Genomic DNA, 57,078 nt, shown 5'->3' on the forward strand with positions numbered 1-57,078 from the left:
AAGCCTGCAGAAGTGCGTATGGGTTCCGGTAAAGGTAACCCCGAGTATTGGGCAGCCCGCGTGAAGCCGGGCCGTATCCTCTTCGAAATCGAAGGGGTGCCACCGGAGGTTGCTCGCTTGGCCCTTAGCTTGGCTGCTGCAAAGCTGCCGATTAAGACCAAGTTCATTCAGCGTATCGGGGAGGCTTGAGAATGGCTGAGACGACCTATAAGGTTGCTGAGCTGCGCGCAAAGAGTGAGGATGAGCTCAAGGCTCTCCTGATCGATCTGAAGCGTGAGCAGATTAATCAGCGTTTCTCTGCGGCTACAGGCCAGTCCGAGAACACCAGCCGTGTTAAGATCGTGCGTCGTGCTGTCGCTCGTATCAAAACATTGCTGACCCAGTCGAAGAACCGTGCGGGCGCAAAAACGTCCGCCGCTAAGTCCTGAGAGGAGACGGACGATGCCAAGGCGCGTCCTGACAGGGCGAGTGACAAGCGATAAGATGGACAAGACGGTTACCGTTCTTGTTGATCGTCGTGTGATGCACCCGCTCTACAAGAAGTTTATCCGCCGTTCCAAAAAGTATGCAGCGCATGATGATGCCAATGCATGCAAGATTGGTGATGTGGTTCGCATCGTTGAGTGCGCACCTCTCTCCAAGCGTAAGACGTGGACGGTCATTTCCCGCAATGGAGTCGATGTTGCTGAGGCAGCTTCGTCTTCCGTCGGCGCATAAGGGGGTAGACATATGATTCATCCCGAGACCAACCTTGACGTAGCTGACAACTCCGGCGCACGTCGGGTGCAGTGCATTAAGGTGCTGGGTGGTTCCAAGAGGAAGACCGCCTCGGTCGGCGACATCATTGTCGTATCCGTCAAGGAAGCAATTCCCCGCGGTAAGGTGAAGAAGGGTGATGTCCATCAGGCCGTCATCGTTCGCACATCTTATCCGGTGCGCCGTGCTGATGGCTCTGCCATCCGCTTCGATCGGAACGCTGCTGTCCTGCTGAATAAACAGCAGGAGCCGATTGGTACGCGTATCTTTGGCCCGGTTGTTCGTGAGCTGCGTGCCCGCAAGTTCATGAAGATCATCTCCCTGGCTCCGGAGGTGCTGTAATGGCTGCACGTATCAAAAAAGGTGATCAGGTTCTGGTCCTGACAGGACGCTCCCGCGGTGTGCGTGGGGAAGTTCTTTCTGTCCTGCCGAAGGTGGAGAAGGCTGTTGTGCGTGGTGTGGCTGTTGCCAAGCGCCATACAAAGCCGAACCGCATGGGCGAGGGTGGCGGTATCATCGAGCGTGAGATGCCGATTCATCTGTCCAATCTGAAGCTGATCGACCCGAAGAGTGGTAAACCGACTCGTGTTGGTTTCCGTGTTCTGGAAGATGGTCGCAAGGTTCGTGTCGCCAAGGTGACCGGCGAAGTGATCGAAGGCTGAGGAGCGAACGATGAGCGATAACAAGAATGCCGTTCTGCCCCGTCTGCAGCAGGAATATCAGGACAAGCTCCGCGCTAAGCTGCGTGAGCAGTTTGGGTATAAGAGCGACATGCAGATTCCCAAGCTCGAGAAGATTGTCTTGAACATGGGTGTCGGTGAAGCTGCTGCTGATCAGAAAAAGCTGGATGCTGCTGTTGAAGAAATGGCTCTGATCTCTGGTCAGAAGCCTGTCAAGACTGTGGCACGTAAGGCTGTTGCGGGTTTCCGTATTCGTGAAGGACTGCCGATCGGTTGTAAGGTAACGCTGCGTAAGGCTCGTATGTACGAGTTCTTGGATCGTCTGGTGACGATTGCTATGCCGCGTATCCGTGACTTCCGCGGTCTTCCGGCGAACAAGGGCTTTGATGGTCGTGGCAATTTTGCCATGGGTCTGAAAGAGCAGATTGTGTTCCCGGAAATTGATTATGACAGAGTTGATGCTATCCGTGGTATGGACATCATCTTTGTGACAACGGCAAAGACAGATGAAGAAGCCAAGGCTCTTCTGAAGGCATTTGATCTGCCGTTCGTGTCCTGAGCGACAATTTTTCGTATCAATCACGGAAAAGTGGACTTTCCCCCTTCACATGAGGGGGGAGTTTCCGTTACAAGTCCGGTGATTGGAAAACCGTCGGGATAGGCCTGACAGGTTCCGGGAGAAGATTCGAGATGGCGAAAGTCTCTGCGGTGAACCGTAATAATCGTCGTGCTGCCATGGCGCAGCGTGACCATGAAAAGCGGACCGCTCTCAAAAATACTATCAAGAACCGCTCTCTCTCCATGGAGGAGCGCTTCGAAGCGACACTGAAACTGGCCAAGCTGCCGCGCAATGGGTCTCAGACTCGCGTGCGTCTGCGTTGCAAACTGACTGGTCGTCCCCGTGGGAACTACCGTAAGTTTGAGCTGTGCCGTATTGCTTTGCGTGACCTTGCTTCTACGGGGCAGATCCCCGGCATGGTCAAGTCCAGCTGGTAAAAGGGTAGTCTGAATGTCTATGTCTGATCCTTTGGGTGATATGCTCACCCGGGTCCGTAACGCTCAGCGTGCCCGCCATGCTGCCTGCGTTGCTCCGGCGTCCAAATTGCGTGCAAGTGTTCTTGAAGCACTGAAGCGCGAAGGATATATCCGCGGTTACACAACCGAGGAAGTCCGTAAGGGCATTTCCCAGTTCCGCATCGAGCTGAAGTATGCTGATGGCCAGCCTGTGATCCGCGAGATTCATCGTGTATCCCGTCCAGGTCGCCGTGTGTACTCCAAAATTAAAGAGCTGCCCCGTGTTTATGCTGGTCTGGGTGTTTCCATCCTTTCCACGCCGCGTGGTGTTCTTTCAGACGTTGAGGCTCGGGCTGCCAATGTTGGTGGCGAGATCCTCTGCCGCGTCTTCTAAGGAGGGAATATGTCTCGCGTAGGTAAGTATCCTATTGACCTCCCCGCAGGCGTGGAAGCAGCTGTTAAAGACGGTATGTTCTGCGTTAAGGGTAAACGCGGTGAACTGAGTGTGCCGGTGTCTTCTCATGTTGATGTGAAGATTGCCGATGGCAAGGTTACCGTGTCTCCACTGGGTGGTCGTACCAATAAGAGCTGGACGATGTGGGGGACATCCCGTGCGGTGTTCGCCAACATGATCAAGGGTGTTTCTGAGGGCTTCCAGAAAGGGCTTGAGATTCAGGGTACGGGTTTCCGTGCTGCTGTTCAGGGCTCCAATCTGGTCATGAACCTTGGTTTCTCTCATGATGTGGTCTACCCGATCCCGTCTGATGTGAAAATCACGACCCCCCGTCCGACAGCCATTCTGGTTGAAGGTAACGACAAGCAGCGCGTTGGTCAGGTGGCTCTGGATATCCGCAGCTTCCGTAAGCCTGAGCCCTATAAGGGTAAAGGTGTCCGTTATGAGACCGAAGTTCTGCGTCAGAAAGAAGGTAAGAAGAAGTAATGGCATCGCTGCAAGGATTGCAGGAACGCCGCCGCAAGCGGCTGCGTTTCCAGCTTCGTCGCAAGAGCGGCGGCCGGCCGCGTTTGTCGGTCTTCCGTTCCAGCAAGAATATCCATGTCCAGGTCATCGACGATGCCCGTGGCATTACGCTGGCCAGCGCCTCTACGCTTGAGAAGACTGTTCGTGAAGCCGGTAAGACGGGTGCGGACATCGCAGCAGCTACTGTTATCGGTAAGCTGGTGGCTGAGCGCGCTGTTAAGGCTGGGGTCAAGGAAGTCGTGTTCGACCGTGGCTCCTATCTCTATCATGGCCGGGTGAAAGCCCTGGCAGAGGCTGCCCGTGAGGGCGGGCTGTCTTTCTAAGGAGGATCACACATGGCACGTGAGCCAAGAGAAGGCGGCCGTGGTGGTCGTGAGCGCGAGCAGGGTGATGAGCTGGTTGATAAGCTGGTAACCATCAACCGTGTCGCCAAAGTTGTTAAGGGTGGTCGGCGTTTTGCCTTCGCTGCTCTGGTCGTCGTGGGCGATCAGAAGGGCCGCGTTGGTTACGGCGCTGGTAAGGCCCGTGAGGTGCCGGAAGCCATTCGTAAGGCAACCGAGCGTGCTCGCCGCAACATGATCCGTGTGCCGATGAAAGAGGGTCGTACTCTGCATCATGATGCAGTGGGCCACTTTGGTGCTGGTGAAGTTGTTGTGCGTGCAGCTGAGGCTGGTACGGGGATCATCGCTGGTGGTCCGATCCGCGCTGTCTTCGAGAGCCTGGGCATCAGTGACGTTGTCGCTAAGAGCCTTGGAACCCGGAACCCGCATAACATGATTAAAGCTGCTTTTAACGCCCTTGAGCGTGCAAGTAGCCCGCGTCAGGTTGCGGCTCGCCGTGGCAAGAAGACATTCGAGCTGTTCGGACGTCGTGAGCAGTCAGAGACGGAGGCTGCCAATGTCTGAGACAAAAGGCAAGACAATCCGGGTGACGCAGATCGCTTCTGTGATCGGTTCCAAACCGGGTCAGGCGGAAACGGTAAAGGGGCTGGGCCTTCGTGGCATCGGCTCCAGCCGTGAGCTGGAAGATACCTCTTCTGTCCGTGGCATGATCCGCAAGGTGTCCCACCTGGTGAAGGTGGAGGGTTGATATGAACCTGAATGAATTGCGTGATAACGCCGGGGCTCGCTATCGCAAGAAGCGTCTCGGTCGTGGTATCGGTTCCGGGAAGGGTAAGACCTCCGGGAAGGGTCACAAAGGTCAGAAGGCACGCTCCGGTGTGTCCATCAATGGCTTTGAGGGTGGTCAGCTGCCGATTTATCGCCGTATGCCGAAGCGTGGCTTCGTCAACATTTTCCGTAAGGAATATGCTGCGGTCAATATCGGTGCAGTGAGCAAGGCTCTGGAAGCTGGTAAGCTTTCTGCTTCTGCTCCTGTGACAGAAGAAGCACTCTACCAGGCAGGTCTGGTCGGTAGCCGTAAGGTTGCTGGTGTGCGTCTTCTGGCAAAGGGTGAACTGTCTCAGGGTGTGAACTTTGAGGTCTCTGGTGCTTCTGCTGCTGCTGTGGCTGCAGTGGAAAAAGCCGGTGGCTCTGTGAAGGTTCTTGCTGTGAAAAAGGATGCTCAGGCTGAAGCTTGAGCCTGTCCTGCCCGGCTTGCTGGGACGATGGTGAACTAGTGAACAGCGTCCCGTACTATGTGCGGCGACGCTGTTTTCATGAAAGGACGGGGAGATGGCTTCTGCCGCAGAACAGCTGGCCGGTAACCTGAATATGGGTGCCTTTGCGAAGGCGACGGAGCTGAAAAAACGGATCTGGTTTACGCTAGGTGCGTTGATTGTTTATCGACTGGGAACGTTCATCCCGGTTCCGGGTATTGATGCCTCCGTGCTGGGACAGCTTGTCGGGGAACATCAGGGCGGTATCCTGGGCATGTTTGACATGTTCACGGGCGGTGCTTTGGGGCGCATGACGATTTTTGCCCTTAACATCATGCCCTATATCAGTGCCTCCATCATTATCCAGCTTCTTTCTACGGCGCTCCCTTCGATGGAAGCCTTGAAGAAAGAAGGGGAAAGTGGGCGGAAAAAGCTGAACCAGTATACCCGTTATCTGACGGTTCTGATTGCCATTGTGCAGGCCTATGGTTTTGCCATGGGGCTGAGCAGCCTGCATACCAATGCGGGGCTGAGTGCGGTCATCTCACCGGGGCCGAGTTTCCTCGTCTCTTACGTTGTGATGCTGGTAACAGGCACATTGTTTTTGATGTGGCTAGGTGAGCAGATTACCTCGCGCGGGATTGGTAACGGGATTTCCCTGATTATTTTCTCGGGTATCGTAGCTAATCTGCCTCACGCTTTGGGCAGCCTGCTGGAGTTGGGGCGTACTGGTGCATTGTCCCCGATTTTTGTAGTGGTCTTTCTGCTGCTGGCGCTTCTGGTTATTGCCTTCATTGTGTTTATGGAGCAGGCACAGCGGCGTGTTGTGATCCAGTATCCTAAGCGGCAGGTTGGTAACCGTATCTACGGCGGTGATTCCACACATATGCCGTTGAAGGTTAATACTGCGGGCGTCATTCCGCCAATCTTTGCGTCATCAGTGTTGCTGGTGCCGGCGACGCTTTCTGGATTCATGCATAATAATAGTGGATTCTTGGGGCATATTGGGCAGTGGCTCTCTCAAGGGCAGCCGCTCTATATGGCGTTTTATGCCCTTATGATCGTCTTTTTCTCCTATTTTTATGCAGCTGTGACCTTCAACCCTGAAGAAACGGCTGAAAATCTGAGAAAGCAGGGCGGTTTCGTGCCGGGTATTCGTCCGGGTGCCAATACGGCCCGTTATTTTGACCGGATTCTTTCAAGGCTGACGACCATTGGTGCTGCTTATATGGTTTTGGTCTGTCTGCTGCCGCAGTTCCTGATCAATAAATATAACGTGCCGTTCTATTTTGGCGGAACCAGCTTGATCATTATCGTTTCAGTGACGATTGATACGGTTACGCAGGTACAGTCCCATCTGGTGGCGCATCAGTACCAGGGGCTAATCCGCAAGCAGCGTGGTCGTAAAGGCGCACGTGGCCGGGCCGGTAAGGAAAGAAGGAACTTACGGTGAATATTATTCTTCTTGGTCCGCCTGGTGCGGGTAAGGGAACACAGGCCAAGCGGCTTGAGGCCAACCGTGGCATGAAGCAGATCTCCACAGGGGATATGCTGCGTGCCGAGGTGAAGGCAGAGACGCCGATTGGTCGTGAGGTCAAAGAGCTGATGGCAAAGGGACATTTTGTCCCCGATCCGATCATTGTTCAGATGATCGAGAACCGCATTGCCCAGCCTGACTGTGGGGAGGGTGTTATCCTTGATGGCTTCCCCCGGACTGAAAGCCAGGCTGAGGTCTTGGATTCCATGCTGAAGGAGCAGGGATTGAAGATTGATGCGGTCATTCTTCTTGATGTTGATGAGGAAGCGTTGGTGAAGCGTCTTTCGGAGCGTCAGCATGAAGATGGTTCCCGGCGTGCTGATGATCATCCAGAGGTGATCCATGCTCGTCTGGAGGTGTATCGGAAGCAGACAGCTCCCATTCTACCCTATTATGAGCAGAATGGTCGCTTGAAGCGTATTGATGGCATGCAGGATGTTGAAGCAGTCGGGAAGGCAATTGATGCCTTTCTTGATCAGATCGCTTCCTGAATGAATGAGTTGATCACGGAAAAGTGATCTTTATGGTTTGACTTGTCTGGCAGGGCAGTATATTCGCCCAGCATGAGATGAACGTGCGGCCCTAGCAATGGGGGCGGAATCGTTCTGGGGACCGACGCCGGTGAGCGGCCATGGTCCGGTCAGACAAAGATTTTTGTAAACACGGCCGTGAGCCGTGTGGATGGGAGAATTGGCGTGGCACGTATTGCCGGCGTAAACATTCCGACCAACAAACGGGTGGTCATCGGTCTGCGCTATGTTTATGGCATTGGTCCGTCGAGCGCACAGGCTATCTGTGAGAAGCTCGGCATCGACAATGCCAAGCGCGTGAATGAGCTGTCTGATGATGAGGTGACGAAGATCCGTGACCTGATCGACAGCGATTATCGTGTGGAAGGTGATCTCCGTCGTGAGACGGCGATGAACATCAAGCGTCTGATGGACCTTGGCTGCTATCGTGGCCTGCGTCATCGTCGTGGTCTGCCGGTTCGTGGTCAGCGTACGCATACCAACGCCCGTACTCGTAAGGGTAAGGCTGTTGCCATTGCAGGTAAGAAGAAAGCAACACGCTAATAGGCGCTGCTTCTTTCACGCTATCGCAGATTTAGTAGGACAAGCATATTATGGCCAAAGCTGCCGCACCGCGTATCCGTAAGAAGGAACGTAAAAACATCATTTCTGGTGTTGCTCACGTTCTTTCCACCTTCAACAACACGATGATTACGATTGCTGATGCCCAGGGCAATGCCATCGCATGGTCTTCTTCTGGCGCACAGGGCTTTAAGGGCTCACGTAAGTCCACTCCGTATGCCGCACAGGTGGCTGCTGAGGATGCGGGTCGTAAGGCTCGTGAGCACGGCATGGAGACACTGGAGATCGAAGTTTCCGGTCCTGGTTCAGGGCGTGAGAGCGCACTGCGTGCCCTTCAAGCTGTCGGGTTCACGATCACATCTATCCGCGACATGACACCGGTGCCGCATAACGGCTGCCGTCCGCGCAAGCGTCGCCGCGTCTAATCTAGACGCAAAAATCTGGTAGGTCTGGCTGTCACGAATGGATGGTGCAGCCAGATTAACCTTGGTGAGTTCGTACCGCACGACATGTGCGGGCCTGGCACCGCCATCCTATGGCGGGCTTCGTTGTTTGAAAGGCCATGATCTTGGTTCTCCAGAAAAATTGGCAGTCTCTCATCAAACCGGAGAAGCTTGAAGTCGAGCCCGGCCCGGTTCCCTCCCGCATGGCAACCATTGTTGCAGAACCGCTGGAACGCGGTTTTGGTCTTACAATGGGCAATGCTCTGCGCCGTATTCTTCTTTCCTCCCTTCAGGGTGCTGCCGTTACGGCCATCCAGATTGACGGGGTCCTGCATGAGTTCTCGTCTGTGGCGGGAGTGCGTGAGGATGTGACCGACATCGTACTTAACGTTAAGCAGCTTGCTTTGCGTATGCATGGTGAAGGGCCGAAGCGTATGGTTCTCACGGCTACAGGGCCGGGAGAAGTGAAGGCTGGGCAGATTCAGACGGGCCATGATATCGAGATCATGAATCCGGAACTGGTGATCTGTACGCTTGACGATGATGTCAAGCTTGGCATGGAATTCACGGTGAACATGGGTAAGGGATATGTCCCTGCTTCTGCTAACCGTCCGGATGATGCGCCAATCGGTCTGATCCCCATTGATGCGATTTATTCACCTGTGCAGCGTGTCTCTTATAAGGTGGAGCCGACCCGTGTGGGGCAGGTCACCGACTATGACAAGCTGCTGCTGAGTGTCGAGACAAACGGAGTCGTGACTCCGGAAGACGCACTGGCACTGGCTGCTCGCATCATGCAGGATCAGCTTCAGCTCTTCATCAACTTTGATGAGCCGCGTCCGGTTCAGAATGAAGAGCCGCAGGATGATCTGCCGTTCAGCCGTCACCTTCTGCGTAAGGTGGATGAGCTTGAGCTTTCCGTGCGTAGTGCAAACTGCCTGAAGAACGACAATATCGTGTATATTGGCGATCTCGTGCAGAAGAGCGAGCAGGAAATGCTGCGGACTCCGAATTTTGGTCGTAAGTCGCTGAATGAGATCAAGGAAGTGCTCACAGGCATGGGGCTTTCGCTGGGGATGAATGTCCCGGCTTGGCCGCCGGAGAGCATTGAGGATCTGGCCCGGCGTCTCGACGAGACATTCTAAGAACCCCGGCTGGGAAGTTCGGGTAGAAGGATTAGGGAAACAACATGCGTCATAATCTGAGCGGACGTAAACTTGGCGTCACCTCCACTCATCGCGCTGCGATGTTCCGCAACATGGCTGTTGCGCTCATCAAGCATGAGCAGATCTCCACGACTCTGCCGAAAGCTAAAGAGCTGCGTCCGGTTGTTGAGAAGCTGATTACGCTGGCAAAGCGTGGCACACTGCACGCACGCCGTCAGGCTTTTGCACAGCTGCGTGACGATGCCATCGTCAGCAAGCTCTTCTCCGAGCTGAGCCAGCGTTATGCGAGCCGTGCAGGCGGCTACAGCCGCGTGCTGAAGGCTGGCGTGCGTTATGGTGATAACGCTGACATGGCTGTGATCGAGCTGCTCGACCGTAATGTCGAAGCCAAAGGCAAAGATAGTGGTGCTGTTCAGAAAGAAGAACAGGAAGCTGCTTGAGCTTTTTCTCCAATAGGAGAATAAAGGAAAGGTCGGTGCCATTAGGCATCGGCCTTTTTTCACGGGGTAAGAGTACCCGATAGAAAAGCAGGTAATGCCATGAGTTCTAATCTGAAAGACGTAAGCCGCCCGATTCTGGGTTTGGTACAGGACGTAATTGAGGATCTGGTAATGGACCATCCTTGGGGATGGGCTGGATTTGCTTTTTTTGTAGGGACATTTCTGGGTCGAAAGAAGAAGTCATGTCAGGGGCGGCAGGCTTCCTGAAGACACCGGGCTATTCTGCCTCGGAAAAAGGCACCTCTCTTCCAGAAGGAAGAGGGTGCTTTTTTTATGAAATCAGTTTTTGTCTTTCTGAATGAAGCTGGGCAGGAAAGGATTGTCCGTCTGAAGGGAATCTTTGCTGGGGAGTTGGTTGGTATCCCAGCCGCCGCCGATATCTGTGATGAGGCGAATAACACTGTTGAGCCGCTGTTGCTGGATCTGTAGGCGGGATTCTTCATATTGCAGGGCTGTCTGCTGCGCCGTGATGACGGTGGTATAAATTTGTGTTCCGGCCAGATACTCGTTCATGGAGACCTCTACGGCCCGCTGTGCGCTCTCGACAGCCTGATTCTGGTAGGTCATTTGGTCGCCGAGATAATGCAGGTTGGAGAGTTGATCTTCTGTATCCTGGAGGGCCTTTAGGACGACCTGCCTGTAATTGGCAACGGCATTGTCGTAGTCGGCTTCGGCCTCCCGAACGGCGGCAGAGCGTGCCCCTCCGTTAAAGAGTGTCTCACTGGCGGCTGCCCCGAGGGACCATGTGCGCGTGGCGAGCTGGATCAGATGTTGGATGGGGTTGCCGCTATAGCCGTAACTGGCAGAAATGCTGATCTGTGGATAGAATGCTCCGATCTCATAACCGATTTCAGCATTATAGCCTTCCATTTCCCGCTCTGCTTGGGCGACATCCGGGCGTCTCTGCAATAGGTCTGATGGCAGAAATTGAGGAATGGGTGGAAGGGTGAAGGGTAGTGGGGCGTGTGCGATGGTTAGATCGGCCGGAGGACGGCCGATCAGCACGGCAATGGCATGTTCATACTGAGCACGTGCCACATGGGCGTTGGACAAGCTGGCCTGAGTTGATTCTAGCTGATATTTGGCCTGCAACACGCTCGTAGGGTCGGCGACACCGGCCGCTAGCTGATTGCTGAGAATTTCAAGATTGTGCTGATATAGGCCAACATTGCGTGTAAACAGGTCGATCAGACTGTCCTGATAACGCAGGTTCATATAATCGGTGGCGAGTTCCAGTTGGTAGGAGAGCCGCATGTTGGCCAGCAGGGCCGCACTGGATTGTGTCGAGCTAACCTGCTGTTCAATTTGCCGACGGATCATACCCCAGACGTCAATTGTCCAGCTGGCATTGGGCCCCATAGTCCACGTGTTGGTCGTGTTGACAAAGGTGTGTGGGTCCGCATTTAGGCCGCTGATGGTTCTGCCACCGCTGGAGTTACGGTTAAAACCAAATTTGCCGTTTAGGGTTGGGAAAAGGCTGGCCCGTACGGAGTCAATCATGGCCCGTGCTTTGCGGTACTGTGCTTCGTACTGCTTCAGGCTTTGATTGGAGCGACTGACTTCCCCTTCAAGCTGGTTCAACGTTGGATCGTTGAACACGGTCCACCAATCGCCTTTGGGCATGTTGCTCATGGTGGGGTTGGCTTTTATCCAGCCTTTTGGAGGTGGTGCTTCCTTGAAGTGTGCTGAAATGATCGCTTTTGGCCGGTGGTAATTCGGCCCGACCATACACCCCCCTAGAGTGGCGAGTAGGCCGGTTGTCAGAACAGCAGAACGCAAGGCACGAAAAGGAAACGACATGAAAATCCGGTTATGATGATGGAGACGGCAATCTGTTATCTGAGGGGGCGTTATATCAGATGAAGGCACATTCATGAGCATTATTACTTTTTTAGAATAAGGCATATCAGTGGGCTAAGGAGGGGCGGGTAGGTGCTAGCGGTATCATGTGGGGAAAGAAAGGCAGGATGTGATGTTTTTGTGCGGCCAAGCTATTTCCTGTCTGTGCCGCTTACAGCAGGGGCTTTTTGTCAGAAATGGATTATATGGAAAGGCTCTAAATATACGCTCATATGTGGGTACCTGTTTTGTATGAACAAACCTGTCGGCACCCACATGGAGCTGTAATCTTTTACGATTTCTTCAGATATTCATGTTTAATAGATTCATTCTGAATGTCGTTCAGGCAATAATTGATATAGAATGCATTGAACAGGAATGTGTAGAACCCGTTCATTTTGTAGGGAAAACCAAGCTCCTTCAAGCAATAGAGCTCTATTTTAGTCTTTGCTTGGAAGGCCCAGTATATAGCCATTCCAGAGAAGGCAATGGAGCATAGAAGTGATACGACACTGTCATCGTCAGCACCTGTGCCAAGGTTGGAGCCGAGGAATAAGATATAAAATGCCACGCATACGAACATGATATATTTGAATCTGTCGGAAGCAATTCTCTCTCCCGAGAATGAGTGAATCAGATCATTCATGACGGAAATTCTATAGGCGAAGAATATATTTAACGTAAAAATATTAAGTAATATAAACTTTGCTGTTCCAAGGTTGTTACTCTTTTTTATTTCTTCAGGAAGCATGTCCATTCTCTCGCACAAGGTTGACTTCAAGTGACGGTACTATGTTGTCCTGTCTTAATCCAGCTTTATGATTTGGTATTGCTCACTATATTTTTTTTGAGGACGGACTGTTTTACCTTGTGGCTTAGTCGGTCAAGCGAGAGATAAACAACTGGGGTCGTATAGAGGGTCAGAAGCTGGCTGAGGCATAGTCCCCCTAGAATAGATAGGCCGAGTGGTTGGCGCATTTCGCTGCCATAATCATTGCCAATTAGCAGAGGAACGGCACCCAGAGCCGCCGCAAAGGTTGTCATAAGAATAGGGCGGAAGCGCAGATGGCTGGCTGTCAGAATGGCTTCTTGTGCGCCTTTGCCATGATGCCGAGCATGGATGGCAAAGTCGATAAGCATGATGGCGTTCTTTTTTACGATGCCGATGAGCAGGATGACGCCGATTAGTGTCAGAAGCGAGAAAGGTTGCCCGAAAAAACCAACAGCCAGTAATGCCCCTACACCGGCAGAAGGTAGCGTGGAAAGGATGGTCAGCGGGTGGATCAGGCTCTCATAGAGGATACCCAGCACGACATAAACGGCAACCAGTGCTGCAAGGATCAGTAGGGGTTCCCGGCTAACGGATTTTTTGAGGCTGGCAGCATTGCCGGTAAAGCCGCCTTGTATGTCGTTGGGGAGGTGGAGCTGAACCATGGCCTGCTCCACAGCCTGAATGGCAGGCCCTAACGTGGCACCCGGTGCAAGGTTGAAGGATATGGTCGTAGCGACAAACTGCCCCTGATGGTTAACGGACAGAGGTGCATTGACATCCCGTAAGGGGCCGAGCAGCGGCAGGGGCACCATGGTCTCGCTGCTAGTCGTCACTGCGGACCCACTGGAGGCTGACTTCCCCCCGGCGAGCGCATTGGCCACGGAGTTCATGTAAGAAAGTTGGCTTTGCGAAAGAGAGGTGGACGTTTTGTTAGCCCGTACGCGGATGTTGTTGGAGGCATAGGCCCCGTTGGCTGTGCCCCCCGTAATGCTGACGCGCATCTGCGCTAAAAAGTCTGGGTCAGACCAGAAAACGGGGGCTGCCTCCATGATGACACGATATTGGTTTAGAGGCTCATAGATGACGGAGGCCGCTCGCTGGCCGAAGGCATCATACAGGGCGTTGCTAACAAGCTGGGGGGTGATGTTGTAGCGGGCTTCCGTGTCCCGAGTAATGGCCAGTGTGATACCACGGCCGCCTTGTTCCATGTCGGAGGTGACATCAGTCAGCATGGGTAGGTGAGAGAGAGCCTCTACAACCCGTGGTGTCCATTGGTACAGTTCTTCGGCAGAATCCCCTTGCAGGCTGTATTGATAGGCACCATCGGTCGAGCGAGCCCCTCCGCCGATCATGCTGGGCAGACGCAGCCGGATGGAAAAGTCCGCCTTGCGGTGGAAGATGTGGTTGAGCCGGTTGATTGTGACGGAAATATCGTCCGTGCGTTCAGCTTTGGGTTTCAGCGTGACAAACAGGTTCACAGAGTTGGCGGAGCGTTTCCCGGGACCGCCGATAACGCTGACAACGTCGGGGTCCTTTGCCAATCTTTTTTCTACCTTGATGGTCAGAGCCTGAAGAGCATGGAAGGAAATGTCCTGATCGGCCACTAACCGCCCCATGAGCATACTTTCATCCTGTTGAGGGAATAGCTCTTTGGGGAGGGTGGTGAAGAGCCAGCCCGCAAAAATAAGGCTGAGAGGTAAGGAGAGCAGCACAGGCACCGGGTGGCGCATGACTACCCGGAGAGAGCGCATATAGCCCACCGTTAGCTTGTGGAAGCCTGTGTCCAGTTTTTGCCCGCACCAGCTCAGACTACGGCGGAGAGAGCCTGCATTGGGTCGGTTGTTTCCCTCAAGGGATAGCAGCAGGGCACTAAGCATAGGGGTCAGGCTGAGAGACAGCATCATGGAAACGCAGAGCGCCAGAATGATCGTCACGGCAAATTCATGGAAGAACAGGCCAGACACGCCATCCATAAGCAGGATAGGCACGAACACCACGACCAGAGAGAGCGTGATGGAAATCACGGTGAATACGACTTCCCCGGCGCCATCTATGGCGGCTTGTTGTGCTGTTTTGCCCATTTCCCGGTGACGGGTAATATTCTCCAGCACGACAATAGCATCATCCACCACAAAGCCGGTGACGATGGTCAACGCCATGAGTGACATGGTGTCTAGCTGATACCCCAGAAGCTCCATCAAGGCGAAGGTGGTGATGATAGAGGCAGGCACAACGATAGCGGGGATGAGGACAGACACACCGTCCCGCAGGAAGAGTAGCACCACGAACACGACCAAAATGACGGACAGGATGAGCGTGCGCTGTGTGTCGGCCAGAGAGGCCCGGATGGTGATGGAGCGGTCTAATTGGATATCTAAATGTGTATTGCCCGGAAGGGCCGCCTGTAGCATGGGTAGGCGGGCTTTCAGCCCATCAGTGGTCCTGATGATATTGGCCCCGCTTTGAGGATAGACGGTGCAGATGATATCTGGCTCTCCGTTGACATACCCTGCCTGACGGAGGTCTTCTGCACTGTCCACGACCTCTGCCACATCGGAGAGGCGGACAGGCTGGCCATTGCGGTAGGCGATGATGAGGGATCGGTACGCACTTGCCTTCGTGGCTTGGTCATTCGTGGCGAGGATGAGGCGTTTGCCCCGAATTTCGATAAAGCCTTTGGGCGTGTGAGCATTGGCGGATGTGAGGGCCGCTCGGATATCTTCAAAACCGATGCCATAGCGGAAGAGCCGTAGAGGGTTGATCTCCACCCGCACAGCTGGCAGGGCGCTACCGTGAATGTCCACATTGCCAACCCCTTCGACCTGACTAAGGCCGGGCATGATGACGTTGTTGGCAAAATCATAGAGCTGCTGGGGCGTGCGTGTGGATGAAGTCAGCGAGAGAACCATGATGGGCGGCCCGTTTGCATTGGCCTTCATATAGCTGGGGTCGCTGCGCAGGGTAGTGGGCAGGTCCTGTCGAGCCGCCCTGAGGGCAGACTGAACATCTCTGGCCGCACCATCGATGTCTCGTGAAAGATCAAATTGAAGAAGGATTCTGGTCTGGTTAACGGTAGATTGGGAGGTGATCTCCCTAATCCCGGCAATGGCCCCAAGATGACGTTCCAGTGGCTCGGCAACTGTGCTGGCAATTTCGGAAGGGGAGCCACCCGGTTGGTTGGCAATGACCATAACAACCGGGAAATCAACGTCCGGAAGGTTAGAGACAGGCAGGTTCACATAGCCGATGCAGCCCGCCAAAAACATGGCCAGCGTCATGAGGATGGTCCCGACCGGTCGGGTGACGAAGAGGCGTATAAGCGTCACGGCGTATCAGCAGGCAGGCCGTTTCTGTCAGGACGGTTCTGGAAAAGACGTTTCACCTTCTGGCTGCATGTATTCATGAAAAGATAAATGACGGGCGTGGTGAACAGAGTCAGAAGCTGCGACAGCATAAGCCCAAAAACGATGGCCACACCGAGCGGGCGGCGCAGCTCCGCCCCTGTTCCTACGCTCAGCAGGAGAGGTAATGCCCCGAACAGGGCAGCGAGGGTTGTCATGAGAATAGGGCGGAACCGTAGCAGGGCAGCCTGACGGATGGCTTGGATAGGGGGCAAGCCATCCTGACGCTCGGCCTGAAGGGCAAAGTCGATCATCATGATAGCGTTTTTCTTCACAATGCCGATCAATAGCACAATGCCGATGATACCCATGATGTCCAGCGGCATACCGAACATATACAGCCCGAGGAGGGCCCCAATAGCTGCGGAGGGTAGGGTCGAGAGGATCGTCACAGGATGGATGAAACTCTCATACAGAACACCCAGCACGATATAAACAGCCACAACAGCGGCAATAACCAGCCCCAGCTCATTCGTCAGAGAGTTTTGAAAGGCCGCCGCTGTACCCTGAAAGGCCGTCTGGAAGGTAGCAGGCAGGCCGATTTTCTCACGGATATGTTCAATGGCCGTGGTGGCCTCGCCCAGAGCATGGTGCGGTGCGACATTAAAGGAGATGGTCGTGGCCGGGAACTGCCCGTAATGGGTAATGAGCAACGGAGAGACCATGCGGGAGAGGGTCGTGACCTGAAGCAGAGGAACAAGGCCTGATGTAGGTTGTCGGCTAGGGCCGGTCGTGCTGCCGCCCGCCTCGGAGGATATGCCGGGTAGGTAGAGCTGGGAGAGGCTACTCTCATGCGTTTGGAAGCGTGGATCAGCTTCCAGAATCACACGGTATTGGTTGGACTGTGTGTAGATAGTGGAAATCTGACGCTGGCCGAAACTGTCATAAAGAAGGTTATCGACCGTCTGCGGTGTGATGGAATAGCGGGCACCGTTGGTTCGGTCCAGCGTGAGCATGGCTGTCAGCCCGTCCGCCTGAAGGTCCGAAGTGACACCACCTAGTGAGGGTTCATGCTTCAGCGCATCGAGAAAGCGGGGTACCCAGAGCGAGAAATCACTATAATCGGGCGTTTCTAGCAAGAACTGATACTGCATGGCCGAAACGGAGGATTCCAGTGAAAGGTCCTGCACGGGCTGGGTGTAGAGATGAACCCCCGGGAGGGATGTGGCGGCTTTTTCTAGTCGGGCCTGTATTCCAGCCAGAGAGTCTTCCCGTTCTTCTTTCGGCTTAAGATTGATGAGAAAGCGGCCGGAATTGAGCGTCATATTCTGGCCATCAATGCCGATGAAGGAGGATAGGCTGACAATATCCGGGTCTTGAAGGAGGAGAGCCCCCAGTTCGGCTTGTTTTTTCTGCATCCCCTCAAAGGAGATATTTGCTGGCATGACAGAAATGGCCTGAATGACCCCCGTATCCTGTGGCGGAAAAAAGCCTTTGGGGATGGACCATGCCAAAAGACATGTAATGATGAGGCTGCCCACCGTTGTCAGCAATGTTAGAGGTTGATGCTGGAAGACGATATTTAGCGCGCGGTCATAGCGGCCGATGGCCCATTCCATCATCTGATTCGTTCGTCGGGCGAAGAGGGCTAGACGGCCTTCCCGGTGGGTTGGGCCTTCTTCATCCAGCCTATGCTCGCTCAGCATGCGAGCGCACATCATGGGAACGAGCGTGATGGAGACGAGGGCCGATATGGTGATGGTGATGGCCAGCGTCATGGCGAATTCATGAAAGAGACGGCCCACGACATCGCTCATAAAGAGTAGTGGAATGAGAACAGCAATGAGCGACACAGTCAGGGAAATGATGGTGAAGCCAATTTCCTTTGCCCCCTTTAGGGCTGCGCTATAGCGGTCTTCTCCGGCCTCTACGAAGCGGGAAATATTTTCAATCACCACAATGGCATCATCTACTACGAAGCCAGAAGCAATGGTGAGGGACATAAGGGATAGATTATCCAGCGAGAAACCCATCATGTACATCGCCGACAGGGTGCCGATCAGTGAGAGCGGAACGGAGAGGCCGGGAATGATGGTGGCCGGTATATTGCAGAGGAAGACGAAGATAACACCCACCACAAGGAGCATGGCGAGGACAAGCTCGAACCCTACATCATTAACGGAAGCCCGGATGGTGGTAGTGCGATCGGTCAGTGGAATGATGTCGATGCCCGGCGGGAGGTCCTGTTTCAGGCGGGGTAGAATGGTCCGTACATTATCCGCCACGGCAATGACATTAGCCCCGGGCTGACGTTGGATATTGAGGATGAGAGCGGGCGTCTTGTTAGCCCATGCAGCAAGCTGACTGTTTTCTGCACCTTCTACAACACGTCCGACATCCCGTAGGCGGATCGGTCCGTTGTTCTGATAGGCGATAATTTGATCCATAAGTTGCTGGACGGACTGAATCTGCCCATCAATCCGCAGAGACGTGGCGTGCTGTGGTCCATCGAACGTCCCGGTTGGGGAGTTGACGTTTACGGTACCGATGATGGTTCGGACTGTATCTAGGGCGATGCCGTAAGAGGTGAGCTTGGGAACATTGATCTGGACCCGATAGGCCTTGCGGTTACCGCCAGAGAGTGTCACCAGCCCCACACCGGAGATCTGACTGATCTTCTGGACCAGCCGTGTATTGACGTAATCTTCCACCTCCGGCAGCGGCATGATGCGGGAGGTGATGCCTAATGTCATGACCGGTGTATCGGCCGGATTAACCTTGGCATAGATGGGTGGAGCGGGGAGGTCGCTGGGTAATAGCGAGCCAACATTGTTGATGGCGGCCTGCACTTCCTGTTCGGCAATATCTATCTTCATATTCAGGCCGAAACGCAGCGTGATGACTGAGGCCCCGCCAGAAGATTGTGATGTCATCTGGTCCAAGCCGGCCATCTGGCCTAGCTGGGTCTCTAGCGGAGCGGTAATAGATGTGCTCATCACGTCCGGGCTGGCACCGGGGTAGAAGGTGGAGACCGTGATGGTAGGATATTCCACTTCCGGTAGGGCCGAGATGGGCAGGAAGTGATAGCCCAGCAGACCAGCCAGCAGAATGGCCAGCATGAGCAGGCTGGTGGCAACGGGGCGTTCGATGAAGAGACGTGAAGGATTCACAGGCTCGTACTTCCAGTCGGCGGGCAGGAAAAGGGCGTGGGTATCCGTGCAGTCATTAATGTGACGGCGTGTTGGCAGGAGGCTCGGGGGAGCCGGGGCCAGCGGCAATGACGACTTTGCTGCCGGGCCGCAGATGATTGATGCCATCCGTCACGACCCGCTCCCCTTCCTTTAGGCCAGATAGGATGACAGTCAGATGGTCATCACTATAGCCGGTCTTCACGGGGTGGATAGCAACCGTCATGTCCTGCTGTACGGCATACACAAAGGCACCATCAGGGCCTGTCTGTATGGCGTTACCGGGCACAACAAGGGCACCCTTCAGTGTCTGGACGAGAAGATGAGTATTGACGAACTCATTCGGGAAGAGGCGTTCGCCCTCATTGGGGAAGATACCACGCAGGCGGACCGTGCCGGTTGCGGTATCAATCTGACTATCTAATGCTTTGACCGTACCAACGGCGAGACGAGTGGTATTGTCGCTGCTCCATGCTTCCACGGTTAGGCTGGGGTGATTGGCAAGCTGATCCTGCACATCCGGTAGGTTGTTCTGTGGCAAGGTGAAAATAACGGAAATGGGCTGCATCTGCGTTAGGGTCGTTAGCCCGCCAGACTGCCCGACAGTGACATAGTTTCCAGCATCCAGCGCACGGATACCTACACGGCCATCCACGGGGGCTACGATATGACAATACAGGACATTGAGTGTAGCGTTGCGGACGTTGGCTTCATCGAAGGCAACTTGCCCTTCTAGTTGTTGGACGGTGAATTCCTGATCCTTTGCCAACATGGCGGAGGTGGAGTTTTGTTTTATCAACTTCTGGTAACGGGCATTGTCCACACGGGCCTTGGCTAGCTGGGCTCGGTCGGCGGCAAGAGTACCCATATATTGGTGCAAAGTGGCTTCGTAGGGGCGGGGGTCGATGAGTTCCAGCTCCTCACCACGATGAACATGCTGCCCCTCTTGATAATAGACGGCTAGTATATGCCCGCTGACACGGGGGGTGATGGTGACGTTGGTAATGGGTACGACCGTACCAAGTAGCTGGAGAATAACGGGGACATCGGCCCGATGGGCTGTATCCACGGCCACGGCCTGCACAGTATCGCCACGGGTATGAGCAGAGCGATTATCACCGAGGTTTGGGCGCAGAAAAAGGAAAAGAAGGACGGCGAGCAGGACTGCCCCAATGATCCACCATTTTTTCCCCTTTTTGGCCTGTCTTATGTCTGAAGCTGGGGCGGTGCTCATGGCAGAAGGGCACTCCTGATGGTAGAAATAGTGAGGGGCATACACATTATCGACATAATGTCAGAAGGTCTGGCGCATATTAAAGATGGTTGATTGGAATTGCACCAAAACATTCGGTAATCATAAAAATACCTTTCTCCTTTCGGAGTGCTTGCCTCTCCCTCTTGAAGAAAACCCTTAAGGGTTACATATCTGCGGGGTGGTGCTTCGCCGTATGGTGCGCAGGGCACCGCATGTGAAATGATGCATGGAAAATGCACGGCGCTGATTGGGAGCGATGGATATGGTGGATACAACATCTATGAAGGCCGAAGGGTTCGTGCAGGAAGCCAAGGGCCGGGTTAAGGATGCAGTGGGTGCAATCTCTGGCGATGCTGCTATGCAGGCAGGCGGCAAGATTGATCAGCTGGGCGGCCGTGCCAAGCATGAATTTGCAGACCTTTACGATGCTAATGAGAGCCGCCTGGAAGCAGTGACAGCTTTCATTCAGGAGCGTCCCTTTGTTGCTCTGGGGATTGTTTCCCTCGTTGGGCTGGTGATTGGTCGCCTTATTTTCAGAAAGCGTGGCTAAACCAAGAATAGAGGGAGCTGGAGAGGGTTCATGCAGTGGTATTACGAACGTGATGGTCAGCAGGTTGGGCCGGTATCGCACAGCGAGATGGTACGGCTGATCGTTCATCGTCATATCCGTCCGCAGACCCTCGTATGGCATCCGGGGTTCGGAAATGAGTGGCGACCCGCTAGTAAGGCTGGATTAGTTTCGCCTTCCTCTGGTGTTCGGATACTCATTTCCACCGAGAAACAGCTCGCATCTGGTGAAGCTAAAAAGGAGGGGCATGTTTCCTCCATCTGGGCTTGGCTGATGCTAGTGCCCGGGCTGATTGACCTTCTACTATTGGTGGTTGGCCAGCAGACACATTGGGCCGTGACACCGGGGCGACCCATAACGGGCCTCTGCATCTCTGCCATTTTGTTTCTAACTCTCGTGAAAGATCGGCAGACGCTAGCTCGTGCTGGGGTGAGGCCGCCATCTTTCTGGTGGTGGCTGTTTCTACCGGGGTATTTTTGGTGCCGTAAAAAGGTGCTCCATCGGGGAGGTGGGTTATTTGCTGCCTATATTTTGCTGAACCTTCTGCAAGCGGCCATTTTGCTTTCTAATCCTCCGCCGGGGTTCGATCTGTTCTTGAAGCAGAAACAGGTAGAGCAGCCTGCTGCCTCTGCGCCGCATAAAGTGCAGCCGGGTCAGGATGGGCACCACGATGCTGGAACAGACGAGACAGCCCCCTCTCAGGATGGGCAGGAACAGCTTTAATAGAGCGGTTTGATGAGTGTATGCCTATTTTTTAGGCAGTATCATTCCAAATTCTACTCTTGACTCATTTTATTTTAAAAAAGGTCTTTTCTTTCGACTCGGAGTGATTCAGAATCGGCGCATTACAGATGATGTGCCGTGTGAGGCGAGCGGAAGAAGGACCCCATGCCGGATTATAGCCTGGAAGAACAGTATGACGGGCTTGTGGCCGGTGTGGACGAAGTCGGTCGTGGCCCTTTGGCTGGGCCTGTTGTGGCGGCTGCTGTTGTGTTCCGCACGCCGCCATCGCCCTTTCTGTCCGGCTTGTTGGATGATTCCAAGAAGCTGACAGCCCGCCGGCGTGAGAAGGCTTATGCGGCCCTGCTAGAGGACGATACGGTCTGTGCTGCTCTTGGTGCGGCTTCTGTCCCGGAGATCGACCGGCTGAATATCGGTCAGGCCTGCCATTTGGCTATGCAGCGTGCCATGTATCGTCTGGCTGAAGAGCTGGGGGAATGGCCGGTTGCTGCCCTGATTGATGGTAACCGTGCTCCGAAGCTGCCTTGTACGGTGGAGACGGTTATCAAGGGGGATGGCAAGAGCCTCTCCATTGCTGCAGCCTCCATTCTGGCTAAGGTTGTACGGGATAGGCTCATGACCCGCCTTGCCACACGGCATGGTGATTACGGCTGGGAGCGAAACGCCGGATACGGCACGGCACATCATCTGACAGGATTAAAAGAAGAGGGTGTAACCCTCCACCACAGGCGCAGCTTTGCCCCTGTGAAGCAGATGATCGCAGCAAAGGTTCACGCAGCATGAAAGCGGATATGCCCCTGAACAGGATTTTACGTGGGGAATGTGTGGAGGTGATGAAGACCCTCCCAGATGCCAGTGTGAACTGTATTTTTGCCGATCCCCCTTATAATCTCCAGTTGAGGGGAGAATTGCGCCGCCCGGATGAGAGCGTGGTGGATGGCGTGGATGACGACTGGGATAAGTTCACGGGCTATGAGGCCTATGATGAATTCACCCGTGCATGGCTAGGTGAGGCACGACGCCTATTGCACAAGGATGGTACCATCTGGGTTATTGGTTCTTATCATAATATCTTTCGTCTTGGGGCGATCATGCAGGATTTGGGCTTTTGGATCCTGAATGATATTATCTGGCGTAAGTCGAACCCAATGCCCAATTTCCGGGGACGTCGCTTTACAAATGCTCATGAAACGCTGATCTGGGCAGCTCGTGGCCCGGAGAGTAAGTATCGTTTTAATTATCAGGCGATGAAGGCCCTTAATGAGGACCTTCAGATGCGTTCGGATTGGTATCTACCTCTTTGCACGGGGAATGAGCGGCTGAAGAATGAGCATGGGCTGAAGCTGCACCCAACGCAGAAGCCGGAAAGCCTTCTGCACCGTACTCTGCTGGCCTCGACCGTAGAGGATGATGTGGTGCTAGATCCGTTTTGTGGAACGGGTACCACGCCCGCCGTGGCCAAAAAGCTAGGGCGTCGTTATCTCGCTATTGAGCGTCACCCGGATTACATCAAAGCAGCAGAAGCCCGTCTGGAGCGGGTGGAGGCTCTCCCGGCGGATCAGTTGGAGATCACTCCGGCCAAGAGGGAGATGCCCCGTATTCCCTTCGGGTCATTCGTGGAGAATGGCAGTTTGCCTGCCGGTACGGTTGTGTACGATCGTCAACGGCGGTTGAAGGCCCGTGTCTCGCCAGATGGCACGCTGGTTTCTGGCCAGCATCGGGGGTCTATCCATAAACTGGGGGCTCTGTTGACGAATGCGGCATCCTGCAACGGTTGGACATTCTGGTATTTTGAGCGGGACGGGCAGTTCTTACCCATTGATACCTTGCGGCAAGAGACGCACCTGTTGCGTAGGAGTGCCTGAAGTCGGGTACTTCAGGACATGAAGGAGGGTGGAGCGTGAATTTTTTTGAGACACATACAGGGCTGGTCATTGCTGTTATCGCACTGGTTTTTGCCATTCTGTTTCATATCGTCATCATGCGCCCGCAGAAGCGCTCTGCGTTTGTTAGTTTCTGTTGGGACCTGTTGGTGTTCCTCATCTGCCTCGCAGGTATTTCCATCATTTATTACAGCGCACTGCCCCTGATGGCGTCTTCCTGACTAGGCCGTAGAGATCATAAAAAAAAGCCCTTCTCCGGGTTCTCCCGGGAAGGGCTTTTTTGTGGGCTTCAGGAACGAAGCGGTCGCTTACTGCGGCGTTGCCGTATGGGCGGGCGCATTGTGGTGAGTTGTATGATGTGCAACCGGACGGACACCATGTTGCGGTGCATGGGTCACGGCCTTCCGAGCTGGAGGAGCGGATGGCCCATTAAAGCCTAGGAAGCCGACTGATGGGAGTGGCTGCCCCGGATTTTCCACAACAGGCGCCGGAGCTTTAGCAGCGAGGCTGGCTTGACCGTTGATGGAAATATGGGTGTCGGTTTCATCATGTGTAGTGCTGGTGATGAGCTTGCCGTCTGGGTTGTAGGTCCGCAGGGAGAGAAGCTGGAACATGATGTCATTGCGACCGAGGTCGATGGCGAGGTCCAGCGGGGTCTGCTCCAGTACGTTACGGGCATTGATGTCCGCACCACGGCTCAGGGCCTCTTTTGCACCAAGGAGGGAGCCACGATTGATGGCATCAAAGAGGGCAGCCGTTGGATTGATGTCCACTCGAGCGTGGCTGTTGTCGCCATCATCGGCGTCAGCACCCGGCAGAGCTGAAGGCGGAGCAGAGCGGCGTGCCTCCTTGCGGGCGTCAGCCTGTTTCTGGGCATCCATAGCTTCCTGTTCGGCTTCAGCTTCATCAGCGGACTGTGCATGAGCACGGTGTGGCATAACCACAACCGAAGCAGCCGAAAGACCGATGGCGAAAGCGAGACGGGGCAGGAATGAACTCAATGGGCGCATGATCGGGAACAGTGCCTTCTCTTCTACCAGCCACGGGACGGGCCGCAGGGATCACGTCAGGCCGTGGCAAGGGCCTGTCAGTTTTACAGAACCACGGGGCCACAACGCAGGATTATTGTTGTTCTACCGTCCTTCACGCCACCAGCCAAGGCCCATCATTGCAAGAATGAGGATGAGAAGCAGCCATCCCGGTAGAAAAGCTGTGCTGGTATTGCCGGTGGAGAGGGCTGTTTGGTGTAGAGGCAAACCGGCCCAGCCTTTACCATGCAGGGTATGGCCCTCGGCAATTTGTCTTATCTCCGGCACGCTGCCAGACCCCAGCCAGAACACACCCCCACCAGAGTGGGCGACAAGAGAGGCCAGCCCGGTAGCGGTACTGCGGAGGTCTTGATCCTCCAGCGGGTTAGTATCAGGCAAGGCTACGGTCGTGCTGAGTTCATCCTGACGAATGGTCCATATCCGCCCGGTTTGTTCGGGCAGGGAGGGTAGCAGCAGGTTCCCCGACCAGAGGTTTTCATGTTCTGGCACATGGGTGAGGGGAAGAGCTGTATGGTGCCCATTCGGCCCGATGACATCCGCTTGCACATCATGCAGCGGTGTGAGGGTGGTTCTGGTGACGGTCAGGCGGCCTTGGTCGATGTGAGCTTCGAGTTGATTTTCCTCTAGCTCCGGTTCTTTCATCAGCCAGTGCGAAAGGCGGCGCAGCAGCTCGGCTTGTGGGCCGCCGCCTTTTTCCCCACGAGACCAGAGCCATATCTGGTCCGAGAGCAGCATGGCCACACGCCCCTGTCCCCGTTGGTCCAACACAAGTAGAGGCGAGCCGGATGGTGTGGCTAGTAGAGTACGGCCCTGCGTCTGGTCCGTGCGGAGAGCCCTGTACCATGGCCCCCATTTACTACCCCATGGTCCATGTTCTGGCAGAGCCTGCGTAACAGGATGGGAAAGGCCCAACGTTGTACGCTCTGGAGAGAAAGATTGTGTAATGACACCATTTTCCGCCGGGATATGAGCCGGTAGAACAGAGCCGACAGGGGTATCTTGCAGGGTACCGATCTGCGTCATTTCTGGCCCACCGACTACCAGCAGCCCCCCACCTTTGCGGACATAACGGGCAATATTTTCCAGATAGCTTTCCGGTAGGATGTTCTGGTTGCGGAAGCCGTCCAGAATGATGAGATCGAAGCTGTTGATCTTTTGGGCGAATAGTTCGTGCGTAGGAAAGGGGATCAGGGCGAGATCGGAAAGAGGCGTGTCATCCTCCGTATCCGGGGAGCGCAGAATGGTAAAATGCACGAGATCAACAGAAGGATCGGCCTTTAGCAGAGTACGCCAGACACGGGCCCCCTGATTGGGCACGCCGGAAACCAGAAGCACCCGCAACCTGTCCCGCACACCTTGAAGGCGCAGGATGGTGCTGTTGTTCCGTAGGGAGGCTTCACCCTGTAGGGGAGAAGCCGTGAGTTCTTTTAGAGTAAGGCCAGCATGGGTAACGGGCACATCTAGGTCCACAGGCTGGCCGCTTTGCGTATGGGCCAGTATTTTGCTTTGGCCATCGGGGCCATGTTCCAGAATATCGACAGGCTGCCCCTCTGTTGTGCCGAGATCATCTACCTGAATGCGGATATGCGCTGTCTGGCCGATAATAACGTAAGGCGGAGCACTAAGAACTCTCAGCCGTCTATCTGTTTCTTCTCCCTTGGCAGAAAGTAGAAGATGTAGGGGAATGACACGTCCTGTCATATCCTTGAGGGAAGGAGGAAGCTGGCTGGGAATGTCATGGTCCATCCCATCAGTCAGTAGGAAGATTCCTGCCGGATTGTTCAGGGAGAGAGCCGCCCGGTCCATGGCCTCAAAAAGGCGTGTTCCCTGTCCGTTTCCACCGGGAACCTCCAGCTCATGGATCGTCAGGTCATGCAGCGTCTGGCCTTGCTTCAGCAGTTGGGTTCGGGCCTGCTGGACGAGTTTCTGCCGGTCTCCAATCCCCATGGAGGGGGATATGTCCACTACAAGGAGCGCATCTTGTGGTTGGACCTGCATGTGAGGATGTGTCTGTCGTGGGTTAGCCAGCCAGAGTAGCCCCAGCAGTAGGGCACCCATTCGCCAGAGGACGCCCCGGCTCCTCCGTAATGCACCATAAAGGCCGATCAGCAGGCAGAGGGCGGCCAGTGTCGTGAGGAGCCAGAGAGGCAGAAAAGGTGCCCAAATGATGGAAGAAGGTGCGCCTGTCATGGAGCCTCACTTTCATCGGGGCCATCTGACCCATCATCCGGCCCGTTTTTGAGGCGTTTCAGCATTTCTGGATAATGGCGTTGGTCGTTTTTATAGTTGCCTGTCAGCGCATAGATGATGGTGTTGAAGCCAAAACGATAGGCCAGAGTACGCTGGCTCTCTCCATCAGGGATGACAGCGAAGGGATGCTCCCCGTTTCTGTCCACGGCCCAAGCATGGGCCCAGTCGGCATTGCCGATGATGACAGGGCTAACATTCTCGCTATCGTCATTCCCCTGTCGGGCGACATAGACGGGCTGTCCTGCAATGCGGCCGGGAAAGTCGTGTAGCAGATAGAAGGTATGGGAAAGGGTATGCTGCTCATTCAGGGTGGTGAGTGACGGGATGGGCAGACCTTCTGTCGCATTTTTGAGGGCCGTACGCGTGGCGGAACCATCTGTACCGTCCATAGCACCTCCTGCGCCCATTTCATCAATCAGGATCATACCGTTATGCTGGATATAGGCCTTCAGTGCGGCTTTCCCTGCATCATCCAGATGGGTTCCGGGTATGATGGGCCAATAGAGAAGCGGGTAGAAGGCAAGGTCATCCTGTCCCGGCACAACGCCAACGGGATGGTCCAAATGCGTTGTGCTGCGCTGGTTCAGAAAGGCCGTCAGCCCTTCCAGTCCCTGCTGAACGGCATCGTCTGTCGTGGCATCACCCGTCTGGATATGGGCTAAACGTGTTGCCAGAGCGGCAGCAGGTACGGCTTGATTTATGTCCGTTGCATGGAGGGATGGAGCCTGAAGCCCTCCGGCCAGCAGTCCGGCTCCTAAGCCGAGAACAGCCCGCCGGGAGAGGCGGAAAAGTCCGGATCGGCCGAGAGAGAGACAGAGATCCAGCAGCAGAAGGCCGAGAGCCAGAAGCAGAAGGGCTGGCCAGAGAGGATGCTCCAGTACGGCCTGTCCAGCGGGTCTGAGTGAACCGAGTGCCATTTCATCAGCTAAAGGTCGTTGATTGTCGGCGAGATTGAGCGGGTGATGCTGCGCTGCCCCGCCATAGAAGCCGACCTGATGGAGGGCATCGACTGCTTGGTCTGTTGTCTTGAGGAGAGGGCGGACAGACGGGGCAGGCAGACCAAGTGTTTTGTCAGTGTTCAAAACCCGCCACGGCGCAAGGCTGTCCGACTGGGTGTGAGAGGTATCGTCTGTCTGCTGCATGGTGGGTGTACGGGTAATGAGGCGTTCCATCATCTGAGGGAACAGGCCAGAGAGGGGCAGGCTCGACCAATCCGCTGTTGGGGTGATGTGGAAGAGGACTGTTAGACCACGGCCTTCTCGCCGGGCTGTCACGAGCGGGGTACCGTCCGTTAATGTGGCCCAGACATGGCGGGATAGGTCGTCTGTAGGCTGGGCCAGTAGCTGGCGGAAAATGGTAGCGTCATCAGGAATGGTCAGGCCAGCAAAAGGGGTGTTTATAGGGAAAGGAGCCAGCTTCTGTGGGGTCCCCCATGACATCGGCCCGCCAAGCTGCCGCATACCGGAGAGAAGTGGTACGGGTAGGAGAGCAGCTTCATCATTTTTCATGGTTTGCTGGCTCTGGCGTGCAAGATCAGGCCCTGCAAAGCGGATAAGGATACCCCCTTTGCGAACCCAGGCGAGTACGTCATCCAAGGCTGTGCCGGAGAGGGTGCCATCCGTAGCGATCATGATGTCCGGGTGGCGAGGGAGGAGGCTGTCTGCTGTTCCTTCCTGATAGGGGATGACGGCCTGCATGGCCCGGGCCAGATAGAAATTGCTACCTGTCAGCGGGGTATCGTCCCCATTAGTGCGTAGAAGGCCAATTCGCCGCTGCCCTGCTTTGCCGGGTAGTAGTACGATCCCAGCCGGACCGGGAACGGAGGGCAGGCTTAGGGCATCAAGGCTTGATGAGTCCGGTAGTAGGGATTCCAGCTCATGCGGGGCACCCGTGGGGAGGAGGGCGTTGGCCTGAGTGGTGAAATGGTTGCTGGTCCCTAGCTTCATGCCCAGTAGGCGGAGTGTCTGCTTGGGGCAGTCGGGGAGTGTCTCAGCTTGGACCATCACATGAGGGCTATGCTGTATGGAGAGGCGGAGGAGGTCACAGCGAGGCCAGCGTATATCTTCCTTGCGCTGGGCTGGTTGGAGGGATGATTGCAGGGCCTCATCACCGGGTTGTGCCACCCCATCAGACAGGGTGATGACCGTGGTATCACGCAATTTCGGGCCTAGAGCTTGAAGCTCTCGGGCAAGGGCTTTCCGGTCGCTGGGCCACGGTTGTGCTGACAGGCCGGCCAGCACCTGTTGAAGAGCCATACGGTCCGCAGGCTGGAGGAGATGCGGCATATGGCCATCGGCCTCTGGTGCACTGAGCAGGAGGGCCACATGTCCACCAGAACGGAGGGTAGCCTCGCCGAGGGCAAGAGCATGTTTTTTCCGGTCTTCCCAATGGGGAGTGGCCGCCCAATCATTATCCAGAATGAGCAACAGGTTTTGTGGTGTCTGGTGGTTCTGCTGAGGAATATAGAGCGGTTGGGAGAACGCCAGAATAAGCAGAGCCAAGGCGGCCATACGTAGGATCAGAAGCCAGAGCGGTGTGCGTGCTGCATCCTGCCGGGTAGGTGAGAGCGTACGCAGCAGAATGAGGGAGGGGAAGCGTTGCCGCCGGGGTTGAGGTGGAATAGCGCGGACCAGCCACCATAAGGCGGGTAGAACGAGCAGAAATAGCAGCAGGTAAGGGGAAAGGAAGGTCATGCCCGCTCCCGCAAAAAGTTATGGCAGCCTGCTAGAACCGGCAGGGCGGGTTGATCGGTGATGTGAAAGCGGAAAAATGGCCGCTGCCCTCGTCCGACTTTTTCGAGCTGTCTGAAATGTTCGGTTAGCCGTAGCTGATAAGCGTTATGTAGGCTCTCCATGGCGGGGAGTGTTACGTCCGGTTCTGCCTCGCAGCTGCTGAACTGGACGGACCCACTGAAAGGCAGATGCTGTTCCTGCGGGTCCAGTACGGCTAGCAGGGCAATAGGGCCGGGATGGGTGGCCAGATGGGCAAGGCAGCGTTGTATGCTCTCTTCTGGCCAGAGGAAATCACTGACAAGCAGCAGGGAAGCACGAGGGGGAATACTGGCAAAACCGGGCAATACGGCATCGGTGCCTGTGCCATCCTGCGTAGGAAGCTGCGTAAGAGCATGGGCCAGCCGAGGGAGGGCCTGATGACCTGAAAAACGGGTGCGGGAGCCGGGAATACCAACATCTTCACCTCCCAGCATGGTTGCTTGCCCAAGGGCGAGAGCATCCTCCAGAGCGGCGCCATATTTGCTGGGTAGGGCCGTGGTGGAACGCCAGCGCATGGAGGCTGAAGGGTCTACCCAGATGAAGAGGGGGCGGGGGGTGTGCTGCTCCCGCTCACGAACCCAGAGCAGATCGGGCTCTGGTGAGCGGGCAGACTGTTTCCAGTCGATCAGGGAGGCAGGTTCTGTCGGCTGATGGGGGCGGAACTGCCAGAATTCATGCCCATCTCCAGCCCGGCGATTACCGTGTGGCCCGCTGCGTAGCTGCCGTGCCAGCCCACGGGCTGCTAGTACCAGCTCTGGCAGGGGGATGGGCTGCGGGCCTGTATCGGGTTCTTTGCTGCGGGAGTTGAAGAACCGTTGGAAGAAGGAGGAGCTGGCCATGTCCGTACTCTGGGCGATGTCGTAACGGGCCGGTCTAGCCGATGCGCTTTAGCTGTGCAGCGATGAGCTGCCGGGCATCCACACCCTGCGTCTGGGCGGCAAAGTTGACACCTAGACGGTGAGCCAAAACGGGTTCTGCCAGCATGCGGATATCTTCCAGTGAGGGGGAAAGTCGCCCATGCAGCATAGCCCGTGCTCGGCTGGCGATCATGAGGGACTGGGCAGCACGGGGGCCGGGGCCATAATCCAGAGCATTGCGGACGTCATCACTCGCAGTCTCATCTTGCGGGCGGAGACCCCGAACAAGGGTGAGAATGGCTTCCACGATTGTTTCCCCCACAGGCAACGTACGTACGAGCTTCTGCGTAGCGAGCAGGTCGGCTGTGGAGAAAAGACGTTCGGCTTTCCGTTTTGTAGCACCTGTGGTCTGGAGCAGCATCCGCCGTTCGGCATCCCGAGCGGGGAAGTCCAGTGGAATACGCATCATGAAACGGTCCAGCTGGGCTTCTGGTAGAGGGTACGTCCCCTCTTGCTCGATGGGATTCTGGGTGGCCAGAACATGGAAGGGCTTTGGCAAAGCCCATGTCTTACCTCCCTGCGTGACATGTCCCTCTGCCATGGCCTGTAGCAGGGCAGACTGAGTGCGGGGGCTGGCTCGGTTAATTTCATCAGCTAGAACCAGTTGCCCGAAAAGGGGCCCCGGTAGAAAGCGGAAATGCCGTTTGCCCTGTTCATCCTGCTCCAAAATCTCCGCTCCGGTGATGTCGGAGGGCATGAGGTCGGGCGTGAACTGGATGCGGCTATCCTCCAGCCCTAGAACGTGAGCGCAGCTATTCACCAGCAGTGTCTTGCCTAGCCCGGGCGCACCAAGCAGCAGCGCATGGCCACCGCCCAGCAGGGTTGTCAGCACATTCTGGATGACTGTTTCCTGCCCGAGGACGATTCGGCCGATTTCCTGCGTGAGTTTTTTCAGCCGGGGGGCCAGCCCGTCAAAGGTACGCACGGTATCGTCTGGGTGAGGAGCTTTTCCCTGTGGAGCAGAGGTTGAGTTGGTAATGGAAGGATGCTGGGTCATTACAGATTCGGAAACCAGAGGGTAGGGGGGTTTTAACAGGCCGGGATCATTCCCAACTCTGGAGCAGGCGGTAAGCTACCATGTAAGGGTGCCCTTTAAAAAGGGAGTGCCGCAGGAAAGTGGTGGACCATCATAGGGGTTCATCGTGATGGAAGGATGGCATGGTGACGGGTTGTGATGAGGGAGTAGGGAGGCGATCATGAGCATCAAGCCTTATGAAAGGCCTATACCCGTTCTTGAGGGGCCGGATGAGGCCGTGATGTCCGAGGATGATATGGTCATCCATCTGCCTTTCCACATCCGGCGGGATGGGGCATGGCTATATCGGGGGACGCCCATTCGCCGTAAGGCGATGCTGTGCCTATTTGCGTCTTGTCTCGATCGAGACCATAAAGGTCGTTATTGGCTGCGGACACCGACAGAGGCGGGGGTCATTCAGGTGGATGATGTCCCTTTTCTGGCCGTAGAGCTGGACTTCCGGGGATGTTCGGAGAAGACGCAGACGCTCTGCCTGCGGACTAATCTAGATGAGATTGTTTGTGTGGATGCAGAACATCCCTTGCTTTGTGACTGGGACCGCCCGGCTGATGGGGCGACTATACCCTACATCCACATGCGAACCGGGGCCGGAGGCCAACCCATTCTAGCCCGCATCAGCCGTGCCGTGTTATTCGAGCTAGCCGCTCTAGCTGTGCCGGGGTGTGTGGAAGGGGAGCCTTGTTTGGGTGTCTGGAGCCAAGGGATATTCTTTCCTCTCTCCCGTTTGCCAGATGAGACTGTGGATGATGTTGAGGAGTCCTGTTTGTGATGGCCTTGAGCCCAGCGTCTGAAGTTCTTCGGGAAGCTCTTTCTACCGTGCCCGGTTATGCTGGATTGAGCCGCATTTGGGAGGCTCTGCCACAGGCCCGGTTAGTGGGGGGCTGCGTACGCGACCTTCTGTGCGGGCGTGAGGTGCATGATCTTGATCTGGCCAGCCCTTTCCCGCCGGAGGAAGCGCAGAGGCGGCTTGAACAGGTGGGGGCCAAGGTAATTCCAACCGGTCTTGAGCATGGCACCGTCACGGCGGTGATCAACCATCATCCTTATGAGATTACCACCCTGCGGCGTGATGTCAGCACCGATGGCCGTCATGCTGTTGTGGCGTGGACAGATGATTGGCAGGAAGACGCCCAGCGGCGAGATTTTACGATCAATGCCATGTCGTTGGATCAGGAAGGGCAGCTTTACGATTACTTCGGAGGGGTGGATGATCTTCGGGCGGGGCGGGTGCGCTTTGTTGGTCAAGCTGCCCAGCGAATTGAGGAAGACGCCCTGCGGTGCTTGCGTTTTTTCCGGTTCTTTGCCCGGTATGGCCGGGGTCAGCCGGATGAAGAAGCCTGTCAGGCCATCGCACGCCTAAAAGATATGATGGCCCGTCTTTCGGTCGAACGTGTGGCGATGGAGTTGTTGAAGATACTCTCAGGCCCGCAGCTTCTGCGGACGCTGGGGCTGATGGAGGAGACGGGCAGTCTTGCTGTGCTTCTGCCCCACCATGCGCCTTTGTCCGATCTAGAGCGTTTGCTGGCTTGTGATGACCCATCCGAGCCATTGCATAGACTAGCGGTGCTGTATCCACCCGGTGGTGTGGGCGGGCAGGGAGTGGCCGAGATTGGTGCCTATTTGAAACTCTCCAACGAGAGCCGAGCCATGTTAACCGCTTTTGCCAAGCCGGAACCAAAGCTGGCGGCCACGTTGGATGATGACGCTTTGAGGCGGGTTCTTTTCCAGCAAGATAGGTCCATTCTGTTACTGCGGAGCTGGCTGGTGCAGGCGCAGGAGCTTGGGAGGCCTGATTCTGGTTGGGATGAGTTGCGGCATCGTCTGGAAGGGCTGGAGCAACCGGTATTTCCTCTGGCTGGGCGGGATTTGATTGCGCTTGGCGTGACGCCGGGGCCGGAAATGGGACAGTGGTTGAAACAAACGCAGCTCTGGTGGCTGGAGCGGGGCTGTCGCCCGGATGCTGTAGCCTGTCGGGAGTGGCTGGGTAGGCAGCTTTCACCTCGGTAAGGAGCCTGATAGAAGGCTTACATGGCACAGCAGACAGACAGGCAGTTCCTCGTTGATGGGGCTGCACATGATACAACCTTCTCCCTGATGCGGCGGCTCTGGCGGGAAGACATTGCCCATAATCGGCTCCGTCTGCTGGTCATAATCGTGTTGACGGTTGTCATGGCCCTGCTGACAGTCGCTTATCCGCTTGTCATCAAGCGGGCAATCGACATGTTCACAGCGCATGATCCCCGCATCTTGTACCAGATTCCTATGCTGGTGGTGGCGGTGACGGGGGCGAAGGCTTTGGCGCAGTACGGGCAGAATGTCAGTGTGCAGGCATTGGTTCTTCAGGTCGTGCGGCGTCTTCAAGAGCGTATGTTCACTCATGCGCTGCAAGCTGATGTCGCCCGGATCGAGAAGGAAGCCCCCGCCCGCTGGGCTGCTCGCTTTACGACCGATGCCCTCGCCATGCGAGAGGCATTGACCCGCTCGGTCAATGCGTTGGGTGATGTCATTACCATCATTGGGCTTGTGGCGTCCATGATCTGGACAGACTGGGAACTGAGCCTGATTGCGGTCGTGCTCTACCCGCTGGCCATCATCCCCGTGCAAAAGCTGGGGCGGCGGGTACGGCGGGCCTCTGGTGGGATGCAGGAGCAAGTTGGTGAAGCCTCCGCTCTGCTGACGGAAAGTTTTTCTCTATCCCGGCAGATACGCATTTACCGCATGGAAGCGCATGAGCACCAGCGCATTGGTTCTGCATTGGATCGTCTGCATGACATGTTCTTCCGCATTGCAAGCAATCGTGCCCGTCTGGACCCAATGCTGGAAGTTATCGGCGGGGTGGCAATTGCCTTCGTGTTGGGCTTTGCTGGCTGGCGGGCAGCGATGGGCGGGGCAACGCTGGGGGACTTCACGGCGTTTATTGCGGCCCTATTTGCGGCGTCTCGGCCATTGCGGGCTTTGGGGTCGTTGAATACGTCTATGCAGGAAGGGTTAGCCGGACTGGGGCGTATTTTTGCCGTCATGGATGAACCGGCAACCGTAAAGGACTATCCAGATGCCCGCCCTCTGCCAGAAGGACCGGGGCATCTCGTTTTTAAAAATGTGTCTTACCGTTATGAAGACGGCCATTACGGGGTGCGGCATCTCACGTTGGAGGTGAAGCCGGGGCAAAGTGTGGCTCTGGTTGGGCCGAGTGGAGCGGGGAAGTCCACCATGCTGGCCCTGATCCCCCGCCTGTTTGACGTGACGGAAGGGGCGATCACGTTGGAGGGGGTAGATATACGCTCCCTTACACTGGCCAGTCTGAGGGATCATCTGGCTTATGTCAGCCAAGAAACGGCTCTGTTCGATATGAGTGTGCGGGAGAACATCCAGCTTGGCCGCCCTTCCGCAACACGGGCGGAAGTGGATGCGCTCTGCCAGATGGCAGCACTAGATTTTGTGCATGATCTGCCAGAAGGGCTGGAGACAGTTATTGGCCCCGGTGGGCAGCGGCTTTCTGGCGGGCAGCGGCAGCGCATCATGTTGGCACGTGCCTTGCTGCGTAACCCCCGTCTGCTCCTGCTAGATGAAGCCACTAGTGCGCTGGATTCAGAGAATGAAGCCCGTGTGCAGGAGGCTCTGACCCAGCTACGGCAAGGGCGCACAACGCTTATTGTGGCTCATCGGCTTTCCACCGTGCAGAGTGCCGATCACATTGTCGTGCTGGATCAGGGCCAGATTATCGAGATGGGTACGCATACCCAACTCATGGCCAAAGCCGGGCTTTATGCCCGGCTGGTGAAGGCTCAGGCCTTGGGAGCTGCTTGATAGATGGCAAGGATGTCCGGCAAAAGCCGTTCATAAACCTCTTTCTTGAAGCCCAGATTATACGCGCCGCTGAGGATATCCTCTGGCGGTACCCAACGCCATGTGGTGAACTCGATTTCCTCGAACGTATCCAGCTTGATGTCGCTGTCGTGGCCGGTAAAGCGGAAGAGGAACCATTGTTGCTTTTGCCCTCGATACTTTCCATGTAGGGCCTTGCCGATGAGGTGGTCCGGTAGGTCGTAAAGAAACCAGCCGTCACGTTTGCCGATCATAGCAGCGTTATTCGTGCCGATTTCCTCTTTCATTTCCCGCCAGACGGCTTGTTCCGGCTCTTCGCCTTCATCAATGCCACCTTGAGGGAACTGCCAGATATCACCCGGCAGGTCCGCTCGGCGGGCCATGAAGATTTCGCCTTTCCCGTTGAAGAGAACAATGCCGACATTGGGGCGGTAAGCCAGTGTTTCACGCAGGGTCATGGTCTTACTTCTTTGCCTTTGTCGCAGCATCGTCCTTGTTTTCGCTAGGGGTAGCGTCATGGGGTAGCTGCGGATGGGCAAGCAGGGCGGCCTCACGGGCAGCATCAGGCCCGCCAGCCTGTGCGTTGATGAAGTGTAGAGCCTGCTGAAGCTGGAAGTCGGTTTCCGGCTTCGTGGGGTCGAAAGTAGGCCATTTGGCTGGGGGAAGACGTTCTACGGTTTTGGCAAAAGCAGGCAGGTCTGTCCGAGGGGCTTCCTTGGGCAGTTTGCCATCCGTGTTGGTGATGGTATGGGCGAGATCGGCCTCATGGTATGTAAAGAGGCTGTCATCATCCCGGCTTGCTAGCACGGGCACATCCGGTGTGATGCCCAGCCCCTGAATGGACCGACCAGAAGGTGTATAATAGCGGGCCGTTGTCAGCCGGATAGCCCCTTGATCGGCGATAGGGATAATCGTCTGGACGGACCCCTTGCCGAAGGTCCGATCCCCCATAATGACGGCACGGCGATGGTCTTTTAGCGCACCGGCCACAATTTCACTGGCGGAAGCCGACCCAGCGTTGGTTAGAACGATAATGGGCAGGCCGTGGGTGATGTCCCTGTCGACACCATCCCAGTGCTGGTTGCCTTCCGGGTGGCGGCCACGAATGGAGACGATCTCACCGTTCTTGATGAAGTCACGAGCCACGGCAATGGCCTGGTCCAGCTTTCCACCCGGGTCGGAACGGAGGTCCAGCACAAGGCCGTTCAGGGTTTTGTAAGGCGTCTTGGCGACAGATTGAACAAGCTTTCCGTAAGCCTTGCGCATTTCTTTCTCAAGCGAATCATCAAATTCGCTGAGGCGGATATAGCCTGTCTGCCCATAGAGGGCCGAACGGACGATCTGCACATGGATGATCTCCCGCGTGAGGGTGAGATTCTGCTGTTTGCCGGTCTTAGGGCGCAGGATGGTTAGGGTGATTTGTGTTCCCGGCTTACCCCGCATCTTGCGGACGGCTTGATCCAGTGTGAGGTCGGCGATGCTTTTATTATCCACCATGGTGATGACATCGCCAGATTGGATGCCCGCACGGGCTGCTGGTGTGCCATCAATAGGGGAGATGACCCGGACATGGCCAGATTCACCTTGGACCTGTAGCCCTAACCCGCCAAATTGACCGGACATTTCGTCCTGCATGTCCTTGAGCTGCTGAGCATCCATGAAGGAGGAGTGGGGGTCCAGATTACTGATCATCCCGTCAATGGCATTGCGGATGAGCTTTTTGTTGGGCAGGGGAGAAACATATTCCGAGTGAGCAATATCCATCACCGTGCCGAGAAGTGTCAGCATACGGACGGTCTCAGCATTGTTGCTGTCGTTGCTGTTGGCCGGAGTGTTGTTACTGTCCTTGTTTGCGGCTTCCTGCGCCCAGGCGGTGGAAATGAGGGCCGGGCGGTTGGTCATGAAGGTACCAGAGGCAACACCCATTGCTGAACAGGCAAGACCCAGCATCAGGCCAGTGCGGAAGTTCATGGTCGGTCTATTCCTTAACATTTAGAAGGCAGGCGTTCCGCCGTGGGCGGTATTACAGGGCCCGGGCCCAGAAATATAATGCAACTAGCTTACAGTGTTTTCGGCATAGGTGAAACTCCCTAGGGGTTTCAGAAGAAGCGGGCCGGGTCCATGAGCTTTGTACCTTGACGGAGCTGCACGAAAAGAAGCGGGTTTTGGCCGGGCATCTGGCCAATCAATCCTCCTTGGCGGACGGATTGGCCACTCTTGAGCTGGAGCGAACCCAACCCTGCCAGAACGAGCCGCTGCTTCTGTCCGCAATCCAGAATCACCATGAGACCGAAGGAGCGGAATGTCCCGCTAAAAAGTAGACGGCCCGTGCAGGGGGCTGTGACAGGGGCAGCAGGTGCTGTCTGGTAAGTTAGCCCTGTGGCAGGTCCGGCCTCTGTAGGTTGTGCCCAATGTGTCACGATGCGCCCCTGCACAGGGGCCCGTGCTGAACCTTTTGTGATCCCTTTACCCGGATTAAAGCTACGATCCTGCTCTTCAATCTCCTGCTCTTTATGGGGTTGGTGTAGTTTGTGGAACCGGGCCTTTTGTGCCCGCAAGTGGCGGCGGGTGTCAGCTTCCTGTTTGGCTAGAACTGTGATGATGGCGGTTAGAGCCTCTGTACTCTGGCGGGCCTGTGTCAGAAGGGCTTGTTGCTTCAGCAGGGCTTGCTGGGCTTGTTCCGATTGTATGGCAGCGTGCTCGGCTCTGTTCTCCGCCTCGTTTTGACGGGTCTGGAGGCGGTTCTCCTGCGCAGCGATGGTGAGGCTCTGGTCTGTTAGCCGGTTCTGTTCCCTATGCAGGCGGTCTTGTTGGCGGAGGATTTGCTGCATAGCCTGCTGATTCTGTTGATGGCGGAGAGCAAGAAGAGAGAAGGGAAGAGCCGCACTAATGGCCGGATTGTCTGGTGGCATGAGCAATGCCAGTTCGGGTGATGAATCAAGCTGTAGGAGAGCTGGAAGGCGTGATGCCTCATCCAGCAGAACGGTATTTTCTTTTTTGGTGAGCTGGTTGCTACCAGCGTTGAGCTGTTCCAGCTGATTAGAAATTTTTGCCAGATGAGCCTCAACAAGCGCATGTTGCTGGGCAAGCTGGGCTTGTCTCTGGCGGAGGGTGGTCAGTTGGCGAGCGCTAAGATGGGCTTGCGCTTCCGCTTTGCGGGTCTCTTCTTCTTTCTGCTGGAGCAGCTGGGCTTTTTGGGCCAACAACTTTTGTAGATTCAGCCGTGCTGCCCGTGCTTTGCGGATTCCAGCTTCTGAGGTGGGAAGGGGGGCGTTGGACTCCCAGAGTGAGTCAGGCCCTGTTGTTTGGGAAGGGGTAGCATGACCAGCAGCCTGCCTCCAAGCAAGGGATGCTACCATAAGGCAGGGGAAGAGCCAGTGGCGGAATGTGCCTATGCGGGACCGCTTCAGAACCATAGGGCTGCCTGAAAATCCCTTTCTGGATGGTGTCGTATGGGGCTTGAAAAACACATCTGACAGCATGAGATCAATCAGGCTGGATTGAGTTTAGTGACGGGGTATGCGGGGTGATACGGTGATCTATTCCCATAAGCCTTTTGTGGCGGAGAATAGGGAGCCTGTCTAGCCGGGGCCCGGAAAGGTTTTTGGGGGAGGAAATGTCTATGCACGATCAATCATCTAAGAAGGTACAGCCTTGTGGCTGTGGCCCGTTGAGTGACGAGCAGAAGCGTATCCTACATGGCCACGGTACTGAGCCTCCGGGGTCCAGTCCGTTGAATGATGAGAAGCGTCCCGGCCATTATGATTGTGCTGGATGTGGGAAGAGGCTGTTTAGCTCTGCAGCTAAATATGAGAGCGGGTCCGGCTGGCCGTCCTTCTTCCGGGCTGTGCCGGGAGCCGTTGGTGAGCGTGAAGACCGCAGCCTTGGCATGGTGCGGGTGGAGATCCATTGCGCGGGGTGCCATGGCCATTTGGGCCATGTTTTCCCAGACGGGCCGCCACCGACCGGGCTGCGTTATTGCACCAATGGTCTGGCCCTACACTTTGTGCCAGACGAAGAAACGGCCTGATACAGAAAAGGAGAGGCCTTGCCCGTATGGGGCAGAGCCTCTCCTTTGTTACGGTATGGCGTGCAGGTCAGTCCCGCTCGACGTGATAATGACGGGAGAGTTCACGCTCAATCTCAAGAGCATGTTCCGTGTCACGGGCCTCGATCATCACGACCAGTTCGGCTGTCTGCACGGAAGGAGCAGCGAAGAGGCGGTGATGGGACACCTCGATGATGTTGCCACCATAGCTGCCAATTTTCTCGGAAATGGCTGCCAGCAGGCCGGGGCGGTCGGGAATCTGGAAGATCAGCCGTAGGATGCGTCCGTCCCGCAGCAGGGAGCGGAGAATGACATGAGCAAGAATGCGGGCATTGATGTTGCCGCCAGAGATGGGGAAACCTACCTTCTTACCTTTGAAGAAATCATGATGAGCCAGAATAGCCGCAAGTGGTGTTGCCCCAGCGCCTTCGCCTACCTGACGGGCTTTCTCGGCCAGTGTTGTAATGGCACCTTCGACCTGAAGTTCGTTGACGACAAATACGCCATCAAGGTTCTTCCCGATGACATCCAAACAGTGATTGCCCGGTTGTACAACGGCAATGCCTTCAGCGATTGTCGAGCCGCCGGGAACGGTGCGGAGTGGCTCAGGATATGTACCGAGTGGGGAGTAGTTTTCTACCTGCACACCGTAGAGTTTTGTTTTTGGGCTGAGTTCTTTCAGCACTGTGACAAAACCGGCCATAAGGCCACCACCGCCGATTGGCACCACAATGGCGTCCAGATCGGGCGCATCTTCTATCATCTCGAGGGCGCACGTACCCTGACCAGCAATAACAGCGGGGTCATTGAAGGGGTGGATGAGGGTCTGGCCTTCTTCCTTACGGATTTTTTCTGCTGTCTGTACGGCTTCGTCAAAGTTCTCACCGGCCAGAACAACCCGTGCGCCCCAGCTTTGGGTAGCCGCCACCTTGGTGGCGGGGGTAAAGCGGGGCATCACGATGGTGGCCTCTACGCCTAGCAAGCTGCCCTGCCGTGCTACACCCTGTGCATGGTTGCCTGCTGAAACAGTGATGACACCATGCTTACGTTCTTCAGGCGTGAGTAGGGCCATACGGTTGGCGGCCCCACGTTCCTTGAAGGAGCCAATCGCCTGAAGATTTTCAAGCTTAATAATAATCTCTGCTTCCGTCAGCCGGGAAAGGGCCACATTGCTGATCGTGGGAGTGCGGGCAATGGTGGCGGCAATGCGCTTCTGAGCGTCTTTGACGTCGTTGAAGGTCAGGCTGGTTGTGGAAGCAGAGTCCGGCATTATTTATAGATCACTTTCAGAACTTCATAGGTACGATCCCCGCCCGGTGCCGGAACGGAGACGCTGTCCCCAATCTCCTTCCCGATGAGTGCTTTGGCAAGGGGGGAAGAGATGGAAATGCGATGCTGTTTGATGTCAGCTTCGTGAGCACCGACAATCTGGTAGGTGCTTTCCTTGTCGGTTTCTTCATCCACCAGCTCGACCGTGGCCCCGAACTGGATGCGGCTGCCAGAGAGAGTCGTGGGGTCGATCACTTCGGCTGTGGAGATCAGGCTTTCCAGCTCCAGCACACGCCCTTCGATGAAGGACTGACGCTCCCGGGCGGCATGGTATTCGGCGTTCTCGGAGAGGTCGCCGTGGGAGCGGGCTTCGGCAATGGCCCGGATGACAGCGGGGCGCTCCTCTGATTTGAGCTGGCGCAGCTCATCCTCAAGGCGTTTTAGTCCTTGGGCAGTCATGGGGCTTTTCTGCATGGAGGGTATCCTCACACTGGTAAAAGAGGTGAATGGCATACCGCCCCGCCCCCTTCTGCATGGAGCAGAAAAGGGCGGGGCGGCATACGCTGTGGCGCACAGGATAGACAGCGCACTATGTGTGCTGCAAGTCTTCTCTTGCGATCAGAAAGAACCGTGGAAATAGGATTGTAGCGGGGCCACATCCGGTTCTTTCTGCTTCAGGACAGAAATGGCATAGGTAACAGCACGGGCACCGGCAATGGTCGTGTAATGCGGCACGTTCATTGTCAGGGCAGAGCGGCGGATGTCAAAGCTGTCTCGAGCGGACTGTCCCCCCTGCGCCGTGTTGATAACCATCTGAACCTCGTTGGAGCGGATAGCATCCACGCAATGCGGGCGACCCTCCAGCACCTTATTGACACGGGTCACAGGGATGCCGGCTTCCTTCAGCCGTTCGGCTGTGCCACGGGTGGCAAGGATGGTGAAGCCCATTTCCACCAGCTTGCGGGCTAGAGGCTGCACATGGGCCTTATCGCTTTCCCGCACGGAGAGGAAGACGGTGCCTTCCCGAGGGAGCTTCACACCGGCTGCTAGCTGGGACTTAGCAAAGGCCATCTCGAAGTTGGCATCCAGCCCCATTACCTCACCAGTGGAGCGCATTTCTGGCCCAAGGATCGTATCAACGCCAGAGAAGCGGTTGAAGGGGAAGACGGCTTCTTTAACGGCCACATGCGGGGCTACAGACCGGCCTTCTAGCGGGAAGTCGGACAGTCTGGCACCAGCCATGATGCGGGCACCGATTTTAGCAACCGGCACACCTGTTGCCTTGGCCACGAACGGCACCGTACGGGAGGCACGGGGGTTGACCTCCAGAACGAACACTTCGTCATCCTTGATGGCAAACTGTACGTTCATTAGCCCACGGATGCCTAGTTCACGAGCCATAGCCTCAGTCTGGGCCTTCAGCTCCGTTACCAGAGCTGGGGAGAGTGTGTAAGGCGGCAAGGAGCAGGCAGAATCCCCTGAATGAATACCGGCTTCTTCAATATGCTCCATCACCCCGGCGACATAGACATCATGGCCATCAGCAATGCAGTCCACGTCAGCCTCGATGGCTTCATTCAGGTAGTGGTCCAGCAGGACCGGCCCTGTTGCCACTTCCTCACCAGCTGCCCGCAGAACAGTGTTGAGATAGTTGGAGAGACCAGCCTTGTCATAGACGATCTCCATGGCACGGCCACCCAGCACATAGGACGGACGGGCCACGACTGGATAACCAACTTCTTCGGCAATCTTCAGGGCTTCGTCAGGGGTGCGGGCAATGCCGTTGCGGGGCTGGCGCAGGCCCAGCTTGCGCAACATGGCCTGGAAGCGTTCCCGGTCCTCGGCCCGGTCGATGGCATCGGCTGGGGTTCCAAGCAGGGTAATGCCCGCTTCCTCCAGAGCACGGGAGAGCTTGAGCGGGGTCTGACCACCATACTGCACGATGCAGCCCAGAACGGTACCGTTCGTCATTTCCTTCTTTACGAGGCTGATGACGTCTTCGGCTGTCAGCGGCTCGAAATAGAGACGATCGGACGTATCATAGTCGGTGGATACTGTTTCCGGGTTACAGTTGACCATGATGGTCTCAAAACCGGCTTCACGCAGGGCGTAGGCGGCATGGACGCAGCAATAGTCAAACTCGATACCCTGACCAATACGGTTGGGACCACCACCGAGGATGACGACCTTTTTCTTATCTGTCGGGCGGCTCTCGCAATCCGGGATGCCGAAGCCCCCTTCATAGGTGGAGTACAGATACGGCGTGTCGGATGAGAACTCAGCCGCACAGGTATCAATCCGGCGATAGGCAGGCAGAACATCCAGCTTCGTGCGCAGGGCGACAACGTCCTTCACGCTTTTGCCGCTCAGGCGGGCAAGCTGCTGGTCGGAGAAGCCCTGAGCCTTGATCTGACGCAGGCTAATGGCATCATCTGGCAGGCCGTTCGCTTCGATCTCGCGCTCGGTAGCGATGATGGCTTCCAGCTGACGCAGGAACCACGGCTCGAAGTGGCAGGCTTCCTGAATGTCTTCCAGAGATAGACCAGCACGGAAGGCTTGTGCGGCCATGAGGATACGTTCCGGCCGTGGCTCGGAGAGGGCGGCACGGTAGGCATCCGGGGAACCATCACCGGGGGCCTCCACAGGGTCCAGACCTGTCAGGCCGGTTTCCATGGAGCGCAGGCCCTTCTGGAGGGATTCAGCGAAGCTGCGGCCCACGGCCATGGCCTCACCAACGGACTTCATGGAGGTGGAGAGCAGAGCCGGTGTGCTGGGGAATTTCTCGAAGGTGAAGCGAGGAATCTTCGTGACGACATAGTCGATGGTCGGCTCGAAGCTAGCAGGGATATTGCCGGTGATGTCGTTTGTCAGCTCATCCAGCGTGTAGCCCACGGCCAGCTTGGCAGCGATCTTGGCGATCGGGAAGCCAGTGGCCTTGGAGGCCAGAGCGGAGGAGCGGGACACACGGGGGTTCATCTCGATGACGACCATGCGGCCATCTTTCGGATTCACGCCGAACTGCACGTTGGAACCGCCTGTTTCCACGCCGATGGCCCGTAGGCAGGCGATGGAGACATCACGCATCCGCTGATATTCTTTGTCTGTCAGCGTCATGGCCGGGGCTACGGTGATGGAATCCCCGGTATGGACGCCCATCGGGTCGATATTCTCGATGGAGCAGACGATGATGCAGTTGTCCGCCACGTCACGGACCACCTCCATCTCGTACTCTTTCCAGCCGATGACGGATTCTTCGATGAGCACCTCGGTGGTAGGGGAGGCATCGAGACCGCTGGCAACAATCTGGGAGAATTCTTCCCGATTATAGGCAATACCACCGCCAGAGCCGCCCATGGTGAAGGAGGGGCGGATGATGGCGGGGAGGCCGATATGCTCCAGAGCCGTACGGGCCTCGTCCAGCGTATGGGCGATGGCACTGCGGGGGCTTTCCACACCGATGGCATCCATCGCTTCACGGAACTTCAGACGGTCCTCGGCACGGTCGATCACGTCAGCACGTGCGCCGATTAGCTCCACGCCATGCGCTTTGAGGAAGCCGGACTTATCCAATGCCATGGCGGCGTTCAGGGCTGTCTGGCCCCCCATGGTCGGCAGGACGGCGTCCGGCTTTTCCTTGAGGATGATGCGCTCGACAAATTCCGGCGTGATGGGCTCGATGTATGTCGCATCGGCCAGACCGGGGTCGGTCATGATGGTGGCTGGGTTGGAGTTCAGAAGGATGACCCGGTAGCCTTCTTCCTTCAGGGCCTTACAGGCCTGTGCACCGGAATAGTCGAATTCGCAGGCCTGCCCGATGACGATGGGGCCAGCACCGATGATGAGGATGGAGCGGATATCTGTGCGTTTGGGCATGGTTCAGGCTCCTGCCTTGCTGGTTGTGCGGGCCTCGGCGCGGCGGTCCATGACGGCAACAAACCGCTCGAAGAGGTAGAAACTATCGGTCGGGCCGGGGCTGGCTTCCGGGTGATACTGAACGGAGAAGGCCTCCTTTACGGTGGAGGCAAGCCCCTCGTTAGAGCCATCAAACAGGCTGACATGTGTCACTTTGACGGTATCGGGCAGGGACTTCTCATCCACGGCGAAACCGTGATTCTGGCTGGTGATTTCCACCCGGCCTGTCGTGAGGTCCTTCACCGGCTGGTTGGCACCACGATGGCCACGGTCCAGCTTGTAGGTCGTGCCCCCCAGTGCCCGGGCCAGAAGCTGATGGCCGAGGCAGATGCCGAAGACAGGGATGTCTGCTTCCATGACGGCCTGAATGGCCGGGACAGCATAGACAGCCGTAGCGGCAGGGTCTGCTGGACCGTTGGAGAGGAAGACGCCTTCCGGCTTCAGGGCGAGGATTTCTTCCCCTGTGGCGGTGCCGGGGAGGACATGCACCTCACAACCAGCGGCAACGAGGCTACGGAGGATGTTATCCTTTGCTCCGTAATCCAGAGCCACGACACGGCGTTTCACAGCCCGCTCGGGGCGGGTGTTGTGCCATGTGGTTTTCGTCCAGTTACGGGCGGGCTGAGCAACTTCTTTGACGAGGTCCATCCCTTCCAGACCGGGCCATTCTGCGGCTTTTTTGCGCAGGGCGGCGAGATCGAAACGGCCATCTTTAGGGTAGAAGAGCAGAGCGTTCTGCGGCCCTTTGTCCCGCAGCAAGCGGGTGATACCGCGTGTGTCCACACCGCTGATGCCAGCCCGTTTATGGGCTTTCAGCCAGTCTTGAAGCGGCTGAACGGACCGCCAGTTGGCCGGGGCGGTGACATCCTCTTTCACCACGAGGCCTAGGGCGGCCATTGTGGGGGCTTCATCATCATCACCGTTGGTGCCGACGTTGCCGATGTGGGGGAAAGTAAAGGTGATGATCTGCCCGGCGAAGGAGGGGTCTGTCAGTGTTTCTTGATAACCTGTCATGCCGGTGGAGAAGCAGAGTTCACCCACGGCCCCTTCATTGAAGGCACCAAAACCACGGCCCCAGAAGTGGGTACCATCCGCCAGTACGAGGACGGCTGTTGCGCCTTTGGGGGGCATGTCATCTGTAGGGTGGGTCATGGCAGATGTCTCCTCTGACGTCTCGTTCAGGTCGGCCAGGGTGATTCCCGGCACGTGAAGCAGGGCAGGCCAGTGTTTAGTGGGTACCATACCAGCCTGACGCCATTTGCGCACGGCTTCGGTCGTGACCCCGGTCAGCTGGGCGATTTCAGCCGCACCGCCCGCTTTCCTGATTAGTGAATCGATGTTCATGCGTCTGTCGCTCCGCTCCGCACCCTGTCTGTTTTTCGTCTGTTCAGGCTTTTATCTTCATAAAGCAGCAAGGGTTTAATGGGAAGTTTTTTCCCATATGAGGGGCAGAGCGTGAAGTGCAAGGGGAAGTGGGAAATTTCTTCCCATATGGATAGTCCATCCATGAAAATGGCCCTTATCGACAGGAGGGAACTGTGCTGGTACCTCTTACGCTCCCATATAGAGATTATAAACCTATAATTAAGAGAGGACCAACATGTCGCTCCGTACCCGTATCATGGATGATCTCAAAGCCGCTATGAAAGCCGGTCAGTCTGACCGTGTGGCGCAGATTCGTGCCATTTCTGCCAAGATTAAGGACCTTGATGTTGCTGCCCGTGCTAAGAGCGGTGAGGTAAGCGAGGATGATATCCTTCTGGCTCTGCGTTCTATGATTAAGACCCGCACGGAGTCTGCGGCCATGTATCATCAGGGCAACCGCCCCGAGCTGGCCGCTAAGGAAGAAGCAGAGATTGAGACCATCCGTGCCTATCTTCCGGCTGAACTTTCCGAGGAGGCTCTTAAAGAGGCTATCGCCGAGGCTGTGAAGGAAACAGGCGCAGAAGGCATGAAGGATATGGGCAAGGTGATGGGCGTTCTGAAGGGCCGTTTCGGTGCGGCGTTGGATGCTGGTCGGGCCAGTGGTCTCGTTAAGGCTCACCTTAGCTGATCAGTTTTTCAGCTTTCGTGCTGAATTGTGAAAACCCCGCCCGGTTTGTTCCGGGCGGGGTTTTGCGTTTCAGTGATAGGAGTGTGAGGCTTCGCTATTCTTATGGGCACGGACACAGGCCAGAACCCCGCTGACAGAAAGCAGGAAAGCAGCAGCTTCCCAGATAGTGGGCAGACGCTGCTCCCAGAGGAAGCCATAGATTAGTGAGAATAGCGTCTCGAATAAGATCATCTGTCCGACCATCGTCAGCGGTAGCAGATGGGTCATGCGGTTCCAGAACGCATTAGCGATTGTAGAGGAGAACAGCCCTACACCGCAGGAAATGAGGAAGAAACGTGTCCACCCTGTGGTAGGTAGATGGGCAGGCCAGAAAAAAGCGGCAGGCAGGAGAATAACCAGAGACAGGATACCCGCCATAACGCCTGTCAGCAGGTTCCATTCATCGCTTGTGATATGATCTAGCTTCTTCAACCAGTCGGAATTGATGACATTAAAGAGCGTCCAGCCCAACAAGGACCCAATGGCCATCAGCAAGCCGACTGCTTGTAGTAACGGGCCGGTATGGTGCAGGGCAGAGCCAACGAAGAAGTTCTGCCATGAGATGCAGAGAATACCTGCTGTGCTGAGCAGGATGGACGGGATAAGCTGACGGAACGTGACGACTGCATTATGGCGGCAGATACCGGCTAGTGTCACTGTGACAGGGATAAAGCCGATGATGAGGGATGGCATGGCCACGCCGCTCAGCTGGATGGCAACGCCCATCATGCTATAATAGCCCACGCTGCCCAGTATGGCGAGCAGCACAAGTGCTCGGAACGCCTTGAAGGAGATGCGTGGCAGTAGCGTCTTCAACCGGGGCAGAAGGATGAGCAGAGAGACGACCCCGAAGGTCAGATAGCGTAGTGTTGCAAGCTGAAAAGGCGTGAAGGGAGCGACAAGCTCCGGGGCAAGGAAGGTAATACCCCAGAAAGCTCCCGCCATGGCACCATAAGCGGTGCCAATGAGGATGGACCGTGTCATGCAGGCTCGTTTTTTGGTTGTTAATTTATATGATCAGCGCCTGTGTTATCGGTAAAACTTCTCTCGTCAAGGGGGAGAGCCGGTTCAGCTGTGCTTTGCTGGGCCGTGGGCTTTGACGCAGGAGATAACACCGCTGATAGCCAGAGCGATGGCGCAGCCTTCTAGCAGGGTGGGGAAACGCTGCTCCCATAGGAAGCCATAGAACAGGGAAAAGAGCGTCTCGAATAGGATCATCTGCCCGACCATTGTTAGCGGTAAGAGGCGTGTCATGGTGTTCCAGAATGCGTTGGCAACGACCGAGGCCATCAGGCCGATCCCGCAGGCAATCATGAGGAAATGCGCCCAGCCTGTGGTGGGTAGATGCTGGGGGAGTAGGAAGGCCAGAGGCAGCATGAGTAGGGCCAGCCCACCGGTAACAAGGCCGGTCAATAGGTTCCAATCATTGTTGGAGAGATGTTCCAGTCGTTTTAACCAGTTGGCGTTCTTGACGACAAATCCTGTCCAGCTCAGTAGGGCACAGGCGGCCATGATGAGGCCGGCGACTTGGAGGAGTAGGCTTGTGTGATGCTGTGAATGGTCAGCATTATGGAAGTTCTGCCACGCAATACAGACAATCCCACCGGCACTTAGCACCATGGATGGCACAAGTCGGCGGAGGCGCACTGTTGAATCATGTCGCAAAGCCCCCACGACTGTGACCGTAACAGGGATGAAGCCCACGATCAGGGAGGGCATCGCCACACCGCAAAGTTGAACTGCTGCACTAAGCAGGCTGTAATAGATGATGTTACCCATCAGGCTGAGCCCTAGCAGACCCCACCATTCGGCAACGCCGAGATGGGGTAGGATTTTCTTCAACCGGGGAGCAAGCAGCAGCAGGGCGATGACCCCATAGGTGACAAATCGGACAGAGGCCAGTTGCAGGGGAGCAAAGGGGCTGATTAGTTCTGGGGCAAGAAGGGATAATCCCCAAAGGGCACCAGCTGCGGCGCCACATGCAATGCCGGTGATGGTGGAACGTGTCATGAAAGGCCCGCTCTCTGCTTTGTGGTGTGGTAGGGTGACCCCTCATGTGTGTTGAGGTTCAGGGCGGTTTCGTCAAGGGGAAAGCGTCATCTTCCTTTTTGGGGAGGGGAGTGCCACATTGTCGTTATGGCCATAGATACAGCATTTCTTGATGAGCTGCGGCAGCGCACATCCCTAACATCCTTGTTCGGTCGCCGGAACAAACTTGTCCGGTCCGGGCGGAACTGGAAGGTTTGTTGCCCCTTTCACGGGGAAAAGACACCTTCACTGTATATTTACGATGATCATTATCATTGCTTCGGCTGCGGGGCGCATGGGGATGCTATCAGCTACGTCATGCAGAGTGAGGGGGCGGGTTTTCGTGAGGCTGTGGAGCGTCTGGCGGCAGAAGCGGGGATGGAGGTTCCCGCAGATGACCCCCAACAGGTCGAGAAAGCCCGTGTCCGCCAGACCCTGTATGATGTCATGGATGAAGTACAGGCCATCTATCGCCGTAGGCTTTACCAGCCGGAGGGACGTGCAGGGTTGGACTACCTCCAGAAGCGGGGCCTAACGGAGGAAACGCTGGAGCGTTTCGGGCTTGGGTGGTCAGGCGATGGACGTTCATTGCTGAAGGCGTTGGAAGATAAAAACATTACAGCGGAGACGCTGGTTCACGTTGGGCTGATGCGGACCGATGAGGACGGACGGCCTAGGGGTGAGCTGTTCTTCAACCGTGTCATGTTTCCGATTCGGGATAGAAAGGGGCGGATCATCTCTTTCGGTGGGCGTGTTCTAGGAGATGGTCAGCCAAAATATCTGAATGGACCAGAGACGGAGATATTCTCCAAAAGGCGGACACTCTTCAATATCGACCTCGCACGGCAGGCCATTCACAAAGGGGCAAAGGCCGTTGTGGTGGAAGGCTACATGGATGTCATCGCTATGGTGCAGGCGGGCTTCGGAGGAGCTGTTGCACCGCTGGGCACGGCTTTGGGTGATGAACAGCTAGAACTTCTTTGGCGGATGACAGATACACCCATCATCTGTTTCGATGGAGACGGGGCCGGTCAGCGGGCAGCTCTACGGTCTTGCGAAGTGGCCTTGCCTTTGTTGAAGGTCGGGCGGAGCTTGCGCTTCTGCCGTCTGGACGGTGGGGATGACCCAGATTCTCTCATCCGGCGGGAAGGCCCACAAGGTCTGGAAAGCCGTCTCTCCAGTGCGCGACCGATGGAGGAGGAGCTTTTCAGTCTGCTGACAGCGCAGGAGCGTGACCCCACACCTGAACGGCGTGCGGCTCTGCGGGAGAAGCTCTACGCTCTGGCCCGGATGATCCCGGATAAACTCTTAGCCAGTGAGTATCGCAGTACGCTGGGCGACATGTTCTTCGCTCGGTATCGCCGTCAGAAAACAGGCCGGGGGTTTCGGGGGCAGCAAGGAGGTGTGGCGGCGTCTGTTATTCCCGTTTCCGGTGAGCGGAAGGTGGAAGAGGGCAGCAGTGAGAGGCTGAATATCCTCACAGCCATTCTCCTACAGTATCCGGAGATATTGCCGGGTATTGACCAAGAATATAATGCGCTTTCTCTGCCTGATACTCTCGCTGAAATCCGTACAGCTCTGTTGAGCTGGGCTGATGAATGTACTGGAGCACTCACGGCAGAAAGTTGCCGGGATTGGATGGCAAGGCAGGGGTTGGCGGATGCGGTCAGCAAGCTGTGCAGTAGTCCCATGCCTCGGCAGGTTCAGTTAGAGGATGGCGAAGACCGTATGCAGACGGTTATGAAGCTCTGGTGGCATTTCTACGCATTGGAAAATCTCAAGACATTGCAGGAAACAGTGGAGGAGGAGGTACGCCGGACGGTGGAACGGCTCTTGAAATCTTCCTCCGAATCGGATGAGGCAACGAAGCGTACACTGCTTGCAGCCATGCAGGCCAAGCAGAACGTATTGTTCGCCCTCCGCCGAGGGGAAAGCCCGGAGCTGGAGCCGGAAGATGGCTGAACTATTGGAAGGAAGTCGGTGCGTTGATTAGGATAAAGCACGTAATCGCAACTTTCTGGTGCTCTGGTCCTTGACTTGGAGGGCCGGATTAACCAATTCCAAGCTGCCCCATTACTGGCTTTCGAGTAGAGGACGGAGAGACGCATGGCCACAAAATCAGCATCTGGATCAGACCGGAATGCACCAGAGCAGGACAGCTCTCCGCTTGATGTGCAGTCCTCGGCCGTCAAGAAGCTGATCGCCAAGGGGAGGGCTGCCGGGCACATCACGTTTGATGAGCTGAACGCCATCCTCCCGCAGGATAAGATGTCTTCCGAGCAGATTGAAGACGTTATGGCTGCCCTCTCCGAGATGGGAATTCAGGTTGTTGAGAGTGCCGACAGGGAAGAGGACGACACAGCCAGCAACGAACCCCGCGCCAGCAATGATGACTCATCAGAAGATGAGGCAAATGGTGGTAACGTGGATGCTGTTGCTGCCAGCCGTACGGATGACCCTGTCCGTATGTATCTCCGGGAAATGGGAGCGGTAGAGCTTCTCTCCCGTGAGGGCGAAATCGCCATTGCTAAGCGTATTGAGGCCGGTCGTGGTGAGATGATTGGTGGTCTGTGCCGCAGTCCACTGACCTTTCAGTCCATTCTGGGGTGGTACGAGCAGCTCAAGAACGAGACATTGCTTCTGCGTGAAGTGATCGATCTGGAGGCTAGCCAGAGCGACCCGGAATCGCCTGAGGATATGGAAGACCTTGCATCTGAGGAAGAAAACGAGCCGGATGATGAGGCAGAAGATGGCGATGGCGAGGGAAGTGGCGGCGAGGGGAGCGGTTTGTCCCTTTCCGCACTGGAAGAGAAACTCCGCCCGGACATCATGCTGCTTTTTGAGGCTTTTGAGCCGCTCTATCAGAAGCTGATCAGGATGCAGAGCCAGCGGCTCAAGGTCTTGCTGGAAGGGGGTGCCCCGACCGATGCAGACGAGAAGAAGTATAACAAGCTGCGGACCGAGCTGGTTGCTCTTGTTGAACGGATGCGCCTGCACAACAACCGTATTGAGGAGCTGGTTCAGTCCCTGAAGGCCCATGTGCAGAAGCTGAATGCCGTTGAAGGACGGATGCTGCGTCTGGCCGAGAAGTGCAAAATTCCTCGGGAAGATTTCATGGACCGGTACCGTCATCAGGAACTGGCACCGGATTGGATTGAAGGTATCTGCCAGCTTCCCGGCAAGGGCTGGAAGACCCTGACGAGCAAGCATCTGCCTGCTCTTGAGAAAATGCGGGATGAGGTTGCCGCTCTGGCTAAGGAAACCGGCTTGCCAGTGGATGAATTCCGTCTTGTCTATCAGACAATCTCCCGTGGGGAGCGTGATTCCACCCGTGCCAAGAAGGAGATGATCGAGGCCAACCTGCGGCTAGTGATCTCCATTGCCAAGAAATACACCAACCGTGGCCTCCAGTTCCTCGACCTGATTCAGGAGGGCAATATCGGCCTGATGAAGGCGGTGGATAAATTTGAATATCGCCGTGGCTACAAGTTCTCCACTTATGCGACATGGTGGATCCGTCAGGCAATTACTCGTTCCATTGCCGATCAGGCTAAGACGATCCGTATCCCCGTTCATATGATCGAAACGATCAACAAGCTGGTGCGGACATCCCGGCAGATGTTGCATGAGATTGGCCGTGAGCCTGCCCCGGAAGAGCTGGCCGAGAAGCTGGGTATGCCGCTGGAGAAGGTCCGTAAGGTCCTCAAAATCGCCAAGGAGCCGATTTCTCTCGAGACTCCGATCGGTGATGAGGAAGACAGCCATCTCGGTGACTTCATCGAGGACAAGACCGCCGTCATTCCGCTGGATGCTGCCATTCAGACGAATCTGCGTGAGGCAACAACCCGTGTTCTGGCGTCCCTGACGCCTCGTGAGGAACGTGTGCTGCGTATGCGCTTCGGTATCGGCATGAACACAGATCACACGCTGGAAGAAGTCGGCCAGCAGTTCAACGTGACCCGTGAGCGTATCCGTCAGATCGAGGCCAAGGCCCTTCGCAAGCTCAAGCATCCGAGCCGTAGCCGCAAGTTGCGTTCCTTCTTGGATGATTGATTCAGTTTGCTGGTAGGGCTTCAGGCGCTGCCAGTTTTCCTTGCCTTTAAGCCGCTTTCGTGCTTAAAGGCCGCTTTCCCTGCCGTGCGCTATGGCGGCGCAACGGCTATACCCGGCACGGCCCCATTGGGGTGGTGCGTTCAGGCCAGCACTGGGTTGGTCCGGGTTGACCTTATCCGAAGGGAGTTTTCATGCCACTTTATGAGACCGTGCTGATTGCACGTAATGATGTCTCTCAGGCTCAGGTTGAAACCCTGGTCGAGAACATCTCCGGTATTCTCGGCGAGCACGGCGGTACCATCCGCAAGCGCGAGTTCTGGGGTCTACGTACCCTTGCTTACCGCATCAAGAAGAACCGCAAGGGTCATTATGTCCTGCTGGGGATCGAAGCTCCGGTTGAGGCCATGAATGAGATGAGCCGTCAGATGGGTCTGCATGACGATGTTCTGCGTCTGCTGACACTCCGTGTTGACGAGATTGACGAGACACCGTCTCCGATCCTGTCCCGCAAGGATGACCGTGGTGACCGTGGGTCCCGTGGTGGTTCCCGCAGTGGCGGACGTTATGAGAGTGGCCGTGGTGGCCGCCGCCATAACGAGTCCTCAGAGACGCGCGATCACAACGCGGCTGCAGCGGAGTAAGAAACCATGTCAGACACAAACACGACACCGGCAGTCAGCCCTGCTTCCCGCCGTCTGGCTGTTGGGGCACGCCGTCCCTTCTATCGCCGTCGGAAATCCTGCCCGTTCTCCGGTGCTAACGCTCCGAAGATCGACTACAAGGATGTGCGCCTTCTGAGCCGCTTCCTGTCCGAGCGTGGCAAGATCGTTCCCAGCCGCATCACGGCAGTGTCGGCAAAAAAGCAGCGTGAACTGGCGCAGGCGATTAAGCGCGCCCGCTTCCTCGCCCTGCTCCCTTACGTTGTAAACTGAGGAGCACGACATGTCCCAGACATCACTGATTCTGCTTCAGCGCGTGGAAAACCTTGGCCAGATGGGCGATATCGTCCGTGTGAAGCCGGGTTATGCCCGCAACTTCCTGCTGCCCAAGGGTAAGGCTCTGCGTGCTACGGCTGCTAACCGTGCCCGTTTCGACAATGAGCGTGCCCAGCTGGAAGCCCTGAACATCCGCAAGCGTGAAGAGGCTGAGCGTCTCTCTGAGCGTATGCACGGCCTGAGCGTGACGCTGATCCGTCAGGCTGGTGACAGCGGTAGCCTCTATGGCTCCGTAACACCGCGTGACATTGCTGCTGCTGCTACTGCAGCTGGCCTGACAGTGGCCCGTCAGCAGGTTATCCTGGATGAGCCGATCAAGGTTCTTGGCCTTGTGGAAGCTCGCATCGTCCTGCATCCGGAAGTTTCCATCCAGATCACGGTCAATGTGGCTCGCTCTGAGGAAGAAGCCGAGCGTCAGGCCCGTGGTGAGGTTGTCGGTCAGGAAGAAGAAGAGGATAACATCCTCGGTGAGCTTCATGCCGAGCAGGCTGCTGAAGAAGCCGCTGCCGAGGCTGCCGCTCTGGCAGCTGAAGGCGAAGTGGCTGAAGGCGCTGGCCACGAGGGCTGATCTCTGGATCATCCCATTCGGGTATTGCCCGGAAGAACCCGGCAGGCTTTGTGTTTGCCGGGTTTTTTCTTGTCTAGAACCGTTGTTTTTCTTCCTGATGTGGGGGCTTGTCATATTTCTGGACTGTGCCAAAGTCTAGGAAGGCAGTTGAAGCAGGAGGTTGCTGGCAACAGACCTGTTTCATTCCGAGTCAGGATGGAATAACGCATGAAATCGGTTCTCGACGCTCTGCTGAAGCGCTTCATTTATTTTGGTACCCTGTCAGTAACCTATAGTGATGGGACAGTGCGGCAGTATCAGGGTGAGAGGCCAGGGCATAAGGCTGCCGTCCGTATTCTAACAACCGCGGCGGAGCGGGCTTTGGCACTCAAGCCGGCTCTTGCCTTTGGTGAGGAATATATGGATGGCACAGTCGTGCCAGATGGCTGCTCGCTGGAGGATGTGCTGTGGGTTGTCATACCTAATGTGGAACGTGGCGGCCTTCTTAGTGAGGATATCAGCGGGAAGCTGCGCTATGTCAGCCGTGTGTTGCGCCCCCTGAATTCGCTTAAACGCTCTCGCAGTAATGTAGCCCATCATTACGACCTTAATGGCAGCCTTTATGAGCTGTTTTTGGATAAGGACAGGCAGTATTCCTGCGCTTATTTCGAGCATGACGATATGTCACTCGATGATGCTCAGGTGGCGAAGAAACGGCATATTGCGGCTAAGCTGAAGCTCGATCGACCGGGCCTTGAGGTGCTGGATATTGGCTGTGGTTGGGGAGGAATGGCCTTAACGCTTGCCCGTGACTATGGGGCAAAAGTGACGGGTATTACCCTGTCTGTCGAGCAGCTTCAGGTTGCGCAGAAAAGGGCGAAGGAAGAGGGGCTCGACCATCTCGTTTCATTCGAGCTGCTTGATTATCGAACCCTACAGAGGCAATTCGACCGCATCGTGTCCGTTGGTATGTTCGAACATGTTGGGGTGCGGCAGTATGAGACCTTCTTTAACCACGTTAAACGGCTTGTAAAGCAAGATGGCGTGGCGGTGATTCATTCTATTGGCCGAATGGATGGGCCGGGAATGACAAATCCGTGGATTTCTAAATATATTTTCCCCGGTGGATATTCGCCGGCCCTTAGTGAGACATTGGCTGCTTTGGAACAGACGGGCTTATGGCTGACAGATTGTGAGGTTTGGCGTCTGCACTACGCCAAGACACTGGCTCATTGGCGGGTGAGGTTCGAGGCGAATAGGGAAAAAGTACGGGCCTTGTATGATGATCGCTTTGTGCGGATGTTTGAGCTGTATCTGGTGGCGAGTGAGCTTGCCTTCCGCATTCAGGGGCATATGAACTTTCAGCTTCAGATTACCCGAGATATTGAAGGCGTACCGCTGACCCGTGATTATATGTTTGACGCTGAAAATGCTCAGCGAGCAAGGGATGAGAAAAAAGCCTAGCTCTTGAGGGCATCTCCCCGAATAGTTTGCGCTATTCGGGGATTGTTTTTGTTAAGATGATTTTTGGTTGAGATGGCAGCGAGCCAAGCTATCAAACTCGGCAATGGAGAGAGTCTCCGCCCGTCTAGTTGGGTCTATGCCTGTTTCTTCCAGTAGGATGTTGCCCTTGATGGGCTTGAGCGCAGCACGGAGCATTTTGCGGCGTTGCCCGAAGGCCGCAGCAGTCACCTGTTCCATAGCCTTAAAAAGAGCCTGTGAGGGCTGTTCAGCATGAGGAATGATGAGAGCCACAGCAGAGTGCACTTTAGGGGGTGGAGAGAAAGCACCCGGCGGAAGGGTCAGGGCGATGGAACAATCAGCACACCACTGTGACAAAACGGCTAGTCGCCCATAAGCGGACGTACCCGGTGCAGCGCAAACCCGCTCTGCTACTTCTTTCTGAAACATCAGAGCCATGCGGGACCATTGCCCTGCCTGCCGCAGCCAACCAACGAGTAGGGGGGTAGCAACATTATAAGGCAGATTGGCGATGATCTGTCGGGGGGCAGGGGTTAGCTGAGCTGCATCTAACTTTAGTGCATCTTCTCGGATGATATGGAGCTGATCCGGATAATGCGCTTGTAGCTCTTCCAAAAGTGGCCATGCTCGCCTGTCAATTTCGACAGCCTGCACGCTTTTAGCACCGGATTGCAGCAGGGCCCGGGTCAATCCTCCCGGACCGGGGCCAACCTCTACGACATGGTAATCTGTCAGGTTGCCGCCAAGTGCGGCGATGCGCATGCACAGGGTTGGGTCTAACAAAAAGTGCTGCCCAAGTGTCTTGAGAGCATCCAGCCCATGCGTGCGGATGCTCTCTCGTAGTGAAGGGAGGGCCGGCGGAGCCATAGTAGAACTCATTCGTGGGACAGTACCGTCTTGGCAGCCGGACGGAGCTTGATAATGGCATGACGGCGTAGAGAACGCTGCAACTGCTGAGATGCTTGCTCAACACGTTCATTCATCAGCTGGTCAGCGATCTGGCCGGGTGTTTGCTGGGCCAAGTTACGCTGATCGCGGGAGCAGATCATGATGAGGGCAATGCCATCTGGAGCGACCAGAGGGCGGGAAACATGACCCGTGGGGATTTTATCTACAACCTGCTTCATTTGAGGAGCGAGACGCTCGGCAATTTGTAGGCCCGGATTGCTGGGGCGGGTGTTGCCCAATGATGCATTCAACGCTTCCATCTCATTACAGCTTTTAATGGTCTGGGAAGCGTGAAGGGCTTTCTGGAGCGAAAGTTTCTGCTGGTCTGTTGGTTCAGCTGGATTCAGTTGGGAGTTGAAGGGGAAGAAAGCCTGCCTCATATTGAGGAGCGTTCCCATCTGCTTGCCGATGGTCCGGCGGGCATGGACGGTGACGATTTCGTAACCACCGGGCACTTTGATGGGATTAGAAATGGCATTTTCCGGCATCTGTTTGATGACGGACAG

Annotated in this window: 56 protein-coding genes (2 of these 56 running past the window's edge); 36 read left to right on the forward strand and 20 right to left on the reverse strand. The window is 56.0% G+C overall.

Annotated elements, in window-relative coordinates; translation table 11 throughout:
• From rplP to AL01_RS09385, 20 genes are all read left to right on the forward strand, one after another.
• Positions 1–189, forward strand: the final stretch of a protein-coding gene (gene rplP, locus AL01_RS04435) for a 50S ribosomal protein L16 (RefSeq protein ID WP_043557840.1). The gene continues 228 nt to the left of window position 1, outside the view; the window shows 189 of its 417 coding nt (coding positions 229–417); its start codon lies off the left edge, out of view; it ends in the stop codon at positions 187–189.
• Positions 190–191: 2 nt separating this feature from the next.
• Positions 192–428, forward strand: a complete 237-nt coding sequence (gene rpmC, locus AL01_RS04440; protein ID WP_077396235.1) for a 50S ribosomal protein L29 — start codon at positions 192–194, stop codon at positions 426–428.
• 13 nt (positions 429–441) lie between these two features.
• On the forward strand, positions 442–717 hold the full coding sequence (gene rpsQ / locus AL01_RS04445; RefSeq protein ID WP_077396236.1) for a 30S ribosomal protein S17: 276 nt from the start codon (positions 442–444) through the stop codon (positions 715–717).
• Positions 718–729: 12 nt separating this feature from the next.
• Positions 730–1,098: a 50S ribosomal protein L14 gene (rplN, locus tag AL01_RS04450; RefSeq protein ID WP_043557844.1), complete on the forward strand. Its 369-nt coding sequence runs from the start codon at positions 730–732 to the stop codon at positions 1,096–1,098.
• Positions 1,098–1,418, forward strand: coding sequence for a 50S ribosomal protein L24 (gene rplX / locus AL01_RS04455; RefSeq protein ID WP_077396237.1), 321 nt, complete (start codon positions 1,098–1,100; stop codon positions 1,416–1,418). The genes rplN and rplX overlap by 1 nt, the downstream gene beginning before the upstream one ends.
• Positions 1,419–1,428: 10 nt before the next feature.
• The gene (gene rplE, locus AL01_RS04460) at positions 1,429–1,995 is read left to right on the forward strand and encodes a 50S ribosomal protein L5 (protein ID WP_077396238.1); all 567 of its coding nucleotides are present in this window, start codon (positions 1,429–1,431) and stop codon (positions 1,993–1,995) included.
• 131 nt (positions 1,996–2,126) lie between these two features.
• On the forward strand, positions 2,127–2,432 hold the full coding sequence (gene rpsN, locus AL01_RS04465; protein ID WP_077396239.1) for a 30S ribosomal protein S14: 306 nt from the start codon (positions 2,127–2,129) through the stop codon (positions 2,430–2,432).
• 13 nt (positions 2,433–2,445) lie between these two features.
• Entirely contained in the window at positions 2,446–2,844 is a 399-nt protein-coding gene (gene rpsH, locus AL01_RS04470) for a 30S ribosomal protein S8 (protein ID WP_077396240.1), read from the forward strand.
• Between the two features lie 9 nt (positions 2,845–2,853).
• Positions 2,854–3,390 carry a 50S ribosomal protein L6 gene (gene rplF / locus AL01_RS04475; RefSeq protein WP_077396241.1) on the forward strand — a complete coding sequence of 179 codons (537 nt, stop codon included), beginning with the start codon at positions 2,854–2,856 and terminating at the stop codon, positions 3,388–3,390.
• Complete coding sequence (rplR, locus tag AL01_RS04480; protein ID WP_077396242.1) at positions 3,390–3,752, forward strand: 50S ribosomal protein L18; 363 nt, start codon at positions 3,390–3,392, stop codon at positions 3,750–3,752. Before rplF ends, rplR begins: the two co-directional genes overlap by 1 nt.
• Before the next feature lie 12 nt (positions 3,753–3,764).
• On the forward strand, positions 3,765–4,334 hold the full coding sequence (rpsE, locus tag AL01_RS04485; RefSeq protein ID WP_043557855.1) for a 30S ribosomal protein S5: 570 nt from the start codon (positions 3,765–3,767) through the stop codon (positions 4,332–4,334).
• A complete protein-coding gene (rpmD, locus tag AL01_RS04490; RefSeq protein WP_077396243.1) occupies positions 4,327–4,518 on the forward strand; it encodes a 50S ribosomal protein L30 in 192 nt (63 codons plus the stop codon). Before rpsE ends, rpmD begins: the two co-directional genes overlap by 8 nt.
• Before the next feature lies 1 nt (position 4,519).
• A complete protein-coding gene (gene rplO / locus AL01_RS04495; protein ID WP_077396244.1) occupies positions 4,520–5,008 on the forward strand; it encodes a 50S ribosomal protein L15 in 489 nt (162 codons plus the stop codon).
• Positions 5,009–5,102: 94 nt separating this feature from the next.
• Complete coding sequence (gene secY / locus AL01_RS04500; protein WP_077396245.1) at positions 5,103–6,479, forward strand: preprotein translocase subunit SecY; 1,377 nt, start codon at positions 5,103–5,105, stop codon at positions 6,477–6,479.
• Positions 6,476–7,054: an adenylate kinase gene (locus tag AL01_RS04505; RefSeq protein ID WP_077396246.1), complete on the forward strand. Its 579-nt coding sequence runs from the start codon at positions 6,476–6,478 to the stop codon at positions 7,052–7,054. The genes secY and AL01_RS04505 overlap by 4 nt, the downstream gene beginning before the upstream one ends.
• Positions 7,055–7,258: 204 nt before the next feature.
• Positions 7,259–7,636 (forward strand): 30S ribosomal protein S13, encoded by a 378-nt coding sequence (rpsM, locus tag AL01_RS04510; RefSeq protein ID WP_043558318.1) that lies wholly within the window; start codon positions 7,259–7,261, stop codon positions 7,634–7,636.
• Positions 7,637–7,686: 50 nt separating this feature from the next.
• A complete protein-coding gene (gene rpsK / locus AL01_RS04515) occupies positions 7,687–8,079 on the forward strand; it encodes a 30S ribosomal protein S11 (protein WP_043557862.1) in 393 nt (130 codons plus the stop codon).
• A gap of 143 nt (positions 8,080–8,222) precedes the next feature.
• A complete protein-coding gene (locus tag AL01_RS04520) occupies positions 8,223–9,242 on the forward strand; it encodes a DNA-directed RNA polymerase subunit alpha (RefSeq protein ID WP_043558320.1) in 1,020 nt (339 codons plus the stop codon).
• 44 nt (positions 9,243–9,286) lie between these two features.
• A complete protein-coding gene (gene rplQ / locus AL01_RS04525; RefSeq protein WP_077396247.1) occupies positions 9,287–9,703 on the forward strand; it encodes a 50S ribosomal protein L17 in 417 nt (138 codons plus the stop codon).
• Positions 9,704–9,802: 99 nt separating this feature from the next.
• Complete coding sequence (locus AL01_RS09385) at positions 9,803–9,970, forward strand: hypothetical protein (protein WP_158075930.1); 168 nt, start codon at positions 9,803–9,805, stop codon at positions 9,968–9,970.
• 72 nt (positions 9,971–10,042) lie between these two features.
• Here the strand turns inward: AL01_RS09385 and AL01_RS04530 are convergent, their stop codons facing one another.
• The 4 genes from AL01_RS04530 to AL01_RS04550 all read right to left on the reverse strand — a co-directional run bounded on the left by AL01_RS04530 (position 10,043) and on the right by AL01_RS04550 (position 20,137).
• Entirely contained in the window at positions 10,043–11,563 is a 1,521-nt protein-coding gene (locus AL01_RS04530; RefSeq protein ID WP_077396351.1) for an efflux transporter outer membrane subunit, read from the reverse strand.
• 855 nt (positions 11,564–12,418) lie between these two features.
• On the reverse strand, positions 12,419–15,700 hold the full coding sequence (locus tag AL01_RS04540) for an efflux RND transporter permease subunit (RefSeq protein ID WP_077396249.1): 3,282 nt from the start codon (positions 15,698–15,700) through the stop codon (positions 12,419–12,421).
• Entirely contained in the window at positions 15,697–18,885 is a 3,189-nt protein-coding gene (locus tag AL01_RS04545) for an efflux RND transporter permease subunit (RefSeq protein WP_077396352.1), read from the reverse strand. Before AL01_RS04545 ends, AL01_RS04540 begins: the two co-directional genes overlap by 4 nt.
• A 55-nt stretch (positions 18,886–18,940) precedes the next feature.
• Positions 18,941–20,137: an efflux RND transporter periplasmic adaptor subunit gene (locus AL01_RS04550; protein WP_077396250.1), complete on the reverse strand. Its 1,197-nt coding sequence runs from the start codon at positions 20,135–20,137 to the stop codon at positions 18,941–18,943.
• A 283-nt stretch (positions 20,138–20,420) separates the two neighbouring features.
• On the opposite strand from AL01_RS04550, the gene AL01_RS04555 reads away from it, so the two are divergent.
• The 5 genes from AL01_RS04555 to AL01_RS04575 all read left to right on the forward strand — a co-directional run bounded on the left by AL01_RS04555 (position 20,421) and on the right by AL01_RS04575 (position 23,571).
• On the forward strand, positions 20,421–20,708 hold the full coding sequence (locus AL01_RS04555; RefSeq protein WP_077396353.1) for a CsbD family protein: 288 nt from the start codon (positions 20,421–20,423) through the stop codon (positions 20,706–20,708).
• Positions 20,709–20,738: 30 nt separating this feature from the next.
• A complete protein-coding gene (locus AL01_RS04560) occupies positions 20,739–21,449 on the forward strand; it encodes a DUF4339 domain-containing protein (protein ID WP_077396251.1) in 711 nt (236 codons plus the stop codon).
• Between the two features lie 165 nt (positions 21,450–21,614).
• Complete coding sequence (locus AL01_RS04565) at positions 21,615–22,250, forward strand: ribonuclease HII (RefSeq protein WP_077396252.1); 636 nt, start codon at positions 21,615–21,617, stop codon at positions 22,248–22,250.
• Positions 22,247–23,332, forward strand: a complete 1,086-nt coding sequence (locus AL01_RS04570) for a site-specific DNA-methyltransferase (RefSeq protein WP_077396253.1) — start codon at positions 22,247–22,249, stop codon at positions 23,330–23,332. Before AL01_RS04565 ends, AL01_RS04570 begins: the two co-directional genes overlap by 4 nt.
• A 35-nt stretch (positions 23,333–23,367) precedes the next feature.
• Positions 23,368–23,571, forward strand: a complete 204-nt coding sequence (locus AL01_RS04575; protein ID WP_077396254.1) for a hypothetical protein — start codon at positions 23,368–23,370, stop codon at positions 23,569–23,571.
• Between the two features lie 87 nt (positions 23,572–23,658).
• Here the strand turns inward: AL01_RS04575 and AL01_RS04580 are convergent, their stop codons facing one another.
• The 5 genes from AL01_RS04580 to AL01_RS04600 all read right to left on the reverse strand — a co-directional run bounded on the left by AL01_RS04580 (position 23,659) and on the right by AL01_RS04600 (position 31,334).
• A complete protein-coding gene (locus tag AL01_RS04580) occupies positions 23,659–24,360 on the reverse strand; it encodes an ankyrin repeat domain-containing protein (protein WP_193791534.1) in 702 nt (233 codons plus the stop codon).
• A gap of 123 nt (positions 24,361–24,483) precedes the next feature.
• Positions 24,484–26,589 carry a glutamine amidotransferase gene (locus tag AL01_RS04585; protein WP_077396255.1) on the reverse strand — a complete coding sequence of 702 codons (2,106 nt, stop codon included), beginning with the start codon at positions 26,587–26,589 and terminating at the stop codon, positions 24,484–24,486.
• Entirely contained in the window at positions 26,586–29,342 is a 2,757-nt protein-coding gene (locus AL01_RS04590) for a DUF4159 domain-containing protein (RefSeq protein ID WP_077396256.1), read from the reverse strand. Before AL01_RS04590 ends, AL01_RS04585 begins: the two co-directional genes overlap by 4 nt.
• On the reverse strand, positions 29,339–30,259 hold the full coding sequence (locus AL01_RS04595) for a DUF58 domain-containing protein (protein ID WP_077396257.1): 921 nt from the start codon (positions 30,257–30,259) through the stop codon (positions 29,339–29,341). Before AL01_RS04595 ends, AL01_RS04590 begins: the two co-directional genes overlap by 4 nt.
• 34 nt (positions 30,260–30,293) lie before the next feature.
• Positions 30,294–31,334 carry an AAA family ATPase gene (locus AL01_RS04600; protein ID WP_077396258.1) on the reverse strand — a complete coding sequence of 347 codons (1,041 nt, stop codon included), beginning with the start codon at positions 31,332–31,334 and terminating at the stop codon, positions 30,294–30,296.
• 259 nt (positions 31,335–31,593) lie between these two features.
• Between AL01_RS04600 and AL01_RS04605 the strand changes: the two genes are divergently transcribed.
• The 3 genes from AL01_RS04605 to AL01_RS04615 all read left to right on the forward strand — a co-directional run bounded on the left by AL01_RS04605 (position 31,594) and on the right by AL01_RS04615 (position 35,180).
• Entirely contained in the window at positions 31,594–32,142 is a 549-nt protein-coding gene (locus tag AL01_RS04605; RefSeq protein WP_241502707.1) for a DUF1285 domain-containing protein, read from the forward strand.
• Positions 32,142–33,380, forward strand: a complete 1,239-nt coding sequence (locus AL01_RS04610) for a CCA tRNA nucleotidyltransferase (protein ID WP_077396260.1) — start codon at positions 32,142–32,144, stop codon at positions 33,378–33,380. The genes AL01_RS04605 and AL01_RS04610 overlap by 1 nt, the downstream gene beginning before the upstream one ends.
• Before the next feature lie 87 nt (positions 33,381–33,467).
• The gene (locus AL01_RS04615) at positions 33,468–35,180 is read left to right on the forward strand and encodes an ABC transporter ATP-binding protein (RefSeq protein WP_077396354.1); all 1,713 of its coding nucleotides are present in this window, start codon (positions 33,468–33,470) and stop codon (positions 35,178–35,180) included.
• On the opposite strand, the gene AL01_RS04620 is transcribed toward AL01_RS04615, so the two are convergent.
• From AL01_RS04620 to AL01_RS04630, 3 genes are all read right to left on the reverse strand, one after another.
• Positions 35,159–35,656 (reverse strand): RNA pyrophosphohydrolase, encoded by a 498-nt coding sequence (locus tag AL01_RS04620; RefSeq protein WP_077396261.1) that lies wholly within the window; start codon positions 35,654–35,656, stop codon positions 35,159–35,161. The genes AL01_RS04615 and AL01_RS04620 overlap by 22 nt on opposite strands.
• A gap of 4 nt (positions 35,657–35,660) precedes the next feature.
• A complete protein-coding gene (locus AL01_RS04625; RefSeq protein WP_077396262.1) occupies positions 35,661–37,169 on the reverse strand; it encodes a S41 family peptidase in 1,509 nt (502 codons plus the stop codon).
• 128 nt (positions 37,170–37,297) lie between these two features.
• Positions 37,298–38,614, reverse strand: coding sequence for a murein hydrolase activator EnvC family protein (locus tag AL01_RS04630; RefSeq protein ID WP_158075931.1), 1,317 nt, complete (start codon positions 38,612–38,614; stop codon positions 37,298–37,300).
• 206 nt (positions 38,615–38,820) lie between these two features.
• Here AL01_RS04630 and msrB point away from each other — a divergent pair, with 206 nt between their 5' ends.
• Positions 38,821–39,228, forward strand: coding sequence for a peptide-methionine (R)-S-oxide reductase MsrB (gene msrB, locus AL01_RS04635; RefSeq protein WP_077396264.1), 408 nt, complete (start codon positions 38,821–38,823; stop codon positions 39,226–39,228).
• 67 nt (positions 39,229–39,295) lie between these two features.
• Here the strand turns inward: msrB and AL01_RS04640 are convergent, their stop codons facing one another.
• The 4 genes from AL01_RS04640 to carA all read right to left on the reverse strand — a co-directional run bounded on the left by AL01_RS04640 (position 39,296) and on the right by carA (position 45,771).
• Entirely contained in the window at positions 39,296–40,516 is a 1,221-nt protein-coding gene (locus AL01_RS04640) for a threonine ammonia-lyase (RefSeq protein WP_077396265.1), read from the reverse strand.
• A complete protein-coding gene (gene greA, locus AL01_RS04645; protein ID WP_077396266.1) occupies positions 40,516–40,989 on the reverse strand; it encodes a transcription elongation factor GreA in 474 nt (157 codons plus the stop codon). Before greA ends, AL01_RS04640 begins: the two co-directional genes overlap by 1 nt.
• A 144-nt stretch (positions 40,990–41,133) precedes the next feature.
• Positions 41,134–44,388 (reverse strand): carbamoyl-phosphate synthase large subunit, encoded by a 3,255-nt coding sequence (gene carB / locus AL01_RS04650; RefSeq protein WP_077396267.1) that lies wholly within the window; start codon positions 44,386–44,388, stop codon positions 41,134–41,136.
• Positions 44,389–44,391: 3 nt separating this feature from the next.
• Positions 44,392–45,771, reverse strand: a complete 1,380-nt coding sequence (gene carA / locus AL01_RS04655) for a glutamine-hydrolyzing carbamoyl-phosphate synthase small subunit (protein WP_077396268.1) — start codon at positions 45,769–45,771, stop codon at positions 44,392–44,394.
• A gap of 256 nt (positions 45,772–46,027) precedes the next feature.
• On the opposite strand from carA, the gene AL01_RS04660 reads away from it, so the two are divergent.
• Positions 46,028–46,480, forward strand: coding sequence for a GatB/YqeY domain-containing protein (locus AL01_RS04660; RefSeq protein ID WP_077396269.1), 453 nt, complete (start codon positions 46,028–46,030; stop codon positions 46,478–46,480).
• Positions 46,481–46,549: 69 nt separating this feature from the next.
• Here AL01_RS04660 and AL01_RS04665 read toward each other — a convergent pair whose 3' ends face one another.
• Both AL01_RS04665 and AL01_RS04670 read right to left on the reverse strand, forming a co-directional pair.
• Positions 46,550–47,503 carry a DMT family transporter gene (locus AL01_RS04665; protein ID WP_077396270.1) on the reverse strand — a complete coding sequence of 318 codons (954 nt, stop codon included), beginning with the start codon at positions 47,501–47,503 and terminating at the stop codon, positions 46,550–46,552.
• Between the two features lie 84 nt (positions 47,504–47,587).
• Entirely contained in the window at positions 47,588–48,529 is a 942-nt protein-coding gene (locus tag AL01_RS04670; protein WP_077396271.1) for a DMT family transporter, read from the reverse strand.
• 126 nt (positions 48,530–48,655) lie between these two features.
• Between AL01_RS04670 and dnaG the strand changes: the two genes are divergently transcribed.
• From dnaG to AL01_RS04700, 6 genes are all read left to right on the forward strand, one after another.
• A complete protein-coding gene (gene dnaG, locus AL01_RS04675; protein ID WP_077396272.1) occupies positions 48,656–50,509 on the forward strand; it encodes a DNA primase in 1,854 nt (617 codons plus the stop codon).
• Between the two features lie 144 nt (positions 50,510–50,653).
• Entirely contained in the window at positions 50,654–52,600 is a 1,947-nt protein-coding gene (gene rpoD / locus AL01_RS04680; RefSeq protein WP_077396273.1) for an RNA polymerase sigma factor RpoD, read from the forward strand.
• A 191-nt stretch (positions 52,601–52,791) separates the two neighbouring features.
• Complete coding sequence (gene rpsF / locus AL01_RS04685; protein WP_077396274.1) at positions 52,792–53,241, forward strand: 30S ribosomal protein S6; 450 nt, start codon at positions 52,792–52,794, stop codon at positions 53,239–53,241.
• Positions 53,242–53,247: 6 nt separating this feature from the next.
• Entirely contained in the window at positions 53,248–53,532 is a 285-nt protein-coding gene (gene rpsR, locus AL01_RS04690; protein WP_077396275.1) for a 30S ribosomal protein S18, read from the forward strand.
• Positions 53,533–53,542: 10 nt separating this feature from the next.
• Positions 53,543–54,163, forward strand: a complete 621-nt coding sequence (gene rplI, locus AL01_RS04695; protein WP_077396276.1) for a 50S ribosomal protein L9 — start codon at positions 53,543–53,545, stop codon at positions 54,161–54,163.
• Between the two features lie 207 nt (positions 54,164–54,370).
• A complete protein-coding gene (locus tag AL01_RS04700; protein ID WP_077396277.1) occupies positions 54,371–55,606 on the forward strand; it encodes an SAM-dependent methyltransferase in 1,236 nt (411 codons plus the stop codon).
• A gap of 51 nt (positions 55,607–55,657) precedes the next feature.
• Here AL01_RS04700 and rsmA read toward each other — a convergent pair whose 3' ends face one another.
• A complete protein-coding gene (gene rsmA, locus AL01_RS04705) occupies positions 55,658–56,503 on the reverse strand; it encodes a 16S rRNA (adenine(1518)-N(6)/adenine(1519)-N(6))-dimethyltransferase RsmA (protein ID WP_077396278.1) in 846 nt (281 codons plus the stop codon).
• Positions 56,500–57,078, reverse strand: the final stretch of a protein-coding gene (locus tag AL01_RS04710) for a peptidylprolyl isomerase (RefSeq protein ID WP_077396279.1). 810 nt of this gene lie beyond the right edge of the window; only the last 579 of its 1,389 coding nucleotides appear in the window; its start codon lies beyond the right edge, outside the window; its stop codon occupies positions 56,500–56,502. The genes rsmA and AL01_RS04710 overlap by 4 nt, the downstream gene beginning before the upstream one ends.

The sequence above is a fragment of the Bombella intestini genome (assembly GCF_002003665.1).
Classification (GTDB): domain Bacteria; phylum Pseudomonadota; class Alphaproteobacteria; order Acetobacterales; family Acetobacteraceae; genus Bombella; species Bombella intestini.

Coding starts and splice junctions, on each gene's coding strand:
- rplQ (WP_077396247.1), top strand. CDS start 9,287: ATGCGTCATAATCTGAGCGGACGTAAACTTGGCGTCACCTCCACTCAT.
- AL01_RS04660 (WP_077396269.1), top strand. CDS start 46,028: ATGTCGCTCCGTACCCGTATCATGGATGATCTCAAAGCCGCTATGAAA.
- rsmA (WP_077396278.1), bottom strand. CDS start 56,503: ATGAGTTCTACTATGGCTCCGCCGGCCCTCCCTTCACTACGAGAGAGC.
- AL01_RS04625 (WP_077396262.1), bottom strand. CDS start 37,169: ATGAACTTCCGCACTGGCCTGATGCTGGGTCTTGCCTGTTCAGCAATG.
- AL01_RS04590 (WP_077396256.1), bottom strand. CDS start 29,342: ATGACCTTCCTTTCCCCTTACCTGCTGCTATTTCTGCTCGTTCTACCC.
- AL01_RS04620 (WP_077396261.1), bottom strand. CDS start 35,656: ATGACCCTGCGTGAAACACTGGCTTACCGCCCCAATGTCGGCATTGTT.
- AL01_RS04665 (WP_077396270.1), bottom strand. CDS start 47,503: ATGACACGGTCCATCCTCATTGGCACCGCTTATGGTGCCATGGCGGGA.
- AL01_RS04560 (WP_077396251.1), top strand. CDS start 20,739: ATGCAGTGGTATTACGAACGTGATGGTCAGCAGGTTGGGCCGGTATCG.
- rpsQ (WP_077396236.1), top strand. CDS start 442: ATGCCAAGGCGCGTCCTGACAGGGCGAGTGACAAGCGATAAGATGGAC.
- AL01_RS04595 (WP_077396257.1), bottom strand. CDS start 30,259: ATGGCCAGCTCCTCCTTCTTCCAACGGTTCTTCAACTCCCGCAGCAAA.
- AL01_RS04565 (WP_077396252.1), top strand. CDS start 21,615: ATGCCGGATTATAGCCTGGAAGAACAGTATGACGGGCTTGTGGCCGGT.
- rplR (WP_077396242.1), top strand. CDS start 3,390: ATGGCATCGCTGCAAGGATTGCAGGAACGCCGCCGCAAGCGGCTGCGT.
- rplF (WP_077396241.1), top strand. CDS start 2,854: ATGTCTCGCGTAGGTAAGTATCCTATTGACCTCCCCGCAGGCGTGGAA.
- AL01_RS04600 (WP_077396258.1), bottom strand. CDS start 31,334: ATGACCCAGCATCCTTCCATTACCAACTCAACCTCTGCTCCACAGGGA.
- AL01_RS04555 (WP_077396353.1), top strand. CDS start 20,421: ATGGTGGATACAACATCTATGAAGGCCGAAGGGTTCGTGCAGGAAGCC.
- AL01_RS04640 (WP_077396265.1), bottom strand. CDS start 40,516: ATGCCGGACTCTGCTTCCACAACCAGCCTGACCTTCAACGACGTCAAA.
- AL01_RS04570 (WP_077396253.1), top strand. CDS start 22,247: ATGAAAGCGGATATGCCCCTGAACAGGATTTTACGTGGGGAATGTGTG.
- rplI (WP_077396276.1), top strand. CDS start 53,543: ATGTCCCAGACATCACTGATTCTGCTTCAGCGCGTGGAAAACCTTGGC.
- rpoD (WP_077396273.1), top strand. CDS start 50,654: ATGGCCACAAAATCAGCATCTGGATCAGACCGGAATGCACCAGAGCAG.
- greA (WP_077396266.1), bottom strand. CDS start 40,989: ATGCAGAAAAGCCCCATGACTGCCCAAGGACTAAAACGCCTTGAGGAT.
- rpmD (WP_077396243.1), top strand. CDS start 4,327: ATGTCTGAGACAAAAGGCAAGACAATCCGGGTGACGCAGATCGCTTCT.
- carA (WP_077396268.1), bottom strand. CDS start 45,771: ATGAACATCGATTCACTAATCAGGAAAGCGGGCGGTGCGGCTGAAATC.
- AL01_RS04530 (WP_077396351.1), bottom strand. CDS start 11,563: ATGTCGTTTCCTTTTCGTGCCTTGCGTTCTGCTGTTCTGACAACCGGC.
- msrB (WP_077396264.1), top strand. CDS start 38,821: ATGCACGATCAATCATCTAAGAAGGTACAGCCTTGTGGCTGTGGCCCG.
- AL01_RS04580 (WP_193791534.1), bottom strand. CDS start 24,360: ATGCGCCCATTGAGTTCATTCCTGCCCCGTCTCGCTTTCGCCATCGGT.
- dnaG (WP_077396272.1), top strand. CDS start 48,656: ATGGCCATAGATACAGCATTTCTTGATGAGCTGCGGCAGCGCACATCC.
- secY (WP_077396245.1), top strand. CDS start 5,103: ATGGCTTCTGCCGCAGAACAGCTGGCCGGTAACCTGAATATGGGTGCC.
- carB (WP_077396267.1), bottom strand. CDS start 44,388: ATGCCCAAACGCACAGATATCCGCTCCATCCTCATCATCGGTGCTGGC.
- AL01_RS04615 (WP_077396354.1), top strand. CDS start 33,468: ATGCGGCGGCTCTGGCGGGAAGACATTGCCCATAATCGGCTCCGTCTG.
- rpsN (WP_077396239.1), top strand. CDS start 2,127: ATGGCGAAAGTCTCTGCGGTGAACCGTAATAATCGTCGTGCTGCCATG.
- rpmC (WP_077396235.1), top strand. CDS start 192: ATGGCTGAGACGACCTATAAGGTTGCTGAGCTGCGCGCAAAGAGTGAG.
- AL01_RS04630 (WP_158075931.1), bottom strand. CDS start 38,614: ATGGTTCTGAAGCGGTCCCGCATAGGCACATTCCGCCACTGGCTCTTC.
- AL01_RS04585 (WP_077396255.1), bottom strand. CDS start 26,589: ATGACAGGCGCACCTTCTTCCATCATTTGGGCACCTTTTCTGCCTCTC.
- AL01_RS04605 (WP_241502707.1), top strand. CDS start 31,594: ATGTCCGAGGATGATATGGTCATCCATCTGCCTTTCCACATCCGGCGG.
- rplX (WP_077396237.1), top strand. CDS start 1,098: ATGGCTGCACGTATCAAAAAAGGTGATCAGGTTCTGGTCCTGACAGGA.
- AL01_RS04610 (WP_077396260.1), top strand. CDS start 32,142: ATGGCCTTGAGCCCAGCGTCTGAAGTTCTTCGGGAAGCTCTTTCTACC.
- rpsH (WP_077396240.1), top strand. CDS start 2,446: ATGTCTATGTCTGATCCTTTGGGTGATATGCTCACCCGGGTCCGTAAC.
- AL01_RS04700 (WP_077396277.1), top strand. CDS start 54,371: ATGAAATCGGTTCTCGACGCTCTGCTGAAGCGCTTCATTTATTTTGGT.
- rpsE (WP_043557855.1), top strand. CDS start 3,765: ATGGCACGTGAGCCAAGAGAAGGCGGCCGTGGTGGTCGTGAGCGCGAG.
- rpsK (WP_043557862.1), top strand. CDS start 7,687: ATGGCCAAAGCTGCCGCACCGCGTATCCGTAAGAAGGAACGTAAAAAC.
- AL01_RS09385 (WP_158075930.1), top strand. CDS start 9,803: ATGAGTTCTAATCTGAAAGACGTAAGCCGCCCGATTCTGGGTTTGGTA.
- rpsR (WP_077396275.1), top strand. CDS start 53,248: ATGTCAGACACAAACACGACACCGGCAGTCAGCCCTGCTTCCCGCCGT.
- rplO (WP_077396244.1), top strand. CDS start 4,520: ATGAACCTGAATGAATTGCGTGATAACGCCGGGGCTCGCTATCGCAAG.
- AL01_RS04550 (WP_077396250.1), bottom strand. CDS start 20,137: ATGAGCACCGCCCCAGCTTCAGACATAAGACAGGCCAAAAAGGGGAAA.
- AL01_RS04670 (WP_077396271.1), bottom strand. CDS start 48,529: ATGACACGTTCCACCATCACCGGCATTGCATGTGGCGCCGCAGCTGGT.
- rplN (WP_043557844.1), top strand. CDS start 730: ATGATTCATCCCGAGACCAACCTTGACGTAGCTGACAACTCCGGCGCA.
- rplE (WP_077396238.1), top strand. CDS start 1,429: ATGAGCGATAACAAGAATGCCGTTCTGCCCCGTCTGCAGCAGGAATAT.
- rpsF (WP_077396274.1), top strand. CDS start 52,792: ATGCCACTTTATGAGACCGTGCTGATTGCACGTAATGATGTCTCTCAG.